47 protein-coding genes, 2 tRNA genes, 1 other RNA gene and 1 pseudogene are annotated in these 57,671 nt (G+C 56.9%); 20 read left to right on the top strand and 31 right to left on the bottom strand.

Annotated elements, in window-relative coordinates:
• The first annotated feature begins 44 nt into the window (after positions 1 to 44).
• From D9N14_RS08475 to D9N14_RS08465, 3 genes are read left to right on the top strand one after another with little or no spacing between them, the layout of a single operon-like run.
• On the top strand, positions 45 to 1,268 hold the full coding sequence (locus tag D9N14_RS08475; protein WP_290578936.1) for an oxygenase MpaB family protein: 1,224 nt from the start codon (positions 45 to 47) through the stop codon (positions 1,266 to 1,268).
• Between the two features lie 51 nt (positions 1,269 to 1,319).
• Positions 1,320 to 2,669 carry a cytochrome P450 gene (locus D9N14_RS08470; RefSeq protein ID WP_290578935.1) on the top strand — a complete coding sequence of 450 codons (1,350 nt, stop codon included), beginning with the start codon at positions 1,320 to 1,322 and terminating at the stop codon, positions 2,667 to 2,669.
• 12 nt (positions 2,670 to 2,681) lie between these two features.
• Positions 2,682 to 3,548: an SDR family oxidoreductase gene (locus D9N14_RS08465; RefSeq protein ID WP_290578934.1), complete on the top strand. Its 867-nt coding sequence runs from the start codon at positions 2,682 to 2,684 to the stop codon at positions 3,546 to 3,548.
• A gap of 300 nt (positions 3,549 to 3,848) precedes the next feature.
• Here D9N14_RS08465 and D9N14_RS08460 read toward each other — a convergent pair whose 3' ends face one another.
• The gene (locus D9N14_RS08460) at positions 3,849 to 4,952 is read right to left on the bottom strand and encodes an oxygenase MpaB family protein (protein WP_290578933.1); all 1,104 of its coding nucleotides are present in this window, start codon (positions 4,950 to 4,952) and stop codon (positions 3,849 to 3,851) included.
• Positions 4,953 to 5,113: 161 nt separating this feature from the next.
• Here D9N14_RS08460 and D9N14_RS08455 point away from each other — a divergent pair, with 161 nt between their 5' ends.
• On the top strand, positions 5,114 to 5,779 hold the full coding sequence (locus D9N14_RS08455) for a TetR/AcrR family transcriptional regulator (RefSeq protein WP_290578932.1): 666 nt from the start codon (positions 5,114 to 5,116) through the stop codon (positions 5,777 to 5,779).
• On the opposite strand, the gene D9N14_RS08450 is transcribed toward D9N14_RS08455, so the two are convergent.
• Positions 5,752 to 6,990 (bottom strand): saccharopine dehydrogenase family protein, encoded by a 1,239-nt coding sequence (locus D9N14_RS08450; protein WP_290578931.1) that lies wholly within the window; start codon positions 6,988 to 6,990, stop codon positions 5,752 to 5,754. The genes D9N14_RS08455 and D9N14_RS08450 overlap by 28 nt on opposite strands.
• A gap of 286 nt (positions 6,991 to 7,276) precedes the next feature.
• Here D9N14_RS08450 and leuS point away from each other — a divergent pair, with 286 nt between their 5' ends.
• The 7 genes from leuS (at position 7,277) to D9N14_RS08415 (ending at position 16,964) form a co-directional block, all read left to right on the top strand.
• Positions 7,277 to 9,844, top strand: a complete 2,568-nt coding sequence (gene leuS / locus D9N14_RS08445) for a leucine--tRNA ligase (RefSeq protein ID WP_290578930.1) — start codon at positions 7,277 to 7,279, stop codon at positions 9,842 to 9,844.
• On the top strand, positions 9,841 to 10,341 hold the full coding sequence (gene lptE, locus D9N14_RS08440) for an LPS assembly lipoprotein LptE (RefSeq protein ID WP_290578929.1): 501 nt from the start codon (positions 9,841 to 9,843) through the stop codon (positions 10,339 to 10,341). The genes leuS and lptE overlap by 4 nt, the downstream gene beginning before the upstream one ends.
• Positions 10,338 to 11,372: a DNA polymerase III subunit delta gene (holA, locus tag D9N14_RS08435; RefSeq protein WP_290578928.1), complete on the top strand. Its 1,035-nt coding sequence runs from the start codon at positions 10,338 to 10,340 to the stop codon at positions 11,370 to 11,372. Before lptE ends, holA begins: the two co-directional genes overlap by 4 nt.
• Before the next feature lie 104 nt (positions 11,373 to 11,476).
• Complete coding sequence (locus D9N14_RS08430) at positions 11,477 to 12,532, top strand: alpha/beta fold hydrolase (RefSeq protein ID WP_290578927.1); 1,056 nt, start codon at positions 11,477 to 11,479, stop codon at positions 12,530 to 12,532.
• A gap of 92 nt (positions 12,533 to 12,624) precedes the next feature.
• Positions 12,625 to 13,827 (top strand): sensor histidine kinase, encoded by a 1,203-nt coding sequence (locus D9N14_RS08425; RefSeq protein WP_290578926.1) that lies wholly within the window; start codon positions 12,625 to 12,627, stop codon positions 13,825 to 13,827.
• 7 nt (positions 13,828 to 13,834) lie between these two features.
• Positions 13,835 to 14,479, top strand: a complete 645-nt coding sequence (locus tag D9N14_RS08420) for a response regulator transcription factor (RefSeq protein ID WP_290578925.1) — start codon at positions 13,835 to 13,837, stop codon at positions 14,477 to 14,479.
• A gap of 139 nt (positions 14,480 to 14,618) precedes the next feature.
• Positions 14,619 to 16,964: a fatty acid cis/trans isomerase gene (locus tag D9N14_RS08415; RefSeq protein WP_290578924.1), complete on the top strand. Its 2,346-nt coding sequence runs from the start codon at positions 14,619 to 14,621 to the stop codon at positions 16,962 to 16,964.
• Positions 16,965 to 17,046: 82 nt separating this feature from the next.
• On the opposite strand, the gene D9N14_RS08410 is transcribed toward D9N14_RS08415, so the two are convergent.
• The 16 genes from D9N14_RS08410 to rlmE form a co-directional block, all read right to left on the bottom strand.
• A complete protein-coding gene (locus D9N14_RS08410) occupies positions 17,047 to 17,733 on the bottom strand; it encodes an START domain-containing protein (RefSeq protein WP_290578923.1) in 687 nt (228 codons plus the stop codon).
• Between the two features lie 293 nt (positions 17,734 to 18,026).
• A complete protein-coding gene (gene pnp, locus D9N14_RS08405; protein WP_290578922.1) occupies positions 18,027 to 20,144 on the bottom strand; it encodes a polyribonucleotide nucleotidyltransferase in 2,118 nt (705 codons plus the stop codon).
• 242 nt (positions 20,145 to 20,386) lie between these two features.
• On the bottom strand, positions 20,387 to 20,656 hold the full coding sequence (gene rpsO / locus D9N14_RS08400; RefSeq protein WP_290578921.1) for a 30S ribosomal protein S15: 270 nt from the start codon (positions 20,654 to 20,656) through the stop codon (positions 20,387 to 20,389).
• Positions 20,657 to 20,736: 80 nt separating this feature from the next.
• A complete protein-coding gene (gene truB / locus D9N14_RS08395) occupies positions 20,737 to 21,660 on the bottom strand; it encodes a tRNA pseudouridine(55) synthase TruB (RefSeq protein WP_290578920.1) in 924 nt (307 codons plus the stop codon).
• 2 nt (positions 21,661 to 21,662) lie between these two features.
• Positions 21,663 to 22,076, bottom strand: a complete 414-nt coding sequence (gene rbfA, locus D9N14_RS08390) for a 30S ribosome-binding factor RbfA (protein ID WP_290578919.1) — start codon at positions 22,074 to 22,076, stop codon at positions 21,663 to 21,665.
• 13 nt (positions 22,077 to 22,089) lie between these two features.
• Positions 22,090 to 24,783, bottom strand: a complete 2,694-nt coding sequence (infB, locus tag D9N14_RS08385; protein ID WP_290578918.1) for a translation initiation factor IF-2 — start codon at positions 24,781 to 24,783, stop codon at positions 22,090 to 22,092.
• 58 nt (positions 24,784 to 24,841) lie between these two features.
• Positions 24,842 to 26,338, bottom strand: a complete 1,497-nt coding sequence (gene nusA, locus D9N14_RS08380; protein ID WP_290578917.1) for a transcription termination factor NusA — start codon at positions 26,336 to 26,338, stop codon at positions 24,842 to 24,844.
• Between the two features lie 48 nt (positions 26,339 to 26,386).
• Positions 26,387 to 26,848: a ribosome maturation factor RimP gene (gene rimP, locus D9N14_RS08375; protein WP_290578916.1), complete on the bottom strand. Its 462-nt coding sequence runs from the start codon at positions 26,846 to 26,848 to the stop codon at positions 26,387 to 26,389.
• A gap of 373 nt (positions 26,849 to 27,221) precedes the next feature.
• A tRNA-Met gene (locus D9N14_RS08370) sits at positions 27,222 to 27,298 on the bottom strand.
• Between the two features lie 130 nt (positions 27,299 to 27,428).
• Positions 27,429 to 27,515 (bottom strand) — tRNA-Leu (locus D9N14_RS08365).
• Positions 27,516 to 27,579: 64 nt separating this feature from the next.
• On the bottom strand, positions 27,580 to 28,032 hold the full coding sequence (gene secG, locus D9N14_RS08360; RefSeq protein WP_290578915.1) for a preprotein translocase subunit SecG: 453 nt from the start codon (positions 28,030 to 28,032) through the stop codon (positions 27,580 to 27,582).
• Between the two features lie 13 nt (positions 28,033 to 28,045).
• Entirely contained in the window at positions 28,046 to 28,795 is a 750-nt protein-coding gene (gene tpiA, locus D9N14_RS08355) for a triose-phosphate isomerase (RefSeq protein WP_290578914.1), read from the bottom strand.
• A gap of 66 nt (positions 28,796 to 28,861) precedes the next feature.
• Positions 28,862 to 30,205 carry a phosphoglucosamine mutase gene (glmM, locus tag D9N14_RS08350; protein ID WP_290578913.1) on the bottom strand — a complete coding sequence of 448 codons (1,344 nt, stop codon included), beginning with the start codon at positions 30,203 to 30,205 and terminating at the stop codon, positions 28,862 to 28,864.
• Positions 30,206 to 30,243: 38 nt separating this feature from the next.
• A complete protein-coding gene (folP, locus tag D9N14_RS08345) occupies positions 30,244 to 31,098 on the bottom strand; it encodes a dihydropteroate synthase (RefSeq protein WP_290578912.1) in 855 nt (284 codons plus the stop codon).
• A 14-nt stretch (positions 31,099 to 31,112) separates the two neighbouring features.
• A complete protein-coding gene (ftsH, locus tag D9N14_RS08340) occupies positions 31,113 to 33,044 on the bottom strand; it encodes an ATP-dependent zinc metalloprotease FtsH (protein WP_290578966.1) in 1,932 nt (643 codons plus the stop codon).
• Between the two features lie 127 nt (positions 33,045 to 33,171).
• Complete coding sequence (gene rlmE / locus D9N14_RS08335) at positions 33,172 to 33,795, bottom strand: 23S rRNA (uridine(2552)-2'-O)-methyltransferase RlmE (protein WP_290578911.1); 624 nt, start codon at positions 33,793 to 33,795, stop codon at positions 33,172 to 33,174.
• 149 nt (positions 33,796 to 33,944) lie between these two features.
• On the opposite strand from rlmE, the gene yhbY reads away from it, so the two are divergent.
• The 4 genes from yhbY (at position 33,945) to D9N14_RS08315 (ending at position 36,906) form a co-directional block, all read left to right on the top strand.
• Positions 33,945 to 34,256 (top strand): ribosome assembly RNA-binding protein YhbY, encoded by a 312-nt coding sequence (yhbY, locus tag D9N14_RS08330; protein WP_290578910.1) that lies wholly within the window; start codon positions 33,945 to 33,947, stop codon positions 34,254 to 34,256.
• Positions 34,257 to 34,395: 139 nt separating this feature from the next.
• Entirely contained in the window at positions 34,396 to 35,799 is a 1,404-nt protein-coding gene (locus D9N14_RS08325; RefSeq protein WP_290578909.1) for an ATP-binding protein, read from the top strand.
• Positions 35,796 to 36,491, top strand: a complete 696-nt coding sequence (locus D9N14_RS08320; protein ID WP_290578908.1) for a response regulator — start codon at positions 35,796 to 35,798, stop codon at positions 36,489 to 36,491. The genes D9N14_RS08325 and D9N14_RS08320 overlap by 4 nt, the downstream gene beginning before the upstream one ends.
• Positions 36,492 to 36,573: 82 nt before the next feature.
• The gene (locus tag D9N14_RS08315) at positions 36,574 to 36,906 is read left to right on the top strand and encodes a Spy/CpxP family protein refolding chaperone (RefSeq protein ID WP_290578907.1); all 333 of its coding nucleotides are present in this window, start codon (positions 36,574 to 36,576) and stop codon (positions 36,904 to 36,906) included.
• 166 nt (positions 36,907 to 37,072) lie between these two features.
• On the opposite strand, the gene greA is transcribed toward D9N14_RS08315, so the two are convergent.
• The 9 genes and pseudogenes from greA to hrcA form a co-directional block, all read right to left on the bottom strand.
• Positions 37,073 to 37,549: a transcription elongation factor GreA gene (greA, locus tag D9N14_RS08310; RefSeq protein ID WP_290578906.1), complete on the bottom strand. Its 477-nt coding sequence runs from the start codon at positions 37,547 to 37,549 to the stop codon at positions 37,073 to 37,075.
• Entirely contained in the window at positions 37,546 to 40,767 is a 3,222-nt protein-coding gene (gene carB, locus D9N14_RS08305; RefSeq protein ID WP_290578905.1) for a carbamoyl-phosphate synthase large subunit, read from the bottom strand. The genes greA and carB overlap by 4 nt, the downstream gene beginning before the upstream one ends.
• Positions 40,768 to 40,793: 26 nt before the next feature.
• Complete coding sequence (gene carA / locus D9N14_RS08300; protein ID WP_290578904.1) at positions 40,794 to 41,921, bottom strand: glutamine-hydrolyzing carbamoyl-phosphate synthase small subunit; 1,128 nt, start codon at positions 41,919 to 41,921, stop codon at positions 40,794 to 40,796.
• 360 nt (positions 41,922 to 42,281) lie between these two features.
• Positions 42,282 to 45,035: an AAA family ATPase gene (locus D9N14_RS08295; protein WP_290578903.1), complete on the bottom strand. Its 2,754-nt coding sequence runs from the start codon at positions 45,033 to 45,035 to the stop codon at positions 42,282 to 42,284.
• A 161-nt stretch (positions 45,036 to 45,196) separates the two neighbouring features.
• Positions 45,197 to 46,012, bottom strand: a complete 816-nt coding sequence (gene dapB, locus D9N14_RS08290; protein ID WP_290578902.1) for a 4-hydroxy-tetrahydrodipicolinate reductase — start codon at positions 46,010 to 46,012, stop codon at positions 45,197 to 45,199.
• Positions 46,013 to 46,039: 27 nt separating this feature from the next.
• Entirely contained in the window at positions 46,040 to 47,173 is a 1,134-nt protein-coding gene (dnaJ, locus tag D9N14_RS08285; RefSeq protein ID WP_290578901.1) for a molecular chaperone DnaJ, read from the bottom strand.
• Between the two features lie 164 nt (positions 47,174 to 47,337).
• Positions 47,338 to 49,293: pseudogene (gene dnaK, locus D9N14_RS08280) on the bottom strand (molecular chaperone DnaK); the annotation flags it as partial.
• A gap of 183 nt (positions 49,294 to 49,476) precedes the next feature.
• Positions 49,477 to 50,073 (bottom strand): nucleotide exchange factor GrpE, encoded by a 597-nt coding sequence (gene grpE / locus D9N14_RS08275; RefSeq protein ID WP_290578900.1) that lies wholly within the window; start codon positions 50,071 to 50,073, stop codon positions 49,477 to 49,479.
• An 88-nt stretch (positions 50,074 to 50,161) separates the two neighbouring features.
• Positions 50,162 to 51,193, bottom strand: coding sequence for a heat-inducible transcriptional repressor HrcA (gene hrcA, locus D9N14_RS08270; RefSeq protein WP_290578899.1), 1,032 nt, complete (start codon positions 51,191 to 51,193; stop codon positions 50,162 to 50,164).
• 135 nt (positions 51,194 to 51,328) lie between these two features.
• Between hrcA and recN the strand changes: the two genes are divergently transcribed.
• The gene (gene recN, locus D9N14_RS08265; RefSeq protein ID WP_290578898.1) at positions 51,329 to 52,999 is read left to right on the top strand and encodes a DNA repair protein RecN; all 1,671 of its coding nucleotides are present in this window, start codon (positions 51,329 to 51,331) and stop codon (positions 52,997 to 52,999) included.
• A gap of 24 nt (positions 53,000 to 53,023) precedes the next feature.
• Here the strand turns inward: recN and fur are convergent, their stop codons facing one another.
• Positions 53,024 to 53,431 carry a ferric iron uptake transcriptional regulator gene (gene fur / locus D9N14_RS08260; RefSeq protein WP_290578897.1) on the bottom strand — a complete coding sequence of 136 codons (408 nt, stop codon included), beginning with the start codon at positions 53,429 to 53,431 and terminating at the stop codon, positions 53,024 to 53,026.
• Positions 53,432 to 53,521: 90 nt separating this feature from the next.
• Here fur and D9N14_RS08255 point away from each other — a divergent pair, with 90 nt between their 5' ends.
• Entirely contained in the window at positions 53,522 to 54,010 is a 489-nt protein-coding gene (locus tag D9N14_RS08255; RefSeq protein ID WP_290578896.1) for an outer membrane protein assembly factor BamE, read from the top strand.
• A gap of 28 nt (positions 54,011 to 54,038) precedes the next feature.
• Here D9N14_RS08255 and D9N14_RS08250 read toward each other — a convergent pair whose 3' ends face one another.
• The gene (locus D9N14_RS08250; RefSeq protein WP_290578895.1) at positions 54,039 to 54,344 is read right to left on the bottom strand and encodes an RnfH family protein; all 306 of its coding nucleotides are present in this window, start codon (positions 54,342 to 54,344) and stop codon (positions 54,039 to 54,041) included.
• A 1-nt stretch (position 54,345) separates the two neighbouring features.
• Positions 54,346 to 55,701, bottom strand: coding sequence for a sodium-dependent transporter (locus tag D9N14_RS08245; RefSeq protein ID WP_290578894.1), 1,356 nt, complete (start codon positions 55,699 to 55,701; stop codon positions 54,346 to 54,348).
• Positions 55,702 to 55,902: 201 nt separating this feature from the next.
• Between D9N14_RS08245 and smpB the strand changes: the two genes are divergently transcribed.
• Together smpB and D9N14_RS08235 are read left to right on the top strand one after the other, a co-directional pair.
• On the top strand, positions 55,903 to 56,379 hold the full coding sequence (gene smpB, locus D9N14_RS08240; protein WP_290578893.1) for an SsrA-binding protein SmpB: 477 nt from the start codon (positions 55,903 to 55,905) through the stop codon (positions 56,377 to 56,379).
• Positions 56,380 to 56,450: 71 nt separating this feature from the next.
• Positions 56,451 to 56,822 carry a DoxX family protein gene (locus D9N14_RS08235; protein WP_290578892.1) on the top strand — a complete coding sequence of 124 codons (372 nt, stop codon included), beginning with the start codon at positions 56,451 to 56,453 and terminating at the stop codon, positions 56,820 to 56,822.
• On the opposite strand, the gene D9N14_RS08230 is transcribed toward D9N14_RS08235, so the two are convergent.
• Positions 56,760 to 57,467, bottom strand: coding sequence for a ceramidase domain-containing protein (locus tag D9N14_RS08230; RefSeq protein ID WP_290578891.1), 708 nt, complete (start codon positions 57,465 to 57,467; stop codon positions 56,760 to 56,762). The two genes, D9N14_RS08235 and D9N14_RS08230, sit on opposite strands and share 63 nt — an antisense overlap.
• Positions 57,468 to 57,552: 85 nt before the next feature.
• Here D9N14_RS08230 and ssrA point away from each other — a divergent pair.
• Positions 57,553 to 57,671, top strand: a transfer-messenger RNA (tmRNA) gene (gene ssrA, locus D9N14_RS08225); the annotation flags it as partial.

The raw sequence follows: 57,671 nt of genomic DNA, 5'->3' as shown, positions 1-57,671 counted from the left end.
GAACTGAGTGCCCGATTTAGTTTGCCCAAATGAGAGAGCCCATCATGAACCAAGCCGAACATATTATTCCGACCCGCGCCCGCCCGTTTGAGAAGACCGGCAAAAAGACCCCCTTCTGGCTGAAACGCCTGTTAGGGCGTGAACTGGCCCCCAGCCGGGATGAGTATCGCGCTGTGACTGACGCCCTGTGGGACGGCGATCAGCCTATGGACGACCTGGTGACCTGGATGTTTGAGGAGAACCCCAAACAGCGCCGTGCCCAGATCCAGAAAGCCTTTGAAGGGGATCTCACCGATGCACCCCAGGCGGTGCTGGACTTTTTTGACACCCTTAGCACACCGCCGGCGTGGATCGACTTCGACCTGATCGAAGAAGGCGTTGACTTCATCCACAGTGTCGGCATCAGCGCAGGCTATGTACTGAGGGATCTGGCCTTGATGGGCGGCTACATGCTGTCTGGTTTCAACCAATCCCTGGTGATGACCGGCGCCCTCAACAAAGGCACCGCGCAACGCATCGCCGAAACCGGCAAATGGTGGATCGACTGCACCGAACATAACGGCATGCGCCCGTTCGGCCCCGGCTACAAATCCACCCTGCACGTGCGCATGGTGCACTCCCTGGTGCGCCGCGGCCTGGATAAACATCCGGATTGGGATCACGCCCGCTGGGGGCGCCCCCTCAGCCAGATCGACATGGTGGCCACCTATCTGGGCTTCAGTGTGGTGATGATACTGGGCCTGCGCAAGATGGGGATTCCAGTGTTGCCACGGGAATCCCGTGCGGTCATCCATTTGTGGTCCTACGCCTGCTGGATCATGGGGGTGGAAGAAAAGTGGCTGGTGCAATCCGAAGCCGAAGGTATGGTGTTGCTGAATCACACCTACGCCACCCAGAGCCTGCCGGACGCCACCAGCAAAGAGTTGGCCAAGTCCCTGTCGGAAGAACCCCTGGAGCGCAGCTACCACCGTTTCCAGAACCTGAAACGCAAACTGTCCTATCACCAGCACCTGGGCATGAGCCAGTATTTTCTGGGCAAGGACAAAATGGCCAAGCTGGGCTTTGAGGACCTGGGCCTGCCCTGGTATCCCCTGGTTTCCAACGCGCCCAGAGCCTTGCTATATACCGCTGAACATTTCCTGCCGGGGCAACGCAAGCGCCAGCAGAAGCTGGGCCGCCAGGCTCAGATGGATATGTTGGCGTCTATGTTTGGCGAAAAGGAACACGCCATTATCAACCCGGATACGGATCATCCTGCGCACGTTTAACCCAAGAGAGAGCTGCATAGGAATCATTAGGTAGGGTAAATAAAAATGATAATGGACCTGATACACGAACAACGAGCCGGGCTGCACCTGAAACAGACCCTGCCTGGCGAAAAAGGCCTGCCCCTGTTGGGCCACAGCCTGGATTTTTTATACCGACCGGTGGAAACCGCCCTGCGCTTTGAAGGCAAGCACGGCCCGGTATTCTGGCTTTCGATTTTCGGCATGACGGCCGTGGTCCTGGTAGGCCCGGAAGCCAACAAACTGGTGTTGCTGGATCGCGACAAGGCCTTCTCCAATTCCAAGGGTTGGGATTTCTTCATCGGCCAGTTCTTCAAGCGCGGCATCATGCTGCTGGACTTCGACGAACACAAATTCCATCGCGGCATCATGCAGGCAGCCTTCAAAAAGCAGGCCTTGATGCAGTATGTGGATCGCATGAACCCGGTCATCGAATACGACCTGGGGCGCTGGTGTTACAGCAAAGTGCGAAAAAATTTCAAAGTGCTGCCCGCCATCAAACAATTGACCCTGGACATCGCCACAGAGGTGTTCATGGGGGAAAAGCTGGGACCAGAGGCCGACGAGATCAATAAAGCGTTCGTGGATTGCGTGCTGGCGGGCACCGCCCTGATTCGCTATCCGGTGCCCGGTGGCCGCTGGTCACGAGGCTTGAAAGCGCGTCAAAAACTGGAAGCGTTTTTCGGGTCTCGGGTTGCAGAACGACGTCGTAACCCGGGGCCTGACCTGTTCAGCCAGCTGTGCCTGGCTGAGGATGAGAACGGCCAGCGTTTCAGCGACGAGGACGTGGTCAATCACATGATCTTCCTGATGATGGCCGCCCACGACACCTCCACACTCACCATGAGTGCCATGTTCTACTACCTGGCCAAGAATCCACAGTGGCAGCAGAAACTGCGCCAGGAGTCGCAGGCATTCGGTAAACCCACCGTGGGCTATGAAGACCTGGACCGGCTCACCGGTATTGAAATGGTGATGAAGGAAGCCTTGCGCCTGATCCCACCTGTGCACGGCATTCCGCGGCGCACTGTGAAAGATGTTGAGTTCAACGGCCACACCATTCCGGCGGGCACCTTTATCATCGTCAGCCCCTTTGTGACCCATCATATGGAACAGCACTGGCCGGACGCGGAGCGATTTGATCCCGAGCGTTTCAATGCCGAAGCCCGCAAGGAGCAACATCCCTACCAGTTCATTCCCTTCGGTGGCGGTGCCCACAAATGCATTGGCCTGCACTTTGCCGAGCTGCAGATCAAAACCGTGATGCACCAGATTCTGTTGAATTTCCGCTGGGAAGTACCGGCCAATTACACCATGCCGATTAACTTTACCACCTTACCCAATCCCGCCGACGGATTGCCGGTAAAACTGATTCGCCTGTAGTAAGGAATTCATATGACCACGCCCATACACAAAACCATCTTCATCACCGGCTGTTCCTCCGGCATCGGCCGCGAGGCTGCCAAACTGTTCCAAAGCAAAGGCTGGAATGTGGTGGCCACCATGCGTAACCCGGATGCGGAGCAGGAGCTGACCCAGCTGGAAAACGTCATCTGCCCCAAGCTGGATGTGAACGACACCGCCTCAATAGAAGCCGCTGTGCAAACGGCATTGGATCAATTTGGCTACATCGACGTCCTGGTCAACAATGCGGGCTATGCCTTGATGGGCGCCTTCGAAACATTGGACGCCGACCAGATCCGGCGCCAGTTTGAAACCAATGTATTCGGCTTGATGGAAGTCTGCCGGGCCGTGCTGCCTCATTTCCGCAGCCGCAACTCAGGCGTATTGATCAACGTGGCCAGCATGGCCGGGCGCTTCCCATTGCCCCTGTACAGCGTGTACAACTCCAGCAAGTTCGCCGTGGAAGGCTTCACCGAAACCCTGATCTACGAACTGGAACACTACAACATCAAGGTGAAGCTGATCGAACCCGGCGCCACGAACACCAATTTCTTCGGCCGCTCCAGTGATCGGGATAATGGTACCGGTGTGAAAGACTATGACGCGTATACCAAGGAAGTCTTCGACATCATGGATTCCATCGGACCGGCCGGCTCCACCAGTGCAGACGCCGCCAAGGTGGTGTACCAGGCCGCCACCGATGGCAGCAACAAATTGCGCTATGCCTCCGGCACTGACGCCAAAGCCTTCCTGCTGGCCCGTCGCCTGCTACCGGATCGCCTGTTCAACCGCTCCATCAAAATAAGCCTCACCCCCTGGGCTTTGAATTCAGTGGGCCGACTCTTCTATCGCGTATAGACGCGTATAGAAATTTTCTCTCTTGTACCCTTCGTGTACATTTTACAGAGCCATCAGCGAAATGCTGCATGGCTCTTTTTTTCTCATCTCTGACCGACAGCGCGTTCTTTCATAAAGTCAGTGAGCAATGGGTACGTAATCACCAGTGCCATATGCCAACTCAGACTCTGGTTTTTCGTATACATTTCCCATATATCACATCACGCGCCTTGAACTATCCAATGGAGTTCACTGGTGAGCCGCATCATATCAGTTTATATACGAATCTTGAGATCTAATTACAGAAGTCCGAATCCCCCCTCACGCAATATTCCGAAACGCCCTTTTTTCCGGATCGGCGGGCAAATTATCCATCAGCGACTGGCGCAGATTGCGGTAGTTGTACCGTGCACTGAGCCGATCCGCACCGGGGATATGATAGTGGGCAAAGGTGCCCGCCTTGTTGGCCAGCTTGTAGGCCAGGGCCGCTTTGTGCCACTTGCGGTCCCGAGGCAGTTCATACACATCCGCCAGTTCATTTCCCAGGCACATACGGCTCAGCTCATTGAGCAGCCCTTCCGGCAGGTTAAACGTGGGTTGCCCGGCCAGTGCATTGATCACCACCTGGGCCAGCATGCGGCTTTCCTCATTGGGGCTGTATTGGCGTTCGCGGATGCGTTCATATTGATAGATTTCCTCTTCCAGCGAATCCGTCAGCATCTCCTCACAGACGCCATTCAAATGCGCGCCGTAACGCCAGTAATGGTGCACCGCTTTTTTGTCGTCTTCTTTCAGGCGCGCCCCCATTCGCTCCATGCCCCGCAGGGACAAATAATCGAATTCAATGACGGTGAACGCCATGTCCTCCTGGTTCACCGGTTCGTCGTACAGTTCCGTTTCCCATCCGCGCTGTTTCAGGTATTTGCGCACCATGGCGTGCAACAAACGTACTTCCATCACTGTGCGATGGCCGGGGCCACCCACCTGCAGTCCGCCGGGCACCAGCATGTTGTGGGTCATTTGCCCGGTTTCATAAATGCGCCGCAACACGTCCTGATGCAAACGCCCGGTGGCCACCAGCACATGAGCGGCCTTGCTAAGGGAATAGCCCTCCACCAGACTGCTCACCAGCAGGGCGATGCCGCGCACGCCGGCAAAGGCCAGCAGCACCTGGCGGGCGTGCTCGATCTGCTCCCAATCCACCCAGTCCGGCACACTGTTCATATGCTCCACATAGGCGGCGAAGTCCCCGCCTTCTGTACGTGCCCGGCGCAACACCTCATCGATCATCTGGGAGGGGCGTCCGCGCTCGATCCGGGCCGCCACCGCATCCGCCAGCGGGTCGCAGGTATAGCGCATGCGATCCATCACCTCGTCAGAGTATTTTTGCTTCCACATCAGATTTACGGGCAGTTGGGCAGTCATGGATGGCTCCTGAAATTATTAGGTCCTTAAATGGGTCAGTCTGGATACGGTGAATCCAGAAGATAGGACCGAAATCGTCACACGGGTTGGCATTTGCCTGAGCCTTGAGCATAATCCAAGTAATTACTTGGTTAGTACTTGGTTTTCATGGCTGACAACTGATGACGGACAGCATTCCACCCCTGAGTAGCCTACTCACAACCCCTCTCAGCACCCTGAGCAAGCAGCCCAAACAGCCCCGGGCCAAGCAGACGGTGCAACGCATCATCGCCGCCACCGGCGAACTGGTGATCGAGTCCGGGCTCGAGGCCCTCACCACCAACAAGGTGGCTGAGCGCGCCAATTGCAACATCGCCACCCTGTACCAGTATTTTCCCAACAAACAGGCGCTGTTGAGTGCACTGATTCAGACCCATCTCAATGAGATGACCCGGCGCCTGAACGATTTGCTGGAACAATTGGGCGATGTGTCAGTGGAGGAATCCACCCGCCTTTGGGCCACCCTGGGCATTCAGTATTTTCGTCAAAGTGGCGGCGTGATGGCGGAACTGCTGAAGAGTCAGTACATCCTCTCGACCCTGCCGGAAGGGCGTGAATTTGAGCGCCGGCTGATGGAGGCCATGCACCGCTTTCTGAGCCGCCAGCGGCAGCGGCTCACGGTGCCGGACCTGGACCGGGCGGTGTACGTGGCCTTTACGGCGGGATCGTCCCTGTTGTCGAAACATCTGCTGGAACCGGTGCCCTATTATCGGGATGAAGAGATCGTCGAGGAGCTGGTGTGCCTGATGCGGCGCTATTTTTACACCGTCGACTCCAAGCCCCAGTGAATGCCGGCATTGGCCTGCAATTGCTCCCGTAACACCTCGCCCATGGCCAGGTAGGGGGTCAGGAACCCACCGCTGCGGCCGGTTTCCGCCTCGATCTCATCCTGGCGCCGGGCCAGGCAATAGGCCGCATCCACCAGCATGGCCGCCGTGCCCCCGTGGCCGGGGTCCCAATGGGTATGCATCCAGCCTTTCAGTTTTTTGCCAGACGCTGTCACCCCCACCGCTTTGAACCCGCAGGGGCCGTTGCGGGCAATTTGCCGATCCGTGGGCCCGCTGCCCTCCTTCGGCCCCAGGCTGTGCAGAAAGCGCCCGCTGCGGGAACGGGGGTCCGCCTCCACAAACAAACGGGTGAGGCGAGTTTCCAACTCCGCCTGCAAGCGCTTCAGGGGGCCACGACCCGCCAGCTTGGCCTCCCGATACGTGAACTGATCCCCCCACGGATACCCCAACAGGGCGTGGCTGCGCCGCACCACTCGCGCATTGATCTGACCCAGGGGAAAAGGCATCACCCACTGACCGAAGTCCGCATCAAACTGTACCTGCCCCAGATCCGGGCAGTGGGGGCCCTGCAGCTGGTCCGGAGGGTTCAGGCTGTAGGGGTTGGCGATCATGTCCGCCATGGCAGGATCACTGGCCACCGCCTCCATCACCCCTTTACCACTGGCAAAACTGCCCCCGCTCACCGCGATATGGCCGTGGCTGAAACAGTTGGTGATGTGAGTGCAGTACTCGCCATACTGGGCCAGCGCCCCCTGCTGCATCCGATGCACCAGGTATTCCGACGGGATGGAATCCAATCCACAGCAATTGACGATTTTGACGTTGCCGGCCTGGGCCGCCGGGTCGTGGGTGTCCATCATGTGCCGCAGCCAGTGCAGCTCGCCACACAGATCCGCCATATGGGTGCCGTGGGCAATACAGGCTGCCACCATCTCACTGGCGTATCGTGCCGCCGGCGCCACCGTGGAGGCCAGCACCCGGGTTTGGGCGGCCACCTGATCCGCCGCCGCCCGATCCGAGCCGGGCACAATAAAAATTGGCAGCGCCGGGTTGCCGGTCTCGGCCCGGACTCGCTCCAGCCGGGCCCGATCGCGGCCGGCGATGGCCCAACGCAGCTGATGGCCATACTGCCGCTGCAGGTACAACGCCGCCGGACGGCCCGTATGGCCGGTGGCGCCCCAGAGAATGATGTCGAATGGCCTATCCTGCATGAGCGCTCCTCTGGTCAGAGATGTGCGGATCGGGGGGTGGGCGGTAATCAAAGCGCTACCTTACCCAGCTCAGCCACCGGCCCGTCACCACCGCGCAGACGTGTCTTCCCGGCGCCATTTGGTGTATCCTGCCCGATTCCCTGAATCGCCATACCCTCCCCGGCCAGAGGCACCAAAGCGGGCTCGCCCCTATCTGTTGCCAACCGGGTGCGGTATCCTTAATGGCCTTTTAATGGTCCTTGCACAGGCCCTTTGAAAAATAGTTATTTCCGAGAGTTTTCAGTCGATGGAAGAACAGTACCAGCCGCAGCAGATCGAGGCGGAAGCCCAGCAGTATTGGGAACAGAACAAGAGCTTTGAAGTCACCGAGCAGGAAGGTAAGGAGCCTTACTACTGCCTCTCGATGTTCCCCTACCCCAGTGGCCGCCTGCACATGGGCCACGTGCGCAACTACACCATCGGTGACGTGGTCAGCCGTTTCCAGCGCATGCTGGGCAAAAACGTGATGCAGCCCATGGGCTGGGATGCCTTCGGCCTCCCCGCCGAAAACGCCGCCATCAAAAACAAGGTGGCCCCCGCCAAGTGGACCTACGAAAACGTCGAGTACATGAAAGGCCAGTTGAAGCGTCTGGGCTTTGGCTACGATTGGAACCGTGAGCTGGCCACCTGCCGCCCGGAATACTATCGCTGGGAACAGTGGTTCTTCACCAAGCTGTACGAGAAAGGCCTGGTGTACAAAAAAATGGCCACGGTGAACTGGGATCCGGTGGATCAAACCGTACTGGCCAACGAGCAAGTGATCGACGGCCGCGGCTGGCGCTCAGGTGCCCTGGTGGAACGCAAGGAAATCCCCCAGTGGTTCGTGAAGATCACCGACTACGCCGAAGAATTGCTGGCTGACCTCGACAAACTGGAGCACTGGCCCGAGCAGGTCAAGACCATGCAGCGCAACTGGATCGGCCGCTCAGAAGGCGTGGAGCTGCAGTTTGAAATCGACGGCAACGAACCACTGACCGTGTACACCACCCGCCCCGACACCCTGATGGGCGTAAGCTATGTGGCCGTGGCCGCACAACACCCCCTGGCCAAACAGGCCGCCGAGGGCAACGCCGACATCGCCGCCTTTATTGAAGACTGCAGCCACAACAAAGTGGCCGAGGCGGACATGGCCACCATGGAGAAGAAAGGCATCTTCACCGGACTGATGGCCAAGCACCCCATCACCGGCAATCAAGTGCCCGTGTGGATCGCCAATTTTGTATTGATGGATTACGGTTCCGGCGCCGTGATGGCCGTGCCAGCCCACGATCAGCGTGATTATGAATTTGCCAGGCAGTACGACTTGCCCATCCAACAGGTAATCGAAGCCCGCAACGGCGAAGAGGTGGACCTGGCCAAAGCAGCCTTCACCGAGAAAGGCATCCTGATCAACTCCGGCCAGTTCGACGGCTTAAGCTCCGAAGACGCCTTCAAGGCCATTGCCGAATTCCTGCAAAGCCAGGGCAAAGGCCAGGTGAAAGTGAACTACCGCCTGCGCGACTGGGGGGTGTCCCGTCAGCGTTACTGGGGTACTCCGATTCCCATGATCAATCTGGCAGACGGCAGCGCCGTGCCCACCCCGCCGGAACAGTTGCCAGTGCAACTGCCCGAAGACGTGGTGATGGACGGCGTGCAATCCCCCATCAAGGCCGATCCAGAGTGGCGTAAAACCACCTACAATGGCGCGGACGCCGAGCGCGAAACCGATACCTTCGACACCTTCATGGAGTCGTCCTGGTATTACGCCCGCTACTGCAGCCCCAACGACGATACCCAAATGCTGGACCCGGAGAAAGCCAACTACTGGCTGCCGGTCAACCAGTACATCGGCGGTATTGAGCACGCCATCCTGCACCTGCTGTACTCCCGCTTCTTCCATAAACTGATGCGCGATTTCGGCTTGGTGAACTGCGATGAGCCCTACGAGCGCCTGCTGTGTCAGGGCATGGTGCTGGCCGATTGCTTCTACCGCGAGGACGAAAAAGGCGGCAAGCACTGGATAGCCCCCACCGACGTGGAACTGAACGACGCCAAACAATACGTGTTGAAAGCCGATGGCCAGCCCGTGCTGCACGACGGCATGAGCAAGATGTCCAAGTCCAAGAACAACGGCATCGACCCGCAGGTGATCATCGATCAGCACGGTGCCGATACCGTACGCCTGTTCATGATGTTCGCCGCACCACCAGAGCAATCCTTGGAATGGTCCGACAGCGGCGTGGAAGGCGGCAACAAATTCCTGCGTAAAATCTGGCGTATGGTCACCTCCCACCTGGCACAGGGCGATGCCCCCTTGCTGGACAAGGGCGCCCTCAATGAGCAGCAAAAAGATCTGCGCCGCAAGCTGCACGAAACCATCGCCAAGGTGAAAGACGATTACGATCGCCGCCTCACCTTCAACACCGCCATTGCCGCCGTCATGGAACTGTCCAACCACATGGCCAAGCTGGACGACGATGGCCACCAGAGCCGGGCGGTCATGCGCGAAGCACTGGAAGCCTGCGTCCTGATGCTGGCGCCCATTACCCCCCATATCTGCCACACCCTGTGGCAAAAACTGGGACACGCGGAGCCAGTGATCGACGCGGCCTGGCCTGCCGTGGATGAGAGCGCCCTGGTGCGCGACTCCATCGAAATTGCAGTGCAGGTAAACGGTAAAGTCCGCGCCCAGATTCAGGTGGGTGTTGACGAAGACAAGGACAGCATTACTGCAAAGGCCCTCGCCAACGAGAACGTGCAGAAATTCACGGAAGGCAAAACCATCGCCAAAGTGATCGTGGTGCCCGGCAAACTGGTGAGCGTGGTTGCCAAATGAGTCTGCGGCTCTGTGCCTCACTGCTGCTGATCACAGCCCTGTTACTACAGGGCTGTGGCTTCCAGTTGCGGGGCTCCACCAACTCCATCGCCAAATCCTATGGCAGCGTTCACCTCATCAACAAAAGCGGCGATGAGGCCCTCAGCAAAATCGTCGAGCAGGCCTTGCTGGACACCGGCACCAAAGTCACGCCCTCCTCCGCCAACATATTGGAGCTGCTGGATTCCGATGAGGACAAGCGTACCGCCTCCTACTCCAGCCGCGGCAAAAGCGCAGAGTACGAACTGTTGAAGGAAATCCGCTTCCTGTTCAGAAAACGGGACGACGTGCTGATTCCGGAAACCACCTTCCACGCCCGGCGTTCCTATTTATACCGTGAGACCGCGGCGGTGGGCAAAGCGGAGGAAGAGAACATTCTCAAGCGGGAAATGGACCAGGATCTGGCGCAACGCATTCTGCTGGCCATCCGCCGCTCTTCCCAGGAAGACACGCAATGAAACTGCGCCCCAATCAGTTGAAAGAGCATTTTGCCAAGGGTCAGGCTTTGCCGGTGTATATCCTGAGCGGCGATGAAACCCTGTTGATGCAGGAAGCCGCAGACCACATTCGGAAGGCTTGCCGTCAACAGGGTTTCACCGAACGGGAACTGTTTCCAGTGGAAGCGGGCTTCAATTGGTCCGACCTGTTGGAAGCCGGCAACAGCATGTCCCTGTTCGGTGATCGCAAAATCCTGGAAGTGCGCCACGACAAACCCAAATTTGATGACGCCGCCAAGAAAACCCTGCAGGCCTATTGCGACAATCCCAATCCGGACAACGTCCTGCTGCTGATCATTCCCAAGGTGGACAAGAAAACCCAGGCCACCAAATGGTTCCAGAAAATCGAACAGGCCGGCGCCCTGATTCAGGTGTGGCCCATTGATATTAACCAGCTGCCCCAGTGGATTCACCAACGCATGCGCAACGCCGGACTGGAGCCCACCCGGGATGCCGTGCAACTGCTGGCGGAACGGGTGGAAGGCAACCTGCTGGCGGCTTCACAGGAAGTGGAAAAGCTGGTGCTGCTGCGGGGCAAAGGCCCACTGGACGTGGCAGACATTGAAGAGTCCGTGGCGGACCACGCCCGTTACAACCTGTACGACCTGGTGGACGAAGCCTTGAAGGGTAACGATGCCCACGCCATCAAAATGCTCAACCAATTAAAAGCCGGTGGCACCGAGCCCACCGTGTTGCTATGGGCCTTCAGCAAGGAAATCCGTGCCCTGGCCGGCATGGCCCAGCTCATCAGCAACGGCATGGCTGCGGCACGGGTGATGCAGGAGTACCGCATCTGGGACAGCCGCAAACCGATGTTCCAATCCGCCCTGCAACGTTTGTCCGGCAACGTGTTCCGTCACTGCCTGCTGGAGGCCGCCCGCATCGACCAAGCCATCAAAGGCATGGGAGAAGGCAATCCCTGGGACGGCTTCAACACCATCATTCTCTGGCTCTCCGGCCGGGTGCGCCCCACGCAACTCTCCATCGCCTGAAGCCACTCCCCCATTCGGGGGATGTTCCTGTATCTGACATTCCTGCATCCTGCTTTCGGCACACCCAACACCTCGAATACACCGAACACAAGGCAGGCGCCAGGATGCGTACAACACTTCTGATCTGTATTTTACTGTCCACCCCCACCTGGGCGGGCACTTGCAATCAATCGGCTTTTATCCCCGATGCCATCCACCAAAAACGACTGGAACAGGGATGGGTGGGGCAATGGAACCGCAGTTTTGCAGAATCCATAATCAGCATCCAGGACATCGACGGTAACACCTGGGATTACTACGCCATCGAAAAAAAGCCGGACAACGCCCGCCACCTTATTCTGTTCCTGCATGGCTTTCCCGAATTCGCCTACGCCTGGGAGCAACAACTGGAATACTTCGGCGAACGCCATCACGCAGTGGCCATCGACCTGAAAGGCCATCACTATTCCTCCAGCCCGGACGCCATTGAAGAATACGACTTTATTGAAATCGGCTGGGAGATCCGCGCCCTGATCCGCTGCCTGGGTTATGACAGCGCCACCCTGGTGGGTCATGACTTTGGCGGCGCCATTGCCTGGATCATGGGCATGCTGCACCCGGACGCCATTGATGGCCTGGTGGTACTCAGTGTTCCCCACCCTTACCTGTTCGGCCGGGCCTTGCTCGACCCCAACAGCGATCAGGCGCACCGCAGTCGCTATGTCGACTACGCCCAGGGCACCGGCCTTAAGGATCAACTCAACTTCTCCAAGATTATTTTCAGCGACTTCTCTATTTTTGAGAGTGGCTTCTATTCCGGCCAACGTATTCTGCGCTTGATGTGGGAAAACTGGGTGCCCACCGCGCGCTGGAAAACCATGAAACACTACTATCGTGCCATGCCGTACCCACCCAATGAGCAGGACTACCCGGCCGAACTGACACCGTTCCAACGCAAGATTTATTCAGTGAAGCGGCCCACTCTGTTTCTGTGGGGTCTGGCCGATCCTTACTTTGCTCCGGACACGCTCAACGGCATCGAAGACCTGGTGCCTGATCTGGAGCTGGTGACCTACCCCAGCGGCAGCCACTGGCTGCACCACGAAGCGGAGGACCTGAATCAGCGCATTGACGCGTTCCTGAATCGTATTCACCCACAATCGAACACAGACACAGACTAAAGCCCTCAGCCCAACAGCCCTGGACGGGCCTGCTGCCGGCATGCTATACCGCTGTGAAACCACCATGAACCAAACACGCATATTCTCGGCCTATGAACCTGACTGATCGACTGCCGGCGTATTTTCTCGCACGGGCCCTGGCGCTCTCCGGCACCGGACTGGTGGTGATGGGCTGCGCCTATGTTGCACTCTATCCAGCATTGGAGGCATCGCTGTTTGAGGGCTCTGCCCACCTGACACTGACGCTACCGGCCCTATTGTTCGTGCCCCTGTTCTTATCGTCTTTTCTCTACCTGATGCTGATTTTCCCCCAACGGGAACTGAAGCATTTTCCGCGCCGGGTACAACACCCGCTGCTGCTGTTGCTGAGCGCTCTCAACTATGTGAGCGCCATTGCCCTCATTCATGCCGCGTATGGTCCGTCGCTGGTTGCGGCCACCAACCCTTATACCAATCCTTTTGCAGTGGGCTTTCTACTGGCACTTCCCGCTGGCACCCTGTCCGGCTTGCCATCGCGGCAGGCATTGGCATTGCTGGGTGGCGCCAACCTGATGGCCTGGCTGCTACTGCAACCACTGTTGGGCACCCTGTTCCTGCTGCAAATGCTGAGCAGCCAGTTACTGGTCTATCTGTTGTTCAATGGCCTGATCCATGAATTCCGGCAAAAAACCATCGCCAATACCCAGCTTGCACAACTGCACACCACGCAACAACTGCTGGAATCCCGTGCCCAACAGGAAACCCGTGAGGCCATCGCGCGGGATCTGCACGACGAACTGGGTCATCTCAGCACCGCCATCAGCCACAACCTGAATCAATATTGCTATCTCAACCAAAGTCAGGACCCGCTGCTGCGCAACGCCCTTGCCCTCACCCAGAAAATGGCCACCCAGATCCGCTCCCTCTCCCACAACTGGCAGGCGCCGGTGTTTGACGTCAAAGCAGCGCTGCTGGAACTGGCGCACACCATTCCGCGCCCGAGCATCGAAGTGGACACCGAAGGCTTCGACGGTCGCTGCTCCGCGGTCAGTGGCGAGACTCTGTTTCGGGTCTGCCAGGAGATCATCACCAACAGCATCCGCCATTCCAACGCCTCCCAACTGCAGATCATGATTCTGAAGAGCCCGTCCCGCTTCAGCGTCAGCGTGGAAGACAACGGCAGCGGTCAGAACGGCTTGCAGGCGGGCAAAGGGTTGCAGGGTATTCAGGCCCGTGTGTCCCAGCTGGGTGGCCAGGTTGACATGGCCCTGACCCCGGAAGGTTTTCGGGCCCAACTGACGATTCCTTGCGTATGAACTGCTTATGAGTTACCGCATACTGCTTATCGAAGACCAGGCACTGGTGCGGGAAAGCCTGGCATCACTTCTGAACTGTACACAGCGATTTACTGTCTCCGTCAGTGTGGAATCCATAGAGGCGGCACTGCAGTGCCTGGCTCAGCCAGAACAGTTTGATCTGATTCTATGCGACTACCACCTGCGTCAGTCCACCGCCGAAAACCTGTTGCGCAGTCACCAACGACCTGCCGGCATTCCCGTCGTAGTGTTGACGTCCCACTTCAACGCCATTGCACTGCAGCACTGCCGCAGCTTGGGCGCTCAAGGTTTTCTGTTCAAGGAATCGTCCATTCATGACTTCATCCAGGCCCTCACCCAAATCGTGCAGGGCGGCGAACATTTCGCAGCACCGGAGCCGGAGCCAGCGCTGTGGACGGTTGCGGAGACCGCCAATGACACTCAGCCTGCCACGCTGGACCTTCAGTTAACCGACGCCGAGTTGGACACACTTAAATGGCTGGCCACTGGCATGAGCAACAAGCAGATTGCACTCAGTACCGGCAAAAGCGCGGAAACCGTAAAGACCCACATTGCTCGCATACTGAAAAAGCTGAATTGTAAAACCCGCACCCAGGCCGTGACCAAAGCGTCGCATTTCAATCTCATCTGAGCTCCCACACACTGAAGAACCCTCGCACGAACAACCCCTGAAAACAAAGCTGCAGACCTGGATGTCCGGCCCAAACGACTGGGTTTTGTCACACTTGTGCCATAATATGAACCTTTCTGCGGGTTAAGGACTGTGTCTTATGCGTCGTTTGTTGTTTGTTTCATTCGCCCTGGTGATCTCAGGTTGTGCCACAGTGGCCTTCAATGTCTGGGATGACCTCTATGGAATCAGCGATCCAGACCGCCTCGATCATCCAGTACCCTCCACCCTGATCAGCTACCAGAATGATGTACAACCCATCCTGAACCAGCGCTGCGTGGTCTGTCATGCCTGCTACGATGCCCCCTGCCAGCTCAAATTGACCGCCTATGAAGGCATTACCCGGGGCGCCAGCAAAGAATACATTTACGAGAGTTCCCGGTTGCTGGCCACAGAACCCACCCGCCTGTTTCACGATGCTCTGTCCACCTCGGATTGGCGCAGCCGGGGCTTCTATCCGGTGTTAAACGAACGTCGCAATGACGCAGAGGCCAACGTCAACGCCAGCGTGCTGGCCCAGCTGCTGTTACAGAAGCAGGCACACCCGCTGCCCGAAGTAGCAGTACTGCCAGACAGCTTCGATTTCAAACTGCACCGGGACCAACAATGCAGCAACCTGGACAGCTATCAGGATTACCAGGATTCTTACCCCCTGTGGGGCATGCCCTATGGGCTCCCCGGCCTGGAGCAACAGGATCATGACACCCTGATGCGCTGGGTTGAAGTGGGTTCACCCTATGAGCCACCCACCCCCCTGAGCGCGTCGCTGCAACATCAGGTGCAAAAATGGGAAACGTTTTTCAATCAGGATTCATTACAAGCCAGGCTCATGAGCCGCTACATGTTTGAACATCTGTACCTGGCCCATTTGTATTTTGACGACAGCAGCGAGCCGGTTTTCTTCGAACTGGTCCGTTCCCGCACCCCGCCCGCCGAACCCATCGACCTGATCAGCACACGACGCCCCTACGACGATCCCAAGGTTGAACGGGTTTACTACCGTCTACGCCGACATCAGGAAACCCCGGTGGTGAAAACCCATATGCCTTACCGCCTGGATGAAGAACGCATGGCCAACTGGCGTGAATGGTTCCTGAATGACCAGTATCAGGTGAGCAAACTGCCGACCTACGACATCAAAACTGCGTCCAATCCGTTTGAGACCTTCCAGCAGATCCCCAGCTATGCCCGCTACCGTTTCATGCTGGAGGAAGCGCAATACACCATCATGGGATTCATCAAGAGCCCGGTGTGCCGGGGTCAGGTGGCATTGAATGTCATCAACGATCACTTCTGGGTTACCTTCCTGCATCCCCGGTTCCGCTCCTCTGAGCTGGCGGAAAAAGCCTTGCAAGAAAACCTCCACCTGTTGAAGCTGCCCGCCAAAGACAGCAGCAGCGCCGGCTTGCTGAACTGGATGAGCTATGCCAGCAACGAACAGAAATACATTGCCGAGAAGACCCGCTTCCTCAACGCCTATGTGGACAAGCAATTCAATGTATCCCTGGATCTGCTGTGGGATGGTGACGGGGACAATGACAACGCCGCGCTAACCATCTACCGCCATTTTGACAGCGCCACGGTCATCAAAGGATTGCATGGCGGCAAGCCACAAACGGCCTGGGTAATCACCTATCCGTTGCTGGAACGCATCCATTATTTACTGGTGGCGGGCTTCGATGTGTTCGGCAATGTCGGGCACCAACTCAATACCCGTATTTACATGGATTTTCTGCGTATGGAAGGTGAATTCAATTTCCTCACCCTGTTGCCCAAAGCGGACCGTCAAGCCGTTCACAATCAGTGGTATCGTGGCTCGGTGAATCCGGTAAAAGAATATATCTACCAGTATGCACGGTCCTATGAGGGCAGCACCTCGGTGGAGTACCAATCGCAGGATCACCTGCAGGAACTTTATCTGAAGCTGCAGGACAAACTCAAACCGGTTCTGAATCAACAATACGCCCTGACTCAGGGCTTCCAGGAGGGCGCCGTGCTGGCGGCCCTCTCTGACCTGGACAACATCACCGGCCAGGCCGCCGCCAATATGCCACAGATGTCCGTCATCAAACTCAAGGACGACAACAGCGATCGGGTGGAATACTACAGCGTGCTCAGCAACTCAGCCTTTACCAATATTTCCCATCTGTTTGGTGATGAAGACCGCCGGCTGCCGCAGGAAGATGACTTGACGGTAAGCCATGGCCTGCTCGGCTCTTATCCCAATGTGTTCTTCGAAATGACCACGGCACAGATACCGGCATTCGTGGAGCAGGTACAACAGATCAAGAACCGGAAGGATTATATTAAGTTGCTGGACCGGTACGCCGTGCGCCGCACCAACCCGGCGTTTTGGCAATACAGTGACGACATGCACAAAGCGTTCAAGCAGGCCAAGCCCATCGAGTTTGGGTATCTGGATTACAATCGACTGGCTAACCAGTAATGTGCGCAATGCATTAAACAGCACAAAAAAAAGGGCCGTTTGAGGCCCCTTTTTTATTTCACCAACATCTTTGACTCAAGCGTCATTGGGTCATGGCAACACCGTCTGACACCGGCTCTTTAATGAAGGCAAACTTGGCGCCTTCGTACTTACCCAGTGCTGAAGCCCGCAGATTCTTCATGGTGTTGTAGGGCATCTCATAGGTAAACATATCCAACAGCCAACCCTGAACATCACCACCCGGATCATAGTCCGACACATAAGCCACTTCCACCATACCATTGCCCCGCGGTGTTAACACCCATTCCGCTTCCAGATAAGGGCTTCGAATCATGCTGGAGTCCGCGCTCAGGTACTGAGGCTCTGAATACACTTTCTTGGTCACCACCAGGGTTTCCGGGTTCTGTTCCCACTTGGAGTAGAGCACCGCATCACGATCCCGCTCCGGCCAGGGGGCATCCACCACCGTATAGGTAATGGACTCCTGCTCACTGATGTCCTTCAGTTTCTCCACCTTGGAGACTTTGTCCATCCAGTCTGGAAACGCACTGTGATCGGACAGGAAAGACACCAGGCTGGACAGGCTAGCCTTCACAGACGTCACCACTTTCACCTGTTTCAGGGGAGCAGTTTGAGATTCTTTCGTATAGAGTTGAATACCATTTTCGTCCTTGTCCAGTTGCCAGTCATAGGCAAGCGTCAGGCTCGAAAACAGCAATGCGGATGACGCGACCAATGCTTTAACACAGCCTAGTTTTTGCAATGGCATTTCCCTTTCCTCCAATATATTTATTGTTCTTTTCGCTCTGTCGTTCTGATGTAGATAGTAACCGAATGAGACCCACGTTGGGCAAGGAAATGTCAGCGAAAATCTGACACATGCCCAGGACCAAAACCCGGCGCCAATCCCAATACAAAATGCCCAATTAGTCTCGAATTACATTAGGGTACGCAATGGTCTTCACAAACACAACTGTAATTTATATAACCGTATGTAAATAAAAAGGGAGCATTTAGCTCCCTTTTATAACCGAAATCCTTATCGGATTAGCTTGTCAGCGTTCACTCCGCAGAAGCACCACCGGCTTGTTCCGCCAGCGCTTCCTTGATGCTCAGCTTGATGCGGCCACGGTTATCAATGTCCAACACCTTAACGGTCACTTCCTGGCCTTCCTGTAAGTAATCACTTACATTATTCACGCGCTCTTCAGCAATCTGAGAGATATGAACCAGGCCGTCGGTACCGGGCAGAATGTTAACGAACGCACCGAAGTCCACAATCTTGTTCACCTTGCCGGTGTACAGTTGGCCCACTTCCGCTTCCGCCGTGATGCCTTCCACCATGGACAGGGCTTTTTCCGCCGCAGCCTGATTCTCACCGTAGATGCGCACCTGGCCGTCGTCCTGGATATCGATTTCCGCACCGGACTCTTCGCAAATGCTGCGGATGGTGGCACCACCCTTACCGATCACGTCACGAATCTTATCCGGGTGGATCTTGATGGTCAGGTACACCGGTGCATCGGAAGACAGAGTGCCCCGCGGCGCGGCCAGAACCTTGTTCATCTCACCCAGGATGTGCATGCGACCTTCGCGAGCCTGGTTCAAGGCGATTTCCATGATCTCTTCCGTGATACCAGTAATCTTGATATCCATCTGCAGAGCAGTAATACCGTTTTCACTGCCGGCCACTTTGAAGTCCATGTCACCCAGGTGATCTTCGTCACCCAGGATATCGGACAGCACCGAGAAACGCTCACCTTCCTTCACCAGACCCATGGCAATACCGGCGACCGGTGCCTTCATGGGAACGCCGGCATCCATCAACGCCAGGGAAGAACCACACACCGATGCCATGGAAGAAGAACCGTTGGACTCGGTGATTTCGGATACCACGCGGATGGCGTAGGGGAAGTCATTGCTGTCCGGCAGCATCGCCTGGACACCGCGACGGGCCAGGCGACCGTGACCGATCTCACGGCGCTTGGGCGCCAGTTGGAAACTGATCTCGCCCACACAGAACGGCGGGAAGTTGTAGTGAAGCATGAATGGATCCTGCTTCATGCCTTCGATGGAGTCCACACTCTGGGAATCCCGCAGGCTGCCCAGGGTAGCGGTGACGATGGCCTGGGTTTCACCCCGGGTAAACAGGGCAGAACCGTGGGTACGAGGCATCACGCCGGTTTCCACCGCAATCGGGCGAACGGTTTTCAGATCACGACCATCGATACGGGGTTTGCCGGACAGGATGTTCTCCCGCACGGTCACATACTCCAGATCGTGGAAAGTGTCTTTCACTTCACGCTCGGTCGGGGCGTTTTCATCTTCAGCCTTGCACAGTGCCGCGACCACTTCGCTGCGCAGTTCATCCACCCGCGCATAACGGGCCTGCTTGTCGTGGATCTGATAGGCTTCCGCCAGGCGACCGGCCAGGATGGATTTCACCGCTTCGATCAAGGGTGTATTTTCTGCAGGGGGCTGCCAGTCCCACTTGGGGGTACCGACTTCAGCCGCGAATTCCTTGATGGCGGTGATGGCTTTCTGCATTTCCATATGGCCAAACAATACCGCGCCCAGCATCTGGTCTTCCGTCAGCTCCTGAGCTTCGGATTCCACCATCAATACTGCTTCGTCGGTCCCTGCCACCACCAGGTCCAGCATGGACGTTTCCAGCTGCTTATAGGTGGGGTTCAGCATGTACATGCCATCGGTGTAACCCACCCGGGCCGCTGCGATGGGGCCGAGGAACGGGATGCCGGCAATGGACAATGCAGCAGAAGCACCGATCATGGCAGCGATATCCGGATCATGCTGCTTGTCAGTGGACATCACTGTGGCGATGACCTGAACTTCATTGAAGAAGCCATCGGGGAACAGGGGGCGGATGGGACGATCGATCAAGCGCGAAGTCAGGGTTTCCTTTTCAGAAGGACGACCTTCACGCTTCATGAAACCACCGGGGATACGACCGGCAGCGTAGAATTTTTCCTGATAGTTAACCGTCAGGGGGAAGAAATCGGCACCGGGCGCTGCGTCTTTGCGGGCCACCACCGTCACCAGCACAGAGCAGGATTCCGTCGTTACGACCACCGCACCGGTGGCTTGACGGGCAACTTTTCCGGTTTCCAATACAAACGTCTGATCACCGAATTTAAATTCTTTTCTAACCACTTTAAACATTATTCACCTTCCGTTTCGAGACTCCAGCACAACTCGCTTTCCAATTGATGTTTGTATTCAGAAGCCGGAGTTTTACCAATATTGTTCAATGTCACCTGGCCATTGCATGGGGCCACTAAAAAAACACGGCACTGATCCGAAGATGAGTGCCGTGTTTTTAGCGTATCAGAACCGCGCCAACCCTCCAGAGACAAACCTCTGGAACCTGGGGGATGCTGAATAGGTGCTTAGCCAGTGGTGCATTAACGACGCAGGCCCAGCTTGCCGATCAAGGCAGTATAACGGTCCAGGTCCTTGCGCTTCAGGTAGTCCAGCAGTTTACGACGCTGGTTAACCATGCGGATCAGACCACGACGAGAGTGGTGATCCTTGTTATGCGCTTTAAAGTGGCCTTGCAGCTGATTGATCTGTGCAGTCAGCAGGGCAACTTGGACTTCAGGGGAACCGGTATCGCCTTGAGCACGAGCGTGTTCGGCAACAACTTTCGCTTTTTGTTCAGCACTTAATGACATTGTCTTTTCTCCAATATGCTTAGATTAAAAACCGGCCGGACCACGCATATTTACAGTTCGGTCGGTTACTACTTGCGCAGCTACTGGCTGCTACTTATCAAGCGTCGGGGAGCCACTTTACCATCGTCCAGCACCTCACCAACACCAATAAATTCTTCATTCGGGCCGGTCAATTTGACCCAACCCTCCGCCGGCGAACCGGGGATCTGCACCGGATTACCGTTGCGCAGATAAAACGCAGTGGCTTCCGTCAGCGCCAATGCAGGCCAGTGATCGGCACTGGTCCCGAGGGGTAACAGCAGCTCATCGAGGGCTTTATGCCCACCGGAATCAATGGCTTGCGACAATTCATCAATGGTCACCGCCTGTTCCAGGGTATAGGGCCCGGCCTGGGTGCGGCGCAATTCTACCACATGCGCCAGATTACCCAAAGCGGCGGCAACATCTTCCACCAGATTGCGCACATAGGTGCCCTTGCTGCAGGCCACCGCCAGACTGAAATGGGTGGTATCGAAGTCTAGCAGCTCCAGGCTGTGAATGTGCACTTTGCGCGCCTTGCGCTCAACTTCCACACCCTGGCGCGCCAGTTTGTACAGCGGCTGCCCGTTGTGCTTGAGCGCGGAATACATGGATGGTACCTGCTCAATCTCACCGCGGAAGCGTTCCAGGGTACTCAACAGTGCCTCCCGGGTCAGCCCATCGGTGGCACAGGTTTCCACCACTTCACCATCAGCATCGGCGGTGTCTGTGCGTTCACCCCACTTGGCTTTCACCACGTAGGCTTTGTCCGCATCCAGCAAAAACTGGGAAAACTTGGTGGCCTCGCCAAAGCACAGCGGTAACACGCCAGTGGCCAGCGGGTCCAGGCTACCGGTATGCCCCGCTTTGGCGGCGCCGAACATACGCTTGACCCGTTGCAGTATCTCGTTGGAGGTGCAACCGCCAGGTTTGTCCAATACCAGTACGCCGTCGACGGCACGGCCCCGATTTCGTCGCTTTGCCAAGGTTACTCTCCGTCGGTTTCGCTTTGGTTTTCGTCGCGATGACGGGCTTTGTCTTCGGCCACTGCCCGATCAATCAGACGCGACATGCGCGGGCCGTCAACAATGGTGTGATCGTAGTGAAAACGCAGTCGGGGCATCACCCGCAGCTTGATGCTTTTGGCCAACAGGCTGCGCAGGAAGCCACCGGCGTGCTCCAGCACCTCCAGCGACTCCTCCACGTTCTGGTCTTCGTTGATCCCCATAAAGGTGACATAAACATCGGCAAACGCCAGATCTTTGCTTACATTCACACTGTTGATGGTAACCATGCCGACACGGGGGTCCTTGACTTCCCGCTGTAGCAACACGGCCAGATCCCGCTGGATCTGGTCGGCTATGCGATCGGTACGGTTATAACCACGGGCACTATGACGCAACGATAATCACCTCTTAAATGGTGCGAGCTACTTTTTTCACGTTAAAGACTTCGATCTTGTCGCCTTCTTTCACGTCGTTGTAGCTCTTCACTGCGATACCACATTCGATACCGGCATTCACTTCGTTTACGTCATCCTTGAAGCGGCGCAGGGATTCCAGTTCACCCTGGAAGACTACTACGTCATCGCGCAATACACGGATCGGCTTGTTACGGTAGATGGTACCTTCCACTACCTTACAACCAGCCACAGCACCGAACTTGGAGGAACGGAATACATCGCGCACCTCTGCCACCCCTACGATCTCTTCACGCAGCTCAGGCTCCAGCAGACCTGACATGGCATTCTTCACATCTTCGATGATGTCGTAGATAACGCTGTAGTAACGCAGCTCGATGCCCTCTTCCTGACACAACTTGCGGGCCGAGCCATCAGCACGTACGTTAAAGCCGATAACCACCGCATTGGAGGTCAATGCCAAGTTGACGTCGGATTCGTTGATACCGCCTACGCCGGAGGAGACGATATTCACTTTTACTTCGTCGGTGGACAAATCAATCAATGCTGTTTGCAACGCTTCCAGTGAACCGCGCACATCGGTCTTCAATACGATATTGACCGAAGCGGCTTCGCCTGCGCCCATGTTCTCGAATATATTCTCCAGTTTAGCCGCCTGTTGACGGGCCAAACGGTTATGGCGCAGCTTCTTCTGGCGGAACTCGGCCACTTCACGGGCCTTGCGTTCATCTGGAACGATCTGGAATTCTTCACCCGCATCTGGCGCACCAGCCAAACCCAGGATCTCCACAGGAATAGAAGGTCCGGCTTCCTTTATTGGCTTACCGTTTTCATCCAACATGGCACGCACACGACCATAGTGCTCACCGGCCAGAACCATATCACCCTGGTTCAGAATACCGTTCTGCACCAACAAGCTGGCTACCACACCACGGCCTTTATCCACACGGGATTCAATTACGATACCGCGAGCGGCACCGGTGGGCACAGCTTTCAACTCAAGGACTTCGGATTGCAGCAGGATGGCATCCAGCAGCTCGTCAATACCCTGCCCTGTGTGAGCAGATACGTGTACAAACTGAGTATCGCCACCCCATTCTTCAGAAATGACTTCCTTCTGCGACAGATCCGATTTAACCCGCTCCGGATCGGCGTCTTCCTTATCCATTTTGTTCACAGCCACAATGATCGGCACGTTGGCGGCACGGGCGTGATCGATTGCTTCAGCAGTCTGCGGCATCATGCCGTCATCGGCTGCCACCACCAACACCACGATGTCCGTACAGGAAGCACCACGAGCCCGCATCTGTGTAAATGCCGCATGGCCGGGTGTATCCAGGAAGGTGATCATGCCGTGACCGGTTTCAACGTGATAGGCACCAATGTGCTGGGTAATACCACCGGCTTCACCAGCGGCAACGCGGGTGCGTCGAATGTAATCCAGCAAGGACGTTTTACCGTGGTCAACGTGACCCATGATGGTCACCACCGGAGCCCGGGATGCCATTTCGCTATCGGTCTGGGTATCTTCCAGGTGTTCTACCAGAGAATCCTCAACCGCATCTTCGCTGACCAGTTTGACGTTGTGGCCAAACTCTTCAACGATTAATTGGGCAGTATCACGGTCAATGGCCTGGTTCATGGTCGCCATAACGCCCAGGTTAAACAGCGATTTCACCACTGCGGCACCTTTAACGGACATTTGCTGGGCTAAATCTGAAACCAGAATACTATCGCCTAGGGCAACTTCACGCACGACAGGTCCTGTCGGGTTCTGGAACCCGTGTTGGTTAAGGCGAGAGGCGGAAACACGAGGCACAATCTTGCGCTCAGGCTGTTTATCCTTGCCTTTCTTCTTGGGAACTTTACGAGCGCGCTTGGCCTGACGCGCTTCGCGATCCAGGCTGTCTTCAAACGCGCGCTTAACAATGGCGTCCTTTTCTTCTTCCAACAGCTCTTCTTTACTGGCAGCTTCGTCGTCTGAACGGCCTTCCAGTTCCTGGGCAATGCGACGGGCTTCTTCCAAAGTACGCTGACGGGCTTCGTCTTCCGCTTTCTTGCGAATTTCTTCTCTACGCTTGGCTTCTTCAGCTTTGCGGGCGTCTTCAGCGGCTTGTTCTTCCGGACTTTTCTCCGGCTTCTTAGGCGCTTCCTTAGCGGGTGCAGGCTCTTTCTTCGACTTGGCAGCTTTAACGTCTGAAGGCTCGCTGACCTCTTCTGCCTGAGCCGCTTCCTCAGCCGCCTTGCGGGCTTCTTCCGCCGCTTTCTTCTCCGCAGCCAGGCGTTCCTGCTCTGCTTTCTTCGCAGCGGCTTCGGCTTCTTCCGCCGCTATGCGTTCCGCTTCCAGGCGAGCTTCTTCTGCTTTAGCCGCCTCTTCCGCTTCTACAGTGGAACGTTTCACATAGGTGCGTTTTTTCCGCACTTCAACGTTTACGGTTTTGCTGCGGCCCTGGGAACCACTCACTTTCAGCGTACTGACGCTCTTCCGCTTGAGGGTGATTTTCTTGGGCGCAGAATCAGACTCACCATGGGATCGCTTCAGGTGAGCCAACAATTGCTCTTTCTCAGTATCTGATACAGCTTGCGCTGGATCTTTGTGAGTCAGCCCCGCGTCTTTCATTTGCTGCAATAGAGTCTCAACGGGTATACCCACGACATCTGCTAGCTGTGCGACGGTCACTTCTGCCATATCAGCGTTTCTCACTCCTGTTCTTCGTGCCGGTTAAATGCTCTGGGTCGGGATCAGGTTATTCCTGATCCTCGAACCAGGGGGCACGTGCAGTCATTATCAATTGCGCGGCGCGTTCTTCATCAATGCCTTCCACATCCAACAGGTCATCAACGGCCTGTTCTGCCAGGTCATCCATGGTGATGATGCCAATCTTTGCCAGCGCGTAGGCGGTGGTTTTATCCATACCGTCCATATTCAACAGGTCTTCAGCAGGCGCCTGTTCACCTTCCAGTTTTTCTTCCGATACCAGAGCTTTGGTCAGCAGCGAGTCTTTGGCCCGACGCCGCAATTCGTCCACAACATCCTCATCAAAGCCATCGATCGACATCATTTCCTCTTTCGGAACATAGGCCACTTCTTCCAGGCTGGTGAAACCTTCTTCCACCAACACCACGGCCACGTCTTCGTCCACGTCCAGCTCAACCATGAAGCGCTCAACCAGCTCGCCGGCTTCTTCTTCCTGCTTGCTCTGGGCCTGTTCCACGGTCATGACATTCAAGTCCCAACCGGACAACTCGCTGGCCAGACGAATGTTCTGTCCGCCTTTACCAATGGCCTGGGCCAACTGATCTTCCTCTACTGCGATGTCCATGGCATGACGGTCTTCGTCCACCACAATAGACACCACATCCGCGGGCGACATAGCGTTGATCACGAACTGGGCCACGTTGTCGTCCCACAACACAATATCGATGCGCTCACCGCCCAACTCGTTGGAAACCGCCTGTACCCGGGCGCCACGCATCCCCACGCAGGCACCCACCGGGTCTACCCGCTGGTCGTGGGTTTTTACGGCAATCTTGGCACGGGAGCCAGGATCGCGGGCCGCGCCCTTGATCTCAATCAGGTCTTCACCGATCTCCGGCACTTCAATCTTGAACAGCTCGATCAGCATTTCGGGGCTGCTGCGGCTGACAAACAGCTGCGGACCACGGTTTTCCCGGTTCACACCGTGCAACACCGCCCGCACACGGTCACTCATGCGGAAGGTTTCGCGCGGAATCATTTCATCCCGTGGCAACAGGGCTTCTGCGTTGTTGCCCAGATCCAGGATTACGCTGTCACGGGTCACTTTCTTGACCGTGCCACTGACCAGTTCACCGATGCGATCCAGAAATGCCTCGATCACCTGTTGACGCTCAGCCTCACGCACTTTCTGTACGATTACCTGCTTGGCAGTCTGGGCGGCAATACGGCCAAAATCGATGGACTCGATTTCCTCTTCCCAGGTATCACCAATGTTCAGGTTTTTATCGATATCGTGGGCTTCGTCCAGGGTCAGGTGACGACCGGGAAACTCAAAGTCCTCATCCAGGACCACATGCCAGCGACGATAGGTATCGTAATCTCCGGTGGTGCGGTTGATGCTCACCCGGATATCCACGTCATCGGAAGGGAATCGTTTTTTAGTGGCTGTTGCCAGCGCCAGTTCAACGGCGCCGAAGATCACGTCTTTATCAACGCCTTTCTCGTTGGATACGGTATCCGCTACCAAAAGTATTTCTTTGCTCATCTCACTGCCTCACCCTGAGACTGCGTACGATAGATATCCATCAGCACGTTAGTCGAAAATTGGGACCAGGTTTGCCTTATCAATTTGGTTGATGGAAACAGTGAGCTGCTGGTTATCAATCTGGAAAGTGAGCGCATCATCTTTCGCAGCCAACAGCTTACCGGTGAAATTTCTCATGCCGTTCACGGCCATTTGCAAACGCACCTTGATCAGCTCGCCTTCGTAGGCGGCAAACTGGTCAAAGGTAAAAAGGGGGCGATCCATACCCGGAGAGGAGACTTCCAGGTTGTATTCGCCGTTAATAGGATCTTCCACATCGAGAACACCGCTCACCTGATGGGAGGCTGCCTCGCAATTATCGATGGTGACGCCGTTTTCGGAATCGATGTACACCCGCAGAATGGAATGCTTGCCCTGGGACAAAAACTCAATGCCCCACAGCTCCATACCCACCGCATTGACCGCAGGCTCCAGCATTTCTTTCAAAGTTTCGATTCGTTTTGATGACACGTAACGTCTGGACTCTATCTCGGTTTCACAAACAAAAAGTGGGCACCATGGCCCACAACTGTTTGACCCGGCATGCATCCACGACTTGCCCGGCCAAATTATTCCTAATAAAAAGCCCCTAATAGTAGGGGCTTTCAAAATTCTTACTCGTTAGCTCCGCATGGGCTCGACCTAAACACTTAAGGTTCTTACCCAGTCCCGTCGGCTGCGAATTATAGCAACGATTGCGACAGCGCTTCAACACATTGCCGTCAGCTTGCATCCCGACACTGGTTTCACACCACCGGCTTCAAACCGAGAGGACATTGAGTCTAGAGTCGCTGCCTGCCTGACTCGGGTCTGGTAGTTCCCGGTCAGGCAGGCGGCTTAGGATTGGTAGCGGGGGCTGGATTTGAACCAACGACCTTCGGGTTATGAGCCCGACGAGCTACCAGGCTGCTCCACCCCGCATCGACAAGACGCGCATCTTAGAGAGTTTGTTTTGACCTGTCAACAGGTTGTCACAAATAAAAATTTTCTCTAAGTGCTGGTATTTAAAAAGAATTTAAAAAGCCCGCTCAGTGCGGGCTTACACTTGATTTGGTGCCGAAGGCCGGACTTGAACCGGCACGACCGTTAGGCCACTACCCCCTCAAGATAGCGTGTCTACCAATTTCACCACTTCGGCGGGGAGGCATAATTTAACGGATAACGCCTTGGCGTTCCACCGAAATCACACCGCAATATTCAATTTATTCAACCGGTGCCACAGCCGGTGCTGTCGCAGCTTCTGCCTCTTCTGGCGCTGCTGGCACGTCTTCAGCCACTTCAGGGGCCGCTGCCTCAGCAGGCACCGCGGGCACGTCCGCTGCAGCACTCTCGGTTTCTTCCTCATACTGGGGCACATCGGTCTCAATGGTTTCCACTACCACCTGCTCCGGCTCTTCGAAGCTGAAATCACCACCGGAGGCCTTCTCCCGCGCGATGTAAGCCAAGCCCAGACAAATGACGAAAAACACACCGGCCAGTAACCAGGAGGACTTGGTGAGGAAATTACCCGACCCGGCGCTGCCGAAGACGGTCTGGGATGCCCCCCCACCAAAGGACGCACCGGCGTCGGCACCCTTCCCTTGCTGAATCAACACCAAGCCAATCAAAGCCAGGGCCACCACCACCAAGACGATTAACAGTACGGTTTCAAACATGTCGTTTTCCTAATTATTCTGCCGCCTGGCAGATCGCAATAAATTCTTCAGCATCCAGGGAGGCCCCACCAATCAAGCCGCCATCGATATCCGGGCACCCAAACAATTCTGCCGCATTGGCAGCCTTAACACTGCCGCCATACAAAATGGACAGGCCATTTGCCACAGACTCATCAATCTGCGCCAACCTTTGTCTTAGTGCGGCATGAACTTCCTGTGCCTGTTCCGGGGTGGCCGTGCGACCGGTACCAATGGCCCACACCGGCTCGTAGGCCAGAACCGCATCCGCAAACGCCGCGATCCCCGCACGATCAACCACCGCCATCAACTGCTCTTCCACTACGGCCACGGTGTCTCCGGCGTCCCGCTGCTCGAGGGTTTCCCCGACACACAGGATGGGAACCAGCCCAGCCCGCTGCACCGCACAGAACTTATCGGCAACCAGGTCATCCTGCTCACCGTACAAAGCCCTGCGCTCGGAATGGCCCAAAATCACATGGCTGCAGCCAAATTCCTGCAACATGGCCACAGAAACCTCACCAGTGTAAGCCCCTGACTCATGCTGACTGGCGTTTTGCGCCCCCCAGCGAATCGGGGTTCCGGAAAGCGCATCTGACACCTGGTTCAAAAATGGATACGGGGCACACACCAGCACCTCAGTACGCCCGGGCTGCAGGCCCTGCTTCAGCCCCTGCAGTAGACTGGCTACGCTGGATCGGGTGCCGTTCATCTTCCAGTTGCCCGCGACAACAGGTGTCCGCATGCCACTACCCTCCATTTTTACGAGGCGGCAATGGTAGCGAAGAAGGTGTCAACATACAAGAAGGGGCTAAGCGCTGATCACTTCCGCCACCACATCGGCGATCTGGCGGCACAAGGCGGCCACTTCCGCACCGTTATCACCTTCCACCATCACCCGGATCAACGGCTCGGTGCCGGAAGGCCTGAGCAAAACCCGACCCCGCCCCGACAATTGGGCTTCCACAGCCTTTACCGCATCCTGCACCTGGGGAATGGAGGCCACCTCCCGCTTCTCCGGCAGACGCACATTGATCATGGTCTGGGGTAACTTGGTCATACCCTGGCGCAGCTCCAGCAGGGATTTGCCCTGGGACACCATGGATGCCAGCACCTGCAGGGCAGAGACAATGCCATCACCAGTAGTGGTTTTGTCCAGGCACACAATGTGACCGGAGGATTCACCCCCCAGCAGCCAGCCCTTTTCCGTCAGCAGCTCCAGCACATAGCGATCACCCACATTGGCCCGCACAAACTCGATATCCAGATTCCGCAACGCCAACTCCAGACCGTAGTTGCTCATCAGGGTCCCCACCACGCCGGTCTGCAGCCGCCGGTCCTGCTGCCGACCCTGGGCAATGATGAAAATGAGTTCATCCCCATCCACCAGCTCGCCCTGGTCGTCCACCATAAGCACCCGATCACCATCGCCATCGAACGCAATGCCAAGGTCCGCCCGCAGCTCCAGCACCTTTTCCTGCAGTGCCTGGGGGTGGGTGGAGCCGCAATTGTGGTTAATGTTAAGCCCATCCGGTTTCACAGCAATGGGAATGACTTCCGCCCCCAGCTCCTCGAATACCGCCGGTCCCGGGGCATAAGTGGCCCCATTGGCGCAATCCACTACGACGCGCAAGCCATGCAGGGACAACTCACGGGGGAAGGTGCTTTTACAGAATTCGATATATCGGCCCCGGGCATCCTCCAGCTTGCGGGTTTTCCCGATCAGGTCAGAGGGCACAGTATCCATGGGCTCGCTGAGTTGAGCCTCAATGGCCAACTCCACTTCGTCCGGCAGTTTTTTGCCATCGGTACAAAAGAACTTGATGCCATTGTCATAATAAGGATTATGGGAGGCGCTGATGACGATGCCCGCGGCTGCCCGGTAGGTTCGGGTCAGGTAGGCGATGGCCGGCGTGGGCATGGGGCCCAGCAGCATCACGTCCACACCGGAAGCGGACAAACCCGCCTCCAATGCTGATTCAAACATATAGCCGGAGATGCGGGTGTCTTTACCAATCAGGATTTTTTGCCGCCCTTCATCCTGAGCAAAAACCTTGCCTGCGGCCCATCCCAACTTCAGCATGAACTCCGGTGTGATCGGCGCTTTACCGACGGTACCCCGGATGCCATCCGTGCCAAAATACTGTTTGCTCATGGTGATTCCTTTTGTTTTCCACCGAAGAAACGGCCGCTCTACTCTTGCGCCTGAACGGCAGCCAGAATTTTCAGGGCATCCACTGTAGGGCCGACGTCGTGGACACGAATGATATGCGCTCCCGCTTGCGCTGCCAACAGGGCCGCCGCCACACTGCCGTGTAAGCGCTGCTCCACCGGCTTATCCAAAACGGCACCAATCATGGATTTGCGGGACATACCCACCAGCAGCGGAAACCCCAGTTGCGCAAAGCGCTGCAGATGCCTGAGCATAGACAGGTTATGGTGCAGGGTTTTGCCGAAGCCGAACCCCGGGTCCAGTAGCAAGCGCTCTCTTGCAATCCCGGCGGCCTGGCAGGCCTCAACCCGGCGCAACAGGAAATCCGCCACATCGTCCAGCACATCCTGGTAGCGGGGATCATCCTGCATGGATTGCGGTGTGCCCTGCATGTGCATCAGGCACACCGGCAGCGCACTTTGCCGGGCATAATCCAGTGCGCCTTCCCGCAGCAATGCCCGCACATCATTGATCAGGCCGGCGCCGGCGGCTTCCGCCTCACGCATGACCGCCGGGGTACTGGTGTCCACGGAAATCACCGCGTCCAATTGGCCGGACAACGCTTCCAGCACCGGGATCACCCGGTCCAGCTCTTCCTGCTCGGACACCGGCGCAGCACCCGGGCGGGTGGACTCCCCCCCGATATCAATGATGGCTGCACCCTGCTGCACCATGCTCACGGCCTGCTGCAAAGCGGATTCCCTACCCAGGAAACGGCCACCATCAGAGAAGGAGTCTGGAGTTACATTGAGCACCCCCATTACGGCGGGGCGGGAGAGATCTAAAAAACGGCCTCCGCACTGGAGGCCGTTCGGGGGCGAACCGGGTATTGGCATTCGCGTTTCAATGCTTAGTGGGTATTGGCCGGGCCACCGATGGAACCGGTACTGGAATCATCTTTTTTTCCAGCGCTGGCAGTATCCACTACCGGACTGCCACCACTGGGACCATCGTTGGAATCGTTCCAGCCTTTCGGCGGGCGCGGTTTGCGGCCTTCCATGATGTCTTCGATTTGATCCGCGTCGATGGTCTCGTACAGCATAAGGGCTTCCGCCATCATGTGCAGCTTGTCCATATTCTCTTCCAGGATCGCCTGGGCACGATGATAGCAATCATCGATGATTTTCCGGACTTCCTCGTCGATCTCTTTGGCGGTCTGGCCAGACACCATTTTTCGTTGTGTGTACTGACGACCCAGGAACACCTCGCCTTCATCCTCTTCATAACTCAATGGGCCCATTTTTTCGGACAAGCCCCATTTGGTGACCATGTTGCGGGCAATTTCGGTAGCCCGGTGGATGTCGTTGGAGGCGCCGGTGGTGACGCCGTCTTTGCCCAGGGTGATCTCCTCGGCAATGCGTCCGCCGAACAAGGAACACACCATGCTTTCCAGTGCACGCTTGCTTTGACTGTACTTGTCTTCTTCCGGCAGATACATGGTCACGCCCAGGGCACGGCCACGGGGTATCACACTGACCTTGTAAACCGGATCGTGCTCAGGCACCAGGCGCCCGACGATGGCATGACCGGCTTCGTGATAGGCCGTATTGAGCTTTTCCTTCTCGGACATAACCATGCTCTTACGCTCGGCGCCCATCAGGATCTTGTCTTTGGCTTTCTCGAATTCAGCCATTTCCACCACCCGCTTACTGGCTCGGGCGGCAAACAAGGCAGCCTCGTTCACCAGATTGGCCAGGTCGGCGCCGGAGAAACCGGGGGTACCACGGGCTATGGACTTGGCATCCACATCATCACCCAGGGGAACTTTGCGCATATGCACTTTCAGAATCTGCTCGCGACCGCGAATATCCGGTGCCGACACCACTACCTGGCGATCGAACCGGCCCGGACGCAACAGTGCGGAGTCGAGCACGTCCGGTCGGTTGGTGGCCGCGATGACGATGACACCATCATTGGCTTCAAAACCATCCATCTCCACCAGCAACTGGTTCAGGGTTTGTTCCCGCTCATCATGACCGCCACCCAGGCCGGCACCACGGGAACGACCCACCGCATCAATCTCATCAATGAACACAATGCAGGGGGCCTGCTTCTTGGCTTGCTCGAACATGTCGCGCACACGGGACGCACCCACGCCCACAAACATTTCCACAAAATCAGAACCGGAGATGGTGAAAAACGGCACTTTCGCTTCACCGGCGATGGCCTTCGCCAACAGGGTTTTACCGGTACCGGGAGGGCCCACCATCAACACGCCACGGGGGATCTTGCCGCCCAGACGCTGGAACTTACCGGGGTCGCGCAGGAACTCCACCAGCTCCTGCACTTCATCCTTGGCCTCATCACACCCTGCCACATCGGCAAAGGTGGTTTTGATCTGGTCTTCGCTCAGCAGGCGGGCCCGGCTCTTGCCAAACGTCATGGGGCCACCACGGCCACCGCCGCCGCCCTGCATCTGGCGCATGAAGAACATGAAGATGGCGACGATCAACAATATGGGGAAACAGGCCACCAGCAACTGCGCCCACAGGCTTTGTTTTTCGGGGGCACGTCCTTCCACTGCCACGCTGTTTTCCAGCAGCATGGGCATCAGGTCGATGTCTGTAATGGCGGGCAAAACTGTCTCGAACTTCTCGTTGGTCACGGTTCGCCCCGTGACAGTGGAACCGTCAATGACGACCTTATCCACCTGGCCGGATTGCACATACTCTACGAACTGAGAGTAGGGGATGGCCTGGGAACTGGAGTTCGCACTGAAGTTGTTGAAGACGGAAAGCAGAACAATTGCGATCACAACCCACAAGATGAGGTTTTTTGCCATATCGTTCAAGGGTTTACCCTCTCTTTACTTACGCCGGGCCAGAGCCAGGCGAGAATACTTATTACTGCGTTTAATGACCTACATTACTACACAATAGACGCTTACACCATCTTTCGCTGGAATCAGGTCACGAACCTCGAAAACCCTTTCCAAGCAGGTAAACTTCCTTGGATCGGGGCCGGGAAGCCTCCGGTTTACGGGTGATCAATTTGCCGAAATGCTGCTGCAAATCCTTGCGGTACTCGGGCAGACCCTCACCCTGGAATACTTTGACAAGGAAATCGCCGTTTTTCTTCAAAACCTGTTGCACCATATCCAACGCCAGTTCAGCCAGATACATGGCACGGGGCTGATCCACTGCGTTCATTCCACTCATATTGGGGGCCATGTCGCAGATTACAAGGTCAATGGGGCGATTTCCTATGATTTCAAGAAGTTGCTGGTAGACAGATTGCTCACGAAAGTCACCCTGAAGAAAGCGAACCCCTGGAATCGGGTCCATGTCCAGGATGTCCGACGCGATGACCAGACCATGATCCCCCACCAGTTGCGCCGCCATCTGGCTCCAGCCACCGGGGGCCGCCCCCAGGTCCAGCACCGTCATCCCTGGCTTGATGAGTTTGTCTTTCTCATTGATTTCCAATAACTTATACACAGCACGGGAACGCCAGCCATCCTCCTTGGCCCGCTGCACATAAATGTCATCAAAATGCTCACGCAGCCATTTACCACTGGTTTTGGATCGGGACAAAACACACCTCTATATTTGGATACCCCACCATCAGCTGTTTATTTTGCCTGATGCGCAAGCCACCTGCGAATTTTTTGGTGTCCGGGGGCGGACTGCTCTACAATACGCGCCCCGTGACATCCCGTGACATGCAGACAGGTAACCACACCATGGCTTTGACCCAAGATCAGAAAAAACGCTTTCGCAAACTGGCTCATCACCTGAAGCCGGTGGTGCTGGTGTCCGAAAACGGCCTGTCGGAAGGGGTTATCAATGAACTGGAGCGGGCATTGGAGGACCATGAGCTGATCAAGGTTCGCATCAATGTGCTGGAGCGGGAAGACAAGGTCGCCATCATAGAGGAAATCTGTGCCCAGACCCGGGCGGAACTGGCTCAGGTGATCGGCAAAATGGCGGTACTGTACCGTCCGGCCAAAAAACAAAACCCCAAACTGTCCAACCTGGTGCGCCTGCAGCCCTGAAAGCCGGTCCAGCTGGAACCCCTGCCAACAGGCCCATGCTACGGGCATTTGAAATATTCCTGCACATTTTGTCGATATACTGAGGCCAGCGCTCTCGAAACGTTGCCCAGAAAACAACGCCCGGTAAACAATGCCCAGTATGTCGATTCACAAGAAGCTCCTGCTTACCTTCCTGGCCTTCAGTGGGGTGCTCATCCTGAGCATCGCGCTGCTGGTGAAATGGAGCTTCCACAGCAATTTCCGCGATTATGTCACCCAGCAAAACCTGGCCCGGATGCAGGAGGCCAGCGAACGGCTGGCGGACTATTACCGGGACAACGGCGACTGGTCAGCACTGCAGGCCAATCCGCGCAAACTGCGCCGCCTGTTGAGTCGCCCGCTGCCGCCACCTGAGCCCGGGCCATCCTTCCAATCAGAAACGCAGCCTTCCCCTGCTCCACCGCCCATAAAACCCCGCCCGCCCATGCAGCTGTTTTTCTTGCTGGATGCGGAGAAGAGCCCGGTAATGGGGCGTCCCCCACAGCACCTGGAGCACACCAACCTGGTCCCCATCCAGCTGGAGGGGGATACGGTCGGCTACATCGGATTCAATACCGACCATCGCAGTTTCAGTAGAATGGACGAACGCTTCGCCCGTCGCCAGGGTGAGCAGCTACTGTATATAGTGCTCATGGCCATCGCATTGTCCGTGCTGTTCGCCTGGCCGGTGTCACGGTTTCTGGTACATCGGCTGGATCGCCTGGGCCGCCACATACACCACCTGAGCGAGGGCCGGTACGATGAACGGGTTACCCTTCACGGGCGTGACGAACTGGCACAGCTGGGCGGCCATTTAAACCACCTGGCGCTGATTCTGCAGAGCACCGAGCAATCCCGACGTAAATGGGTGGCGGATATTTCTCACGAGTTGCGGACCCCCATCGCCACCTTACGGGCACAACTGGAAGCGATTGAAGACGGAGTCCACCCATACAATGACAGCACCCACCAGCGCCTGGCCCGCCAAACCCTGCGCCTGCAACAGTTAGTGGAAGACCTGTATCAGCTCTCTCTCGCCGATGTGGGCGCATTGCAATACCGGATGCAGGAAACCGCCGCCGGCCCTCTCATCGAAGACTGCGTGAACAGTTTCAAAGCGCGTTTCCGACAAGCCGGGTTGACGTTGAGCTGCGAGATCCACGCCACGGTGAACGTGCTGGCGGACCCACAGAGGATTCAACAACTTCTCAGCAATTTACTGGAGAACAGCCTGCGCTATACCCAGGCGCCGGGCATGACGAAAGTCAGCCTGGCGCGCCACCGGGACTGTGCTCTGCTTAGCGTGGAAGACTCCTCCCCGGGCGTCGCCGATTCCCAGCTGGAATCCCTGTTCGAACGTTTCTATCGGGGCGAAAGCTCCCGCAACCGGGATACCGGCGGTGCCGGCCTGGGCCTGAACCTGTGCCGCGCCATCGCCGAGGCACATCAGGGCAGCATTCAGGCGCAGCCCAGTGCACTGGGGGGCCTGAAAATCATTGTGACACTGCCGTTGGAGACCCCATGACCCGAATCCTGATTGTGGAGGACGAATCGGACCTGGCCAACCTGCTGCAGGACTACCTCCAACACCACCAGTTTGCTACCCAGGTGATTGGCGACGGGGCCGAGGCAATGGCGGCCTTCGAGCAATTCCGACCGAATCTGGTGCTCCTGGACCTGATGCTGCCGCACAAAGACGGCCTGACCCTGTGCCGTGAAATCCGCCAGCAAAGCAGCATTCCAATCATTATGGTGACCGCCAAAATTGAGGAAATCGACCGCCTGCTGGGCCTGGAACTGGGGGCGGATGACTACATCTGCAAGCCCTTCAGCCCAAGGGAAGTGGTAGCCCGAGTGAAAGCCGTGCTGCGCCGCACCGCGGCGGAGCCATTGAGCCAGGTGCCTGAGCAGGGTGGCCTGGTGATGGATGAGAACACCCTGGGCGTCACGCTGGCAGGGGTGGAGATCGCCCTCACCGCGGTGGAATTCCGCCTGCTGAAAACCCTGAGTGATGACCCACGCCGCATTTTCAGCCGCGACCAGTTGATGGACAGCATGTACCGGGACCACCGTGTTGTGAATGATCGAACCATCGATTCCCACATCAACAAGTTGCGCAAAAAACTGGCCTTGGCCTGCCCCGGCCAGGAAGTGGTGCACTCAGTCTATGGTGTCGGCTACAAATTCGAGCTTCCACATTCTTTGCACAATTGCTGAGTTTTATCTGCAAAGATCACCGACATACTGAACCTGAAGCCAAACAGCCCCACACTCACAATGGAATCAGAGGAAACAGACCATGAGAACCGTTATCGCACTCATCATCAGCGCTGCAATCGCCATCCCGGTTATGGCCATGCCCCCGGGTGACGGCAGTCACATGCTGAAAGGACTCACCCGGCACCTGGACCTGACGGAAGAACAACAAGCTCAAGTGAAAAGCATTTTCGAGGCTAAAAAGCCACGCATGGAGGCTTTGCGGGAGCAAATGAAAGCATTGAAGGAAGAGACCGACGGCGAAATCAAAGCCATTCTCAGCCCCGAGCAGGTGAAAGAATTTGAAGCCATGCAGGAAAAACGCAAACAGAAATTTGAAAAACGGATGGAACGCCATCAGGGCAAAATGGAGTAACCGCGCAAACCGACTTCTTAACCTGCTTTACGCCGCGCTCTGCGGCGTTTTTTTATGGCCGCTCAATCCCGTAGTTGCATAAAAGCTGCATAATAAAAGGGGCGATTAACGCCCCTTTTATTATGCAGCTTTTACTTCATACCCGGACCAATCGATCCCAGGTTCATCAGAGATACTTCACTTTGACAATTTCATAGACCACAGTTCCTCCGGGGGTATCCACCGATACCTCATCCCCTTCGAACTTGCCGATAAGGCCGCGGGCAATGGGAGAGTTCACCGACAACTTACCTTGCTTGATATCCGCCTCATCATCACCCACGATCTGGAAGGTCTTCTCTTCGTCCTTGTCCACATCATACAGGTCGACAGTAACGCCAAAAATCACCTTACCGTTATTGTCAATTTTGGAGATGTCGATGATCTGGGCATTACCCAACTTACCTTCGATCTCCATGATACGGCCTTCCACAAAGCCCTGCTCTTCACGGGCCGCGTGGTATTCGGCATTCTCTTTGAGATCACCATGTTCGCGGGCTTCTGCGATGGCTGCCACTATTCGCGGACGTTCAACCTTCTTCAGGCGATCCAGTTCTTCTCGTAATTTTTCCGCACCCTGAACGGTCATGGGAAATCGATTCATGATTGCAACTCCGCGTGCAGATCCTGTAAACGTCGCACCACAATACCCGTGTCTGCCTGCAAGGCAGCGCAGATGGCCTGGGCACCGGCAATGGTGGTGGTGTAAGCCACTTTGTTTTGCAGAGCTTCGCGACGGATCTGGTAAGAGTCCGATACAGCCTGCGTGCCTTCTGTGGTGTTGATGATCAACTCAACATCCCGGTTCTTGATGGCATCGACGATATGCGGACGTCCTTCTTTAACCTTGTTGATTTGTTTCACTTCCAGCCCGGCCTCGGTGATCAGGCGCGCCGTACCGCGGGTAGCGATCAGTTTAAAACCAAGACTGGAAAGCTGGCGCGCCACTTCCACCGCGGCCGGTTTGTCGCCTTCCCGGACACTGATGAACACAGTGCCCTTACGCGGCAGTTTTTCGCCAGCCCCCAGTGAGGCCTTGCCAAACGCCTCACCAAACTCATCACCGATACCCATCACTTCTCCGGTGGACTTCATTTCCGGCCCCAGAATAGGATCCACACCCTGGAATTTGGCGAAGGGGAATACGGCTTCCTTCACGAAATAATGCTTGGGCACAATCTCGTTGGTGAAGCCCTGGGCCTCCAGGGACATACCCGCCATACAACGGGCCGCCACTTTGGCCAGGGATACCCCAATGCACTTGGACACAAAGGGTACGGTACGGGAGGCACGGGGGTTCACTTCCAGTACGTAGACTTCATTGCGTTTCACCGCAAACTGCACGTTCATCAGGCCTACCACGCCCAACTCCAGCGCCATCTTGCGGGACTGTTCTCGCATGATGTCCTGCACTTCCTGATTCAGGTTATAGGGCGGCAATGAACAGGCGGAATCCCCGGAGTGAACACCGGCCTGTTCGATGTGTTGCATCAGCCCGCCGATGACCACCTGTTTACCGTCAGATACGGCGTCCATATCCACTTCGATGGCATCGTCCAGGAATCGATCCAGCAACACGGGTGCATCGTTGGACACACTGACCGCCTCGTTCATGTAACGGCGCAGTTCAGACTCCTTGTACACGATCTCCATGGCACGGCCGCCCAATACGTAGGAGGGGCGCACCACCAATGGATAGCCGATCTCTTCTGCGTACCGCACCGCTTCTTCAGTGGAGCGGGCAGTCCGGTTCGGCGGTTGACGCAGGCCCAAGCGCTCGATCATCTGCTGGAATCGCTCACGGTCTTCCGCGCGATCAATGGCATCCGGTGTGGTGCCGATGATCGGCACGCCAGCCGCTTCCAGGGCACGGGCCAGTTTCAAGGGTGTCTGACCGCCGAACTGGACAATCACCCCTTTGGGTTTTTCCAGGGCCACGATGGCCAGCACATCTTCCAACGTGACCGGCTCGAAGTAGAGACGATCAGAGGTGTCGTAATCAGTGGAAACGGTTTCCGGATTACAGTTCACCATGATGGTTTCGTAACCGTCATCACGCATAGCCAGGGCGGCGTGCACACAGCAATAGTCAAATTCAATGCCCTGGCCGATGCGGTTAGGACCACCACCCAGTACCATGATTTTGTCACGGTCACTGGGTGCAGCTTCGCACTCTTCCTCGTAAGTCGAGTACATATACGCAGTGGTGGTCGCAAACTCTGCAGCACAGGTGTCAACACGCTTGTAAACCGGGTTCACCCCCAGTTCCTGACGACGCTGTCGCACCTGCTTTTCGGACACCCCAAGCAAATTGGCCAGGCGGGCATCCGAGAACCCTTTGCGCTTCAGTTTCCAGAATCGATCCTTGCTCATGTCGCCGATGGCAGACTTTTGCAGCGCCTGCTCATCACGAATCACATCTTCAATCTGCACCAGGAACCAGGGATCGATGCCAGTGCATTGATACACCTCGTCGATCTTCATGCCGGCGCGGAAGGCGTCGCCCAAAACCCAGATGCGATCCGGGCCCGGGTTTTTCAGCAGGTTCAACAACTCATCCCGAAAATCTTCGGCGTTGGGATCGAGGATCGGATCAAAACCGTCGGCGCCCACTTCCAAGCCGCGCAGGGCTTTCTGCATGGATTCCTGGAAAGTACGGCCAATGGCCATCACTTCGCCCACGGATTTCATCTGGGTGGTGAGCACCGGATTGGATTTGGGGAACTTTTCAAAGTTGAAGCGGGGAATCTTGGTCACCACGTAATCGATGGACGGCTCGAAGGACGCCGGGGTATTGCCACCGGTGATGTCATTGAGCAGTTCATCCAGGGTGTAACCCACCGCCAGCTTGGCGGCGATTTTCGCGATGGGGAAGCCGGTAGCCTTGGAGGCCAGCGCCGAAGAGCGGGAAACCCGGGGGTTCATCTCGATCACCACCAATCGGCCGGTGTTGGGACACATGCCAAACTGCACGTTGGAGCCGCCGGTTTCCACCCCGATTTCCCGCAGTACCGCCAGGGACGCATCCCGCAGAATCTGGTATTCCTTGTCGGTCAGGGTTTGCGCCGGAGCCACGGTAATGGAATCACCGGTATGCACACCCATGGGGTCGAAGTTCTCGATGGCGCAGACAATGATGCAGTTGTCGTTTTTGTCCCGCACCACTTCCATTTCGTATTCTTTCCAGCCAATCAGGGACTCGTCGATCAGCAATTCATTGGTGGGCGACAGGTCCAGGCCCCGCTCACAGATTTCGATGAATTCTTCCCGGTTGTAGGCAATACCACCGCCGGAGCCACCCATGGTGAACGAGGGCCGGATGATGCAGGGGAAGCCCAGCACATCCAATACCTGCAGTGCCTCTTCCATGCTGTGGGCGATCTGGGCGCGAGGGGTCTCCAGGCCGATGGATTTCATGGCCTTGTCGAAGCGCTCGCGGTCTTCCGCCTTGTCAATGGCGTCCTGGGTGGCGCCGATCAGCTCTACGTCAAATTGTTCCAGCACACCGTGCTTGGCCAGGTCCAGCGCACAGTTCAGGGCCGTCTGACCGCCCATGGTGGGCAGCACTGCATCCGGCCGCTCTTTCTCGATGATTTTGGCTACCGTTTTCCATTCCACCGGCTCGATATAGGTGGCGTCGGCCATGGCGGGGTCCGTCATGATGGTGGCCGGGTTGGAATTCACCAGAATGACCCGAAAACCTTCTTCCCGCAGGGCTTTACAGGCTTGTGCGCCGGAGTAGTCGAATTCGCAGGCCTGGCCGATCACGATGGGGCCGGCCCCCAGAATCAAGATACTTTGTATGTCAGTACGTTTTGGCATTGCATCCTACCGTTGCATTGATTGGCTTACTTGGCGCGTTCTTGCATGAGTTCGATAAAGTGATCGAACAGAGGCGCTGCGTCATGAGGGCCAGGGCTGGCTTCCGGGTGCCCCTGGAAGCTGAAGGCCGGTTTGTCGGTGCGATGGATACCCTGCAGGGAACCGTCGAACAACGACCGGTGGGTAGCCCGCAGATTGGCCGGCAGGGTAGCCTCGTCCGCGGCAAAGCCGTGGTTCTGGCTGGTAATCATGACGGTGTTGTCGTCCAGGTTTTTCACCGGATGGTTGGCACCGTGGTGGCCGAATTTCATCTTCACGGTTTTGGCGCCACTGGCCAGTGCCAGCAACTGGTGACCCAGGCAGATACCGAATACCGGGATGTCGGTCTCCAGGATTTCCTTGATGGCCTGAATCGCATAATCACAGGGCTCCGGATCACCGGGGCCATTGGACAGGAAGACACCATCCGGCTTCATGGCCAACACCTCGCTGGCCGGGGTTTGTGCCGGTACTACGGTCAGGTCGCAGCCGCGATCTGCCAGCATGCGCAAAATATTGCGTTTGACACCGTAGTCATAGGCCACCACCTTGTATCTGCCGTTGTCCTGGCGGGTGTGACCTTTGCCCCAGACCCAGGAGCCTTCTGCCCAATAGTACGGCTCGGATACCGTGACTTCCTTGGCCAGATCCATTCCCTTCAGGCCCGGGAACCCTTTGGCCGCAGCCAGCGCCACTGCCTCATCCACGTTGCCGGCCATGATGCAGCCACCCAGCGCGCCTTTTTCCCGCAGAATTCGGGTGAGCTTGCGGGTGTCGATGTCGGCGATGCCCACAATCCCGTTTTCCCGCAGGTATTCATCCAGGTTTTTCTGTCGCCGCCAGTTACTGGCCAGCAGCGGCAGGTCACGGATGATCATGCCCGAAGCCCAGATCTGGCGGGATTCTTCATCCTCTTCCGTCACGCCGGTATTGCCGATATGGGGATAGGTCAAGGTGACCATTTGTCGGGCATAGGATGGATCGGTCAGGATTTCCTGATAGCCGGTCATCGCGGTATTGAAAACTACTTCGCCTACGGATTGCCCGTCGGCTCCGATGGATACACCCTGAAACAGGGTGCCGTCTTCTAGGGCCAAAATGGCTGGTTTGTTCAAGCCAACCTCCATTGCTGGTCAGTGCGAGTGCAGAGCACGGTAAAACGGCGACAAAACACCAGTTGCAAAAAAGCGGAACGGATTCAGTGAAACCCATCCCGCTTCGTGGATTCTTGCTCTGGTGTGATCAGGACAATGTGGCGGACTCAGTCCTTCAATCCTTCAAAAACTCTGGGCCGAACAGTAGCGGGCTTGATACAGTGAACTGCTAAGCCTTGCTGAATGTCTGTTGGTGAGTGAAAGGATGAAGGACCGCTCCTCCAAGGAGCTGATCGGGCGTATTTTATCGAATTGGGCAGGTGGCGTCCATTGCTTTATGGGCAGCGCAGCCGTCAACCCGCTTCAGTTCATCGCGCCTGGCTAATGAAGCGCGCCCCGCTCCCGAATGCGCCGCTCCAACAGCAAATGGAAGCGTTTGGGCTTGAGCACGTCCTTTTTCCCTACTGTGGAGCGGGTTAAATAGTCCCGCACCAGGAAAGGGTCAGCGTCGTAACGCCGCACCAGCTCGTCCTGGGCCACAGCCCCCAAGCGCCAGGAGGAAGCCACTGCCAACGCCGTTTCGCGGTTTTCCGCCAGGGAGTCCTCATTCTGCAACACCAAGCCCCGGCAATCCTGCACCTCCAACCGCGAGCGAATGCGACCGCCATAGCACCCGACCTGCTTGAGCGCACGGTGATTCATGAAGCGCTCCTCGCCGGCCTCCTGATTCAGTGCAGCCACACTGACCCGCACCACGCTGTGCTGCTCGCCGTCTCGGAAGCGATGCAAGCCCTGCTCACCACACAGATACCCGTAGGCATAGGGGCCCTTCACCCACAACAGGGCCGGCTCGGACTCAGTCATCGGCTCCGCCAACACCTTGACCTCATAACGGCGCTGTTTAGCCCAGCCCTGGTACAGCTCGAACAGAGTTTGCTGCAAAGGGCTCGACTGCCCCACCGGCCGCAGCTCCAGCAGGGCATCCCAACGCTGATCGGAGCCCAGCCCCACCATCTCCAGCTGGGCAGTGGCCAACTGCTCCTGCAGTCGCTCACACGCCTCCGCACTGCGCACCAGAACCTCCCGCCCCGGATCAGTTTCCAGCAGCGCCCGCATATCGGCCACTCGGTTCGCCAATCCCGCCAGCCGGTCCAGCTGACCACCGATATCGTCCGTTTCCAGAATGACTCGATGGGCCGCCACCGGATCTGACCAGAAATCGGCCCGCTGTCGCGCCTGATCCAGTTCGTCCAGACGGGCGATCAGGTGCTCCTCCCCCACCTGCTCCCGCAATCGCTGCAGCTGGGCTGCCATGTCCTGCGCCCCCTGCTTCAGGTCTGCCAAGCGATAACGCTTGCCCTTGCCGCTGGTCACCGGCTCGTTCTGCTGCCGGAACTCGACGCTCTGGGAGGTCTGCTTGACCTGGATGCGGGGGCGGCCATGGAGCAGGCTCATTTTCAGCAACGCGCCCGGCTCCACTGCGTGCTCCATCAAATAGGTGGCAAAGGGCAGGATCACCTGCTGCTGGATTTGCCGCTTGAGAGCCCGGGCACCATAGCGCTGGTCGTAGCCCGTATCCACCACATGCTGCAGCACATCGTCCTCCACCTCCACAATCAGGTTACGGGAGGTGATGCCTTCCCGGGTGAGAATCTGGCGCAGCTCCTTGCGGGCGATGGACTTCACCTGCTCTGGCGCCAACGGATGAAACGACACGATGTGCTGAAAGCGATTAAGCAGCTCCGGGCGAAACTCCGTCTCCAGTGACTCGATGGAAATATTGCTGCCACCCTGGCCGTTTTGGGTGAAGCCCATGGGGGGGCGCTGGGCATCCCGAGCGCCCACGTTGGAGGTCACAATCACGATGGTATTGCGGAAATTCACCTTAGGCCCCTTGGGAGGGCTGACCTGGCCTTCGTCCAGCAACTGCAACAGGATATCCCAGGCGTTGGGGTGCCCCTTCTCGATCTCATCAAACAGAATCACCTGAAAAGGCTGACTGCGCACCGGGTCCAGCAGGCGCGCCTGCTTGTTGGGGTTGCCCGGATCACCCAGCATCATCTGGAATGCGTAATAATCCTTGAATTCCGACATATCGAAGCGCAACAGGCGGGAGGCACTGCCAAACAAGAACACCGCCAGGGCTTTGGCCAGTTCCGTCTTGCCGACACCGGTGGGCCCCACAAACAGGAAGGCCCCCAACGGTCGGGACGGGTCCTGCAAACCGGCCTTGAACAGGGCAATGGTTTCCACCACCGCCTCGATGGCGCCATCCTGGCCGATGACCCGCTCCCGGAACCAGTCGCGGATTTCCCGAATGGATTTGGTTTCGTCCCGACTGATGACAAACGCCGGCAGCCCCGTATAGATGGTGAACACTTTTTCCACAAATTGGGGGGAGATGCTTTCGTGCTCACCGATGTCGGCTTTTTGTTCGCAGTAATCCATTACCTGGTGGGCAAAGTTCAATACTGGCCCAGGCCCCTGACTGGCGGGCAAAAAGCGATCGCACAGATCCAGCAGGCGCTGGCAGGCCGCAGCCTCGATATCGAAGCGGGAACCGTCGAACGCCTGCTGCGCCAACTGCCGGATCTGCTCTGCCTGCAGCGGCTCCACCTGAATCTCTTCAAACTGGTTCAGCAACAGAGGGTGCTTGCGCATCTCGTCCACCACATCCGGGGACGCCTCCGCCAACAACACCAGCCTTTTGGACTGCAGATCCTGCAGAATGAAGTCAAACAGATTGGAAGGGTCGGAACTGCTCACCCCGACGGAGGTGATGTTCCAGATATCCAGCACATAGAGGATGCTTTTCTCTTTCTTGGCGCTGCCGAAGATTACCCCTGCCTTGGTCTGCCACTCCCCCAGGTATTTGGTGTCGCGCATCACGGTCTGGGTGGCCAGCTCCCGCAGCCCCATCTTTTTCTGCTGGGCCAGCTGATGGGCCAGGCCATGGACGATGGCCGACTTACCCACTCCGGGCACGCCCACCAACAGCACCGACTTGCGCTTCTGCAGTGCATCCCACACCTTTCCGATGACATCATCCCGGAACTGCGGTTTGATCAGCTTGTTCTTTCTGGCCAACTGCACCAGATCGCGGGTTTCGTTGTTATACGCCTGCTCGTACGCCATGGTCTCGAATCATCATCTGCTGCGGTGAATGCAGCACATTGATAACAGGAATGGGTTGGATTGCCAAGCCGGCGGAGACATGAAGGGCTGCCGTGCAGGCAGCCCTGATCAGGGATACGCTCTGAAAGGACGGGTCATCAAGAACAGATGCCCGGGATCACTCAACGCAGGCCGAGCACATCCTGCATATCGAACAGGCCCGGCTCCTTGCCGTCCAACCAGCGGCAGGCCCGCACAGCGCCCCGGGCGAAGTTCATGCGGCTGGTGGCTTTGTGGGTTATCTCCACCCGCTCGCCGTCTGCCGCGAACATCACGGTATGCTCGCCCACGATGTCACCGGCACGCACCGTGGCAAAACCAATGGTATCGCGATCACGGGGACCATCCTGGCCTTCGCGGCCATACACCGCCACTTTTCTCAGGTCACGACCGAGGGCGTCGGCCACCACTTCGCCCATGCGCAGGGCAGTGCCGGAAGGGGAATCCACTTTATGGCGATGGTGGGCCTCCACAACCTCGATGTCCACTTCATCCCCCAACACTTTGGCGGCGATCTCCAGCAACTTGAAGCACAGGTTGACCCCCATGCTCATGTTGGGGGCAAACATGATGGCGGTTTTGGTCGCGGACTCCGCCAACTGGGCTTTTTCAGCCTCACTCAGGCCGGTGGTGCCGATGGCCATTTTCTTGCCGTGCTCCGCACAAAAGCGGGCATTGGCCACCGTGGCCGCAGGCGCGGTGAAATCGATCAGAACGTCGAAGTCATCCTTTACTGCTTCCAGGCTGTCGGCCACGGCCACACCCAGCTTACCGATGGCGGCAAGCTCACCGGCGTCAGCGCCGATCAGGGAATTGCCGGGGCGATCGATGGCTGCAGTGAGGGTCACCCCCTCACCTTCTGTCACCGCCTGAATCAGGGCTCGCCCCATGCGGCCCGCTGCGCCGATAACGGCAACACGTACGTCGGAATTACTCACGAAATGGCTTCCTTAAATAGAGGCTGCTTACAACATATCGTCAAAGAAGGATTTCACACCATCAAACCAACCGCTCTTTTTCGGTGATTGGCGATGACCTTCTTTCTCCAGACTTTCCTGGAACTGTTTCAACAAATCTTTCTGTTCTTTGGACAGGTTGACCGGGGTTTCAATGATCACCCGACACAACAGGTCACCGGCGTTGCCACCGCGCACCGGTGTCACCCCTTTGCCCCGCAGGCGGAACAGTTTACCGGTTTGGGTTTCCGATGGAATCTTCAATTTCACCCGACCGTCCAGGGTGGGCACTTCCAATTCGCCGCCCAATGCCGCGTCCACAAAGCTGATGGGCACTTCGGTATACAGATCCTTGCCTTCACGCCGGAAAATGGCGTGCTCGCGCACCGCCACCTGCACGTACAGATCCCCCGCCGGCCCACCGTTCATGCCGGCCTCACCTTCACCGGCCAGACGAATACGATCGCCGGTATCCACGCCCGGTGGAATCTTGACGGAGAGGGTTTTGCGCTTCTCTTTGCGGCCCTGGCCATGACAATCGGAACAGGGGTCCTTGATGATTTTGCCCTGGCCACGACAGGCGGGGCAGGTTTGCTGCACTGAGAAGAAGCCCTGCTGCATGCGCACCTGACCGACGCCACCACAGGTGGTACAAGTCACCGGGCTGGTGCCCTTCTTGGCGCCGGAGCCGTCACAGGTATCGCAGTGCACCATGGTGGGCACACGAATTTCCACACTGGTGCCTTTTACCGCTTCTTCCAGGTCCAACTCCAGGGTATAGCGCAGATCAGAACCGCGATTATTGCGGGAACCACCACGACCTCCGCCACCACCGAAGATATCGCCAAACACATCGCCAAAGATGTCACTGAAGCTGGCACCGGCACCGGCGTGGAAGCCACCACCGCCCATGTTTGGATCGACACCCGCGTGACCATATTGATCGTAAGCGGCTTTTTTCTGTTCGTCAGAAAGCACTTCGTAGGCTTCGGTGGCCTCTTTGAACTTAGCCTCCGCCTCTTTGTCGTCCGGGTTACGGTCAGGGTGATACTTCATGGCCAGCTTGCGGTAGGCTTTCTTGATATCCTGCGCACTGGCGCCTTTGGCGACCCCGAGTACTTCGTAAAAATCTCTTTTCGACATGCGTTCAGACCAATTTGATGTGTTGAATGGTGCGAATTATACCCTTGTCGGATCATGGTGTCCGACACAAAGGCGCGGAGACAGTGCTCCGCGACCCGATAATGCCGTTGACAAGCAGACCGGGCACGACCGCTTCACATCGAAGCGGCCGCACCAGGAGCTGATTACTTCTTGCTTTCGTCCACTTCTTCGAACTCGGCATCCACCGCGTCGTCGGGTGCACCACCGGCTGAGGCTTTGGCATCCGCCGCTGCATCAGTGGCTTCGGCACCGCCCTGGGCCTGCTGCTCAGCATACAAACGCTGGGCCAAGCCGGAGGAGGCTTCCGTCAACGCCTTGGTTTTGGCCTCAATATCGTCTTTGTCATCACCCTTCAGTGCATCTTCCAACGCGGTGATGGCAGACTCAATCGCCGTCTTCTCTTCCGGCTGCACTTTGTCGGCGGCTTCTTCCAGCGTCTTCCTGGTGGCGTGGATCATGCCGTCAGCCTGGTTACGCACGGTCACCAGCTCTTCAAACTTGCGGTCTTCCTCAGCGTGGGATTCCGCATCCCGAACCATTTGCTCGATCTCGTCATCGCTCAGACCGGAAGAGGCCTTGATCACGATCGACTGCTCCTTGCCGGTAGCCTTGTCCTTCGCGCTGACGTTCAGGATACCGTTGGCGTCGATGTCGAAGGTGACTTCGATCTGCGGCATACCCCGTGGCGCAGGCGGAATGTCGGAGAGATCGAAACGGCCCAGGGATTTGTTCTGGGCAGCCTGCTTACGCTCACCCTGACAGACGTGTACGGTAACCGCAGTCTGGTTGTCGTCCGCCGTGGAGAAGATCTGCGATTTCTTGGTCGGAATCGTGGTGTTCTTCTCGATCAGCGGGGTCATCACGCCGCCCATGGTTTCGATACCCAGGGTCAGCGGCGTTACGTCCAGCAGCAATACGTCTTTCACATCACCGGCCAGTACGGCAGCCTGGATGGAAGCACCTACGGCCACCGCTTCGTCCGGGTTTACGTCCTTGCGGGGCTCTTTGCCGAAGAAGGCTTTCACCTTTTCCTGCACCAGAGGCATACGGGTCTGACCACCTACCAGGATGACTTCGTTGATGTCAGAGGCTTTCAGGCCGGCATCCTTCAGCGCGGTTTCGCAGGGCTTCAGGGAATCTTCCACCATTTTCTCAACCAGCGATTCCAACTTGGCTCGGGTCAACTTGATGTTCAAGTGTTTCGGGCCGGAAGCATCTGCGGTGATGTACGGCAGATTCACTTCTGTCTGCTGGCTGGAAGACAGTTCGATCTTGGCTTTTTCCGCCGCTTCTTTCAGACGCTGCAGGGCCAACGGATCGTTGTGCAGATCGATGCCGGAATCCTTCTGGAAGGTATCCGCCAGATATTCGATCAAGCGCAGGTCGAAGTCTTCACCACCCAGGTGAGTGTCACCGTTGGTGGCCAGCACTTCAAACTGGTGCTCGCCATCCACTTCGGCAATTTCGATGATGGAGATATCGAAGGTACCACCACCCAGGTCGTACACCGCTACCACGGAGTCACCGCGCTTCTTGTCCATACCGTAGGCCAGTGCGGCTGCGGTGGGCTCGTTGATGATGCGCTTCACATCCAGACCGGCGATACGGCCGGCATCTTTGGTAGCCTGACGTTGGCTGTCGTTGAAGTATGCAGGCACGGTGATCACCGCTTCGGTCACCGGCTCACCCAGATAGTCTTCTGCGGTTTTCTTCATTTTCTTCAGAATTTCTGCAGATACCTGAGGAGGCGCCATCTTCTTGCCGTGGGCTTCCACCCAGGCATCACCGTTGTCGGACTTGATGATCTTGAAGGGAGCCCGCTTCAAATCTTTCTGCACTTCGTTGTCGGTGAACTTACGCCCAATCAGACGCTTCACCGCGAACAAGGTGTTGTGAGGGTTGGTCACCGCCTGACGCTTGGCGGATTGACCCACCAGGATCTCCCCATCTTCGTTATAGGCAATGATGGAGGGAGTGGTACGATCGCCTTCGCTGTTCTCGATCACTTTGGGCTTGTCGCCTTCCATTACCGCTACGCACGAGTTGGTTGTACCCAGGTCGATGCCGATGATTTTACCCATTTTAAAACTCTCCGCTGATTCGCTCGGTTCGGGCTTGGCAGCCCGTTACGGTTCATGTCTAACTTGTTTTGGAATCGGTGAGTGCTATCGATTCCGTTGTCTGGTTACCTAAATGGGGCCTTCACCCCTCAATTCAAGTGCTTATTCAGGAATAAGCCGCAATTTCTTCGCGCCCCATTTAGCGACATCGGGGTTCTGGGGTCAGGGTGCTTTCGACACCACCACCATGGCGGGGCGCACCAGGCGGCCTTTCAACACATACCCCTTCTGCATGACGGCCATCACGGAATTGGGCTCCATATCCGGGTTGGGCACCATGGACATGGCCTGGTGAAATTCCGGATTGAAGGGCTCCCCCACCGGATTCAGCTGCTCGATACCGTGCTTGGCCAGGGTATCCACGAACATCTTCAGGGTCAGCTCGACACCATCACGCATGGCGGTAACGGCTTCATTTTCCAGACTTTCCGCAGCGTCCAGGGCACGCTCCAGGCTGTCGATAATGGGCAGCAGGTCGGAGGAAAACTTGTCCAGGGCGAACTTGTGGGCGTTTTCCACATCCCGCTCGGAGCGGCGACGGATGTTTTGCACTTCCGCTTGCGCACGCAGCACAGAATCGTTCTGCTCTGTGACCTTGGCCTGCAGCTCCGCCACCTCTGCCAACAGGGATTCCACCGAGGGCGCCTCCAGATTTTCAGCCGCCGGTTCCGCTGCAGGGGCCTGTTCAACAGCCTCCTGCTCCACACCCTGGGCGTGTTGCTCTTCTTCCGGCGGGCGCGTCGCTTCTTCGTTGGACATACACATTCTCCAAATAAAACAAATACTTACCCAAACCCCTCTGAATCGAGGGCGAGGTTCTCTGAAAAATTTGAAGGCTATATGGGGGTTAACTGGCAGGCTTCAAGGCCGCAGAGAGAATTTTTGCTGTTAAATCAACCATGGGAATGACTTTCTGGTAGGGCATGCGGGTAGGGCCAATCACCGCCAACACCCCCAGCACCTCATCCTCAGTGCCGTACGTGGAGGAAATCAGGCTGCACTGATCCAGCATTTCATAGCCGGATTCCTGGCCGATATAAATCTGGATCCCATCGGCGTTGACGCAATGATCCATCAGATCCAGCAGATCGCGCTTGCGCTGGAAGGCATCAAACAACTCCCGCAACCGATCTAAACCCCGCTCATCCGCCATGGTCAGCAGGTTGGACTGGCCGGACACCACGCAATCCGGCTGGGGGCTGGGCTGAAAGCTCTGGGAGGCCACTTCAATCACCGTCTGCATCAGGGAATCCATGTGGGTTTTGTCATCCTGCATGGCTTTCAGCAAGCGCTCGCGAATAGCCCCCAACGGATTGCCGATAAAATGCTGGTTCAGGTAATTGGCGGCCTGTTGTAACTCGGACTCGCTGTAGCGGCGGTTGGTGGTGATGATGCGGTTCTGCACCTCCCGGTCGTTGAGCACCAGAATCACCAGCACCCGCTTGCCTTCCAGGGGCAGGAACTCCACCTGGCGCAGGCTGGACCGGTCACTTTTCGGCACCATCACAATGCCCGCCATGGAGGTAAGATCTGACAACACCTCCGAGGCCTCTTCCATCAATTCCTGAGGCGTTTTATCCGGCAATAATCGTTGCCGCACCCGGTCCACGTTTTCCTTGCCGGGTGAGGACACCGTCAGCAGAGTGTCCACGAACATACGATACCCCAGCGGCGTGGGCACCCGGCCGGCGGACGTGTGGGGAGAGTGGATCAACCCGCGCTGTTCCAGCTGGGCCATCACATTGCGGATGGTGGCCGGGCTGGCAGAGTTGACCATGGACTGGGCAATGGCCTTGGAGCCCACCGGCTCGCCATCCTGGATGTAGCGCTCCACCAGCGCCTTCAACACCTCTTCTGCCCTGTCAATCTTCGGTCTCATGGCCACTCTGTCAGATGTTTGAAAATTCGTACGTTTTTTGATTCTAGCGCGGCTTTCCCGATGGCGACAAGCCACCAATTTCCCTATTATGGGAGCACTTCAACACGATCAACCAGGCGCGATCCCGACCCCCTTATGCTCACACACATCAATATCAGCAACTTTGCCATTGTCGAACAGCTGGATCTGGACATCCCCAACAAACTGACGGTGATCACCGGGGAAACCGGCGCCGGCAAGTCCATCATGATTGATGCCCTGGGGCTGGCCCTGGGGGACCGGGCAGAATCCGGTTCGGTACGCCACGGGGCGGACAAAGCCGAGATCCTGGCCACGTTTGATGTCCACAACAATCCCGACGCCCGAGCCTGGCTGCAATCCCGGGACCTGGACGCCGACCACGAGTGCATCCTGCGCAGAGTAGTGTCTGCCGACGGTCGCAGCCGCGCCTACATCAACGGCACGCCCTCCCCGGTTCAAAGCCTGAAGGAACTGGGTGAAATGTTAGTAAGCATTCACGGACAGCATGAACACCAGGCCCTGCTGAAGAAAGACACCCACCGGGCCCTGCTGGATGAGTTCGCCGGCCTCAATGACCTGGCCAAATCGGTGTCCGAGGCCTTTCGTCACTGGCAGAAGGAACTGCAGGCCTATGAACATTTTCGCGACCACGCCAAGGAAATGCAGGACCGGGCGGATTTGCTGCGTTTCCAGATCAACGAACTGGACGAACTGAAACCGCAACCGGGGGAACTGGCGGAACTGGAAGCGGAGCACAAGAAGCTCTCCAACGTGGAATCCCTCCTCAGCCGGGGGCAACAGGCGCTGACCGGCCTGTGCGAAGGGGACAGCACTGTGCTGGACCAGGCCCATGCCATTCTGCAGCTATTAAAGGACATGCTGGAGGAAGACCCCGGCCTTAAGGATGTGGTGGAAATGGTGGACAGCGCGCGCATCCAACTGGACGAAGCCGGCTCCAGCCTGCGCCACTACCTGGACGGCCTGGACCTTGATCCGGAGCGCTACCAGGAACTGGATAACCGGGTCTCCGGCTACTTTCACCTGGCCCGCAAACACCGGGTGGACCCCCACCAACTGGCGGATCTGTGGCAAGAGCTGCAGACAGAGCTGGACGCCATCGACGGTGGCGACGAAAAACTGGCCAAATTGGAAAAAGCGGCCCAGAACGCCCGCGAGGACTACTTGAAAGCCGCGGAAAAGCTGTCCAAAGGCCGCGCCAGGGAAGCCCGCAAACTGAGCAAGCTGATCACGGAGAAAGTACAACCCCTGGGCATGCCCGGTGCAGAGTTTCAGGTGGACCTGCAGCCCCTGGGTGAGGAACAGTACAACGCCCACGGACTGGAAGTGGTTGAATTCATTGTACGCACCAACCCCGGCCAACCCGCCAAGCCGCTCAACAAGGTGGCCTCCGGGGGGGAGCTGTCCCGCATCAGCCTGGCCATTCAGGTGGCCTGCGCCGCCAAAACCAATGTGGCCACCCTCGTATTCGATGAGGTGGACGTGGGAATCGGGGGGGCAGTGGCCCAGATCGTCGGCCGCCTGTTGCGGGAACTGGGCACCGACAACCAGGTAATGTGCGTAACCCACCTGCCCCAGGTAGCGGCCCAGGGTCACACCCACCTGCATGTCAACAAGCAAACCAGCCGCAACCAGACCCATACGGATATCGCAGAGCTGTCACAGGATGAAAAAGTAGCGGAAATTGCCCGCATGCTGGGGGGCTTGAAGATCACAGACCAGACCCTGGCCCATGCAAAGGAACTGATCGAGGAAAGCCAGACCTAGGCTTTCCTCAATCGGCACACTGGCCTATTTTTTCGGTTTCACATACAGCACGAGATTATGGTCCACCAGTTCAAAGCCGTGCTTGGCGGCTATGGCGTGCTGCAACGCTTCGATCTCAGTGTCAACAAACTCGATGACCTTGCCCGAATCCACACACACCATGTGGTCATGGTGATCGCCTTTATCCAGTTCGAACACTGCATGGCCACCGTCGAAGTTCAGGCGACTGACCAGGCCGGCGCTTTCAAACTGGGTCAAAACCCGATAAACCGTCGCCAGTCCGACGTCATCACCGGCATCCAGCAACGCCTTATAGACGTCTTCCGCACTCATGTGATGGCTGTCTGAAGCTTCCAGGATCTGCAGGATTTTGACGCGGGGCAAGGTGACTTTCAGGCCGGCCTTGCGCAATTCCTGATTTTCATTTGTCATAGGGATCTTTCTTCGTTTTCCGGTTTCTAAAGAAACCGGGTTACCTGTATGATGTCCGTTTTTTGCGAAGATAGTGGAAAACAATACCAGATGCAAAACTTGTTGAATGCTTTCCGCCGCAGCAAGCCAGCTGCTTTACTGATTATAGTCGTTGCTGTGGCCATGACCGGCTGCAGCTCCCTGCGCTTCCCGGGTGTGTTCCGCATTGACGTGGGCCAGGGCAACCTGATCACCAAGGAAATGCTGGACAAACTCCGCGTGGGCATGACTCCCCGGCAGGTGGAGTATGTGATGGGCTCGCCGATGATTGCGGACACGTTCCACCCGAACCGTTGGGACTACATGTACAGCCTGGAGACCGGCAAAGGCATTCTGGTGCAAAACCAGCTCACCTTGTTTTTTGAGAACGAACGCCTGGCGAAGATAGATACCAGCCGCTACAAAGACCCGGAAGCGTTACGCAACGATCTGCTGAAACAAATGGGTATCGAGCTGCCCACGCAGCCAACGCCCGCCGGAGAGCCTGAGAACGCCCCCCAGAAGGAAACCACTGAGCCGGCGCCAAGCACCGAAACCTGAGCCAGCGCCCCCCAGTAATCCGCTATTGCTATTCCTCGCCGGCCGCTTTTTTGGCGGCCCGCTTCTTGCGGACTTCCTTGGGGTCGGCAATCAGGGGCCGATAGAGTTCCACCCGCTCCCCTTCTTCCAACACCCGCTCCTTCGGTTTGCGTTCCGCCTTGCCGAACACCCCCATGGGGATGCTGTTGATATCCAGGCCCTCAAACTTGTCCGCAATACCGGATTGCACCACCGCATCGAACATGGTGGTGCCCTTTTTCACCGTGAGCGGGATAATCATCTGCTTTTCAGGCAAAGCATAAGCCACTTCCACTTGAATCATTACGTCACTCATTTTATTCCATCAGCTTGTTGAGCATCACCACGGCTACGCCCACCGGCGACACAAAACGCACCAGGAAGAACCAGATTTTGTAAATAGTGGGATGATCGATATCCACTTCCTTGCGCACAATGGCGCGATCCATCACCCAAGCCACGAAGATACAAATCAGCAGGCCACCCAGCGGCAACATTATATTGGTGGTGAGCTTATCCAGAAAATCAAATATGGTCTCATCGAAGATCTTCACATCAGACCAAATGTTCAGGGAAAGCGCGCAGGCCACGCCCAACACCCAGGCAACCACCCCCACGATCAACGCCGCCACTCCGCGGTTCATGCCCAGGGTTTCCACCGCCCAGGCCACAGCCGGTTCCGCCAGCGAAATAGCAGAACTCCAGGCCGCCGCCACCACCAGCACAAAGAACATGGTGCCCAGCACCACGCCACCGGGCATCTGGCTGAAGGCAATGGGTAGAGTCTGGAACATGAGGGAAGGTCCGGCTCCCGGCTCCAAACCATTGGCAAACACGATGGTGAAGATCACCATCCCCGCCACAATGGCCACCAGGGTATCCAGCACCCCCACGGTGACGACCGTTGCAGCCAGGCTCTGCTGGCGCGACATATAGGCGCCATAGGCCATGATGGCACCCATTCCCAGGCTCAGGGTAAAGAAAGAATGACCGAGGGCACTGAGTACGGCCTCTTCTGTCAACTTGCCGAAATCCACCTTGAACAGAAAGCGCAGGCTGTCGGTAAAGGCCTCCTGGGTCATGGAATACCCCAGCAGAAGCAGCAGCATGATGAACAGCAGCGGCATCAGCAGCTGGACGGCCATCTCCAACCCTTTATGGATACCATTGGCCACCACCACCACTGTCATGGCAATGAACACCGTGTGCCAGTCCACCAATTTGGCGGGGTCACTCACCAGATTGCCGAATTCACCGCTGATCACCTCCGCTTCCTGGCCGGTGAACGTACCGCTGGCCATCAGGTACACATAAGATACCGCCCAACCGGCCACCACACTGTAGAAAGACAGAATCAGCATTCCGGCCACGGCACCAAGCCAACCAATCCCGCCCCAGAATGGCGTGGCCTGAGCCTCGTCCGCCAGCTTGTGCATACTGTTAATCGGGCTGGCGCGACCGCGGCGCCCCAACAGGATTTCCGCCAGCATCACCGGGATACCGATCGCAGCAATAAAACACAGATAGATCAGGACGAATGCACCACCGCCGTTCTCACCTGCCATATAAGGAAACTTCCAGATATTGCCCAACCCCACTGCGGAGCCGGTGGCCGCCAGCACAAAGGTCCAGCGTTTGGTCCAGATACCATGAATTGATTGCTGCTCTGACATAGGCAGTCCTTTATGCGAAGCGATTATCGGAATTGTAATAAGCAGGCGCGCCCTAATAACACCCCCAGCGCAAAGGTCATTTTCCTAGCGTTTTTGCAGACTGTCAAAACAACGCAGGCTGTTTTTGGTTTTGAATGCCAAAAGCCCTATACTTAGCGGCCCGGTCCATTCCGGAGAACTGGATACATCAGCGCGGAAACTATGTCGAAAGCCAACAAAAAATCCGGCGGCGGCTCCACCATCGCCCTCAACAAGAAAGCCAAGCACGAATTCTTCCTGGAAACCCGCTTTGAAGCCGGCCTGGCACTGGAAGGCTGGGAAGTGAAAAGCCTGCGGGAAGGGAAAGTCAACTTCATGGACAGCTACGTGCTCATGAAGGACGGCGAAGCGTTTTTGTTTGGCTGCCACATATCCCCGCTGTCGACGGTGTCCACCCACTTTGTGCCGGACCCCACCCGCACCCGCAAACTGCTGTTGCACAGAAGTGAATTGGGCCGCATCTTTAGCGCCATCACCAAAAAACAGCTCACCTGTGTGCCCCTGGCCCTGTACTGGAAAAACGGGGTGGTGAAATGTGAAATCGCACTGGCCAAAGGTAAAAAGCTGCACGACAAGCGCGCCACCGAAAAAGATCGCGACTGGAACCGGGAAAAGAGCCGGGTTCTCAAGAGCAGCTGAATACGGTCAACGGCAGTTGACCATATAGCCTTTCAACGCTACAGTGGACACCCAACTTAACGGTGTCCGACATGATTCTGAGTGCGCAAGTCATCGCAACCCTTCTGGCGGTATTTTTTCTGGTAACCGGCTGGCTGAAGGCCAGCGGCCATCCGCACATGATCGAGGAGTTCGACAAGTTTCAGTACCCGCACTGGCTGCGGATTCTGGCGGGGGTTCTGGAGCTGATCGCAGCACCGGCCATGTTACTGGTCTGGTGGTGGCCGCACTGGGCCAGCTTGGGGGCGCTGGTGATCAGCGCCGTGATGGTGGGCGCGGCCTATACCAATTTCGTGAAACGGCCTGCAGTGTTCGGCTGGGGTACGGTGGTGATTCTCCTGCTATGCGCTTACCCGGCGCTGGTATTCTTCCCCTGGCAATGGCTCTCCGCTGCTATTCAATAGCAAAGCCCTGATGGAGAGATACAACACTGCGGCATTACACAGGTGCCACAGGAAATGCGTCCCCACAGGCCAGACTGAGCAAAACGCCATGTCCAGGGTCCGAAAGCCAAGGGACAGGCAAAACAAAGCAAACGCCCCCAACAAAGTAAAGCGCCCTACCCGATCGGTCAGCAGGTGATACAACGCCAGGGTAAACACCCCCACCAGCGCACCGGCATACATTTCCGAACCGTTCGCCGGTGACGGAGAATCCGGGCTCAGCCCAAGCAGGGTTTTCAGTTGAAAGCCGGCCACCACCAGCACAAAGAACGCCACCATCAATAGCCCGGCCCAGGGACGGCCGAGCTGGATGACCTCACGGCTGTACAGCCAGAGAAAAGCCGTCTGAAACACCAGGATGGGGATGATGTCCGCCAGCTCCGCCCAGCCGGTGGCAAAGGTGTGAAACAGAAAGCTGCCGACACCGATACTGAACAGCACCGCAATCAGAAAGCGGTGCCCTGTGGACTGGGCCGACAGGCGTTGCATCATATTCCACGCCAACCACGCAGCGAGTATGAACGCCAGGTTGGTGACCGCATTCAGCGGTTCAGCCCAGAATGCTGCCCCGACCCGCTCACAATAATTATCAATACTTTCAAACAAAGCCTGCCCCTCATTTAATGATGGAACTTTACGATAAATAATTGGTCATACGAAGTGTCATTATGATGATATAATGGCAGATTCTGGGGGCGACATTGGCTTCGACGTCGATTACGAACCCTTAGGTGCATGTCGTGTGGGTAGCAACACACGTACTTCAAGTGCTGCAAATGATAGTTGCAAACGACGACAACTACGCTTTAG

It is taken from the genome of Ketobacter sp. (assembly GCF_003671495.1).
In the GTDB taxonomy this organism is placed as follows: domain Bacteria; phylum Pseudomonadota; class Gammaproteobacteria; order Pseudomonadales; family Ketobacteraceae; genus Ketobacter.
Note: the sequence above shows the minus strand (reverse complement) of the source record. Positions and strands in the feature narration are given on the sequence as shown.

Excerpts from the sequence above, each read along its gene's own strand:
- D9N14_RS08410 (WP_290578923.1), bottom strand. The coding sequence starts at position 17,733 with ATGCCATTGCAAAAACTAGGCTGTGTTAAAGCATTGGTCGCGTCATCC.
- D9N14_RS08295 (WP_290578903.1), bottom strand. The coding sequence starts at position 45,035 with ATGGCGTACGAGCAGGCGTATAACAACGAAACCCGCGATCTGGTGCAG.
- lptE (WP_290578929.1), top strand. The coding sequence starts at position 9,841 with ATGAGTCTGCGGCTCTGTGCCTCACTGCTGCTGATCACAGCCCTGTTA.
- recN (WP_290578898.1), top strand. The coding sequence starts at position 51,329 with ATGCTCACACACATCAATATCAGCAACTTTGCCATTGTCGAACAGCTG.
- nusA (WP_290578917.1), bottom strand. The coding sequence starts at position 26,338 with ATGAGCAAAGAAATACTTTTGGTAGCGGATACCGTATCCAACGAGAAA.
- D9N14_RS08430 (WP_290578927.1), top strand. The coding sequence starts at position 11,477 with ATGCGTACAACACTTCTGATCTGTATTTTACTGTCCACCCCCACCTGG.
- tpiA (WP_290578914.1), bottom strand. The coding sequence starts at position 28,795 with ATGCGGACACCTGTTGTCGCGGGCAACTGGAAGATGAACGGCACCCGA.
- D9N14_RS08325 (WP_290578909.1), top strand. The coding sequence starts at position 34,396 with ATGTCGATTCACAAGAAGCTCCTGCTTACCTTCCTGGCCTTCAGTGGG.
- hrcA (WP_290578899.1), bottom strand. The coding sequence starts at position 51,193 with ATGAGACCGAAGATTGACAGGGCAGAAGAGGTGTTGAAGGCGCTGGTG.
- D9N14_RS08245 (WP_290578894.1), bottom strand. The coding sequence starts at position 55,701 with ATGTCAGAGCAGCAATCAATTCATGGTATCTGGACCAAACGCTGGACC.
- leuS (WP_290578930.1), top strand. The coding sequence starts at position 7,277 with ATGGAAGAACAGTACCAGCCGCAGCAGATCGAGGCGGAAGCCCAGCAG.
- D9N14_RS08420 (WP_290578925.1), top strand. The coding sequence starts at position 13,835 with ATGAGTTACCGCATACTGCTTATCGAAGACCAGGCACTGGTGCGGGAA.
- grpE (WP_290578900.1), bottom strand. The coding sequence starts at position 50,073 with ATGTCCAACGAAGAAGCGACGCGCCCGCCGGAAGAAGAGCAACACGCC.
- D9N14_RS08255 (WP_290578896.1), top strand. The coding sequence starts at position 53,522 with ATGCAAAACTTGTTGAATGCTTTCCGCCGCAGCAAGCCAGCTGCTTTA.
- dnaJ (WP_290578901.1), bottom strand. The coding sequence starts at position 47,173 with ATGTCGAAAAGAGATTTTTACGAAGTACTCGGGGTCGCCAAAGGCGCC.
- D9N14_RS08250 (WP_290578895.1), bottom strand. The coding sequence starts at position 54,344 with ATGAGTGACGTAATGATTCAAGTGGAAGTGGCTTATGCTTTGCCTGAA.
- holA (WP_290578928.1), top strand. The coding sequence starts at position 10,338 with ATGAAACTGCGCCCCAATCAGTTGAAAGAGCATTTTGCCAAGGGTCAG.
- D9N14_RS08425 (WP_290578926.1), top strand. The coding sequence starts at position 12,625 with ATGAACCTGACTGATCGACTGCCGGCGTATTTTCTCGCACGGGCCCTG.
- greA (WP_290578906.1), bottom strand. The coding sequence starts at position 37,549 with ATGAATCGATTTCCCATGACCGTTCAGGGTGCGGAAAAATTACGAGAA.
- glmM (WP_290578913.1), bottom strand. The coding sequence starts at position 30,205 with ATGAGCAAACAGTATTTTGGCACGGATGGCATCCGGGGTACCGTCGGT.
- rpsO (WP_290578921.1), bottom strand. The coding sequence starts at position 20,656 with ATGTCATTAAGTGCTGAACAAAAAGCGAAAGTTGTTGCCGAACACGCT.
- D9N14_RS08455 (WP_290578932.1), top strand. The coding sequence starts at position 5,114 with ATGACGGACAGCATTCCACCCCTGAGTAGCCTACTCACAACCCCTCTC.
- pnp (WP_290578922.1), bottom strand. The coding sequence starts at position 20,144 with ATGTTTAAAGTGGTTAGAAAAGAATTTAAATTCGGTGATCAGACGTTT.
- yhbY (WP_290578910.1), top strand. The coding sequence starts at position 33,945 with ATGGCTTTGACCCAAGATCAGAAAAAACGCTTTCGCAAACTGGCTCAT.
- D9N14_RS08315 (WP_290578907.1), top strand. The coding sequence starts at position 36,574 with ATGAGAACCGTTATCGCACTCATCATCAGCGCTGCAATCGCCATCCCG.
- D9N14_RS08460 (WP_290578933.1), bottom strand. The coding sequence starts at position 4,952 with ATGACTGCCCAACTGCCCGTAAATCTGATGTGGAAGCAAAAATACTCT.
- D9N14_RS08450 (WP_290578931.1), bottom strand. The coding sequence starts at position 6,990 with ATGCAGGATAGGCCATTCGACATCATTCTCTGGGGCGCCACCGGCCAT.
- D9N14_RS08465 (WP_290578934.1), top strand. The coding sequence starts at position 2,682 with ATGACCACGCCCATACACAAAACCATCTTCATCACCGGCTGTTCCTCC.
- D9N14_RS08470 (WP_290578935.1), top strand. The coding sequence starts at position 1,320 with ATGGACCTGATACACGAACAACGAGCCGGGCTGCACCTGAAACAGACC.
- smpB (WP_290578893.1), top strand. The coding sequence starts at position 55,903 with ATGTCGAAAGCCAACAAAAAATCCGGCGGCGGCTCCACCATCGCCCTC.
- ftsH (WP_290578966.1), bottom strand. The coding sequence starts at position 33,044 with ATGGCAAAAAACCTCATCTTGTGGGTTGTGATCGCAATTGTTCTGCTT.
- infB (WP_290578918.1), bottom strand. The coding sequence starts at position 24,783 with ATGGCAGAAGTGACCGTCGCACAGCTAGCAGATGTCGTGGGTATACCC.
- D9N14_RS08320 (WP_290578908.1), top strand. The coding sequence starts at position 35,796 with ATGACCCGAATCCTGATTGTGGAGGACGAATCGGACCTGGCCAACCTG.
- carB (WP_290578905.1), bottom strand. The coding sequence starts at position 40,767 with ATGCCAAAACGTACTGACATACAAAGTATCTTGATTCTGGGGGCCGGC.
- folP (WP_290578912.1), bottom strand. The coding sequence starts at position 31,098 with ATGCCAATACCCGGTTCGCCCCCGAACGGCCTCCAGTGCGGAGGCCGT.
- D9N14_RS08415 (WP_290578924.1), top strand. The coding sequence starts at position 14,619 with ATGCGTCGTTTGTTGTTTGTTTCATTCGCCCTGGTGATCTCAGGTTGT.
- fur (WP_290578897.1), bottom strand. The coding sequence starts at position 53,431 with ATGACAAATGAAAATCAGGAATTGCGCAAGGCCGGCCTGAAAGTCACC.
- secG (WP_290578915.1), bottom strand. The coding sequence starts at position 28,032 with ATGTTTGAAACCGTACTGTTAATCGTCTTGGTGGTGGTGGCCCTGGCT.
- D9N14_RS08235 (WP_290578892.1), top strand. The coding sequence starts at position 56,451 with ATGATTCTGAGTGCGCAAGTCATCGCAACCCTTCTGGCGGTATTTTTT.
- D9N14_RS08475 (WP_290578936.1), top strand. The coding sequence starts at position 45 with ATGAACCAAGCCGAACATATTATTCCGACCCGCGCCCGCCCGTTTGAG.